At 69.2% G+C, this 57671-nt stretch carries 47 protein-coding genes and 1 pseudogene (1 of these 48 running past the window's edge); 28 read left to right on the plus strand and 20 right to left on the minus strand.

Annotation, left to right across the window (positions count from 1 at the left end; translation table 11 throughout):
- Nucleotides 1-1215, minus strand: a 1215-nt coding sequence (locus tag K228_RS0112325; RefSeq protein ID WP_025618714.1) for a peptide ABC transporter substrate-binding protein, incomplete at its 3' end; no start/stop codon positions are given.
- Nucleotides 1216-2191: 976 nt separating this feature from the next.
- Between K228_RS0112325 and K228_RS0112335 the strand changes: the two genes are divergently transcribed.
- Together K228_RS0112335 and K228_RS0112340 are read left to right on the plus strand one after the other, a co-directional pair.
- Nucleotides 2192-2851, plus strand: coding sequence for a hypothetical protein (locus tag K228_RS0112335; RefSeq protein ID WP_245603462.1), 660 nt, complete (start codon nt 2192-2194; stop codon nt 2849-2851).
- 95 nt (nt 2852-2946) lie between these two features.
- On the plus strand, nt 2947-3864 hold the full coding sequence (locus K228_RS0112340; RefSeq protein ID WP_025618717.1) for a class I SAM-dependent methyltransferase: 918 nt from the start codon (nt 2947-2949) through the stop codon (nt 3862-3864).
- On the opposite strand, the pseudogene K228_RS29510 reads toward K228_RS0112340, so the two are convergent.
- A pseudogene (locus tag K228_RS29510) lies at nt 3824-4038 on the minus strand (NUDIX hydrolase). The gene K228_RS0112340 and the pseudogene K228_RS29510 sit on opposite strands and share 41 nt — an antisense overlap.
- A gap of 80 nt (nt 4039-4118) precedes the next feature.
- Here K228_RS29510 and K228_RS0112345 point away from each other — a divergent pair.
- Nucleotides 4119-4595, plus strand: a complete 477-nt coding sequence (locus tag K228_RS0112345; protein ID WP_029723531.1) for an NUDIX hydrolase — start codon at nt 4119-4121, stop codon at nt 4593-4595.
- 23 nt (nt 4596-4618) lie between these two features.
- Here K228_RS0112345 and K228_RS0112350 read toward each other — a convergent pair whose 3' ends face one another.
- From K228_RS0112350 to K228_RS0112360, 3 genes are read right to left on the minus strand one after another with little or no spacing between them, the layout of a single operon-like run.
- Entirely contained in the window at nt 4619-4819 is a 201-nt protein-coding gene (locus K228_RS0112350) for a flavin reductase (protein ID WP_425414516.1), read from the minus strand.
- 20 nt (nt 4820-4839) lie between these two features.
- Nucleotides 4840-5034, minus strand: coding sequence for a hypothetical protein (locus K228_RS0112355; RefSeq protein ID WP_025618719.1), 195 nt, complete (start codon nt 5032-5034; stop codon nt 4840-4842).
- Nucleotides 5034-5243: a hypothetical protein gene (locus K228_RS0112360; RefSeq protein ID WP_025618720.1), complete on the minus strand. Its 210-nt coding sequence runs from the start codon at nt 5241-5243 to the stop codon at nt 5034-5036. Before K228_RS0112360 ends, K228_RS0112355 begins: the two co-directional genes overlap by 1 nt.
- A 320-nt stretch (nt 5244-5563) precedes the next feature.
- On the opposite strand from K228_RS0112360, the gene K228_RS0112365 reads away from it, so the two are divergent.
- Nucleotides 5564-6451 carry a helix-turn-helix domain-containing protein gene (locus K228_RS0112365; RefSeq protein ID WP_025618721.1) on the plus strand — a complete coding sequence of 296 codons (888 nt, stop codon included), beginning with the start codon at nt 5564-5566 and terminating at the stop codon, nt 6449-6451.
- Nucleotides 6444-6632 carry a DUF397 domain-containing protein gene (locus K228_RS0112370; RefSeq protein WP_025618722.1) on the plus strand — a complete coding sequence of 63 codons (189 nt, stop codon included), beginning with the start codon at nt 6444-6446 and terminating at the stop codon, nt 6630-6632. Before K228_RS0112365 ends, K228_RS0112370 begins: the two co-directional genes overlap by 8 nt.
- 135 nt (nt 6633-6767) lie before the next feature.
- Here the strand turns inward: K228_RS0112370 and K228_RS0112375 are convergent, their stop codons facing one another.
- The gene (locus K228_RS0112375; RefSeq protein ID WP_025618723.1) at nt 6768-10583 is read right to left on the minus strand and encodes a carbohydrate binding domain-containing protein; all 3816 of its coding nucleotides are present in this window, start codon (nt 10581-10583) and stop codon (nt 6768-6770) included.
- 389 nt (nt 10584-10972) lie between these two features.
- On the opposite strand from K228_RS0112375, the gene K228_RS25565 reads away from it, so the two are divergent.
- Together K228_RS25565 and K228_RS0112385 are read left to right on the plus strand one after the other, a co-directional pair.
- The gene (locus tag K228_RS25565) at nt 10973-11740 is read left to right on the plus strand and encodes a polysaccharide lyase family 7 protein (RefSeq protein WP_245603463.1); all 768 of its coding nucleotides are present in this window, start codon (nt 10973-10975) and stop codon (nt 11738-11740) included.
- A gap of 18 nt (nt 11741-11758) precedes the next feature.
- A complete protein-coding gene (locus K228_RS0112385) occupies nt 11759-11965 on the plus strand; it encodes a type II toxin-antitoxin system Phd/YefM family antitoxin (RefSeq protein WP_033776835.1) in 207 nt (68 codons plus the stop codon).
- Nucleotides 11966-12001: 36 nt separating this feature from the next.
- Here the strand turns inward: K228_RS0112385 and K228_RS0112390 are convergent, their stop codons facing one another.
- From K228_RS0112390 to K228_RS0112400, 3 genes are all read right to left on the minus strand, one after another.
- Nucleotides 12002-13309, minus strand: a complete 1308-nt coding sequence (locus K228_RS0112390) for an MFS transporter (protein ID WP_080671588.1) — start codon at nt 13307-13309, stop codon at nt 12002-12004.
- Nucleotides 13310-13428: 119 nt separating this feature from the next.
- Nucleotides 13429-14940 carry an MFS transporter gene (locus tag K228_RS0112395; protein ID WP_025618726.1) on the minus strand — a complete coding sequence of 504 codons (1512 nt, stop codon included), beginning with the start codon at nt 14938-14940 and terminating at the stop codon, nt 13429-13431.
- A gap of 43 nt (nt 14941-14983) precedes the next feature.
- Nucleotides 14984-15694, minus strand: coding sequence for a siderophore-interacting protein (locus K228_RS0112400; protein WP_025618727.1), 711 nt, complete (start codon nt 15692-15694; stop codon nt 14984-14986).
- A 137-nt stretch (nt 15695-15831) separates the two neighbouring features.
- Here K228_RS0112400 and K228_RS0112405 point away from each other — a divergent pair, with 137 nt between their 5' ends.
- Nucleotides 15832-16395, plus strand: coding sequence for a GNAT family N-acetyltransferase (locus K228_RS0112405; protein WP_025618728.1), 564 nt, complete (start codon nt 15832-15834; stop codon nt 16393-16395).
- A gap of 109 nt (nt 16396-16504) precedes the next feature.
- On the opposite strand, the gene K228_RS0112410 is transcribed toward K228_RS0112405, so the two are convergent.
- The 3 genes from K228_RS0112410 to K228_RS0112420 all read right to left on the minus strand — a co-directional run bounded on the left by K228_RS0112410 (nt 16505) and on the right by K228_RS0112420 (nt 20548).
- Nucleotides 16505-17848 carry an extracellular solute-binding protein gene (locus tag K228_RS0112410; protein WP_025618729.1) on the minus strand — a complete coding sequence of 448 codons (1344 nt, stop codon included), beginning with the start codon at nt 17846-17848 and terminating at the stop codon, nt 16505-16507.
- A 10-nt stretch (nt 17849-17858) separates the two neighbouring features.
- Nucleotides 17859-18875: an alcohol dehydrogenase catalytic domain-containing protein gene (locus tag K228_RS0112415; RefSeq protein ID WP_025618730.1), complete on the minus strand. Its 1017-nt coding sequence runs from the start codon at nt 18873-18875 to the stop codon at nt 17859-17861.
- A 146-nt stretch (nt 18876-19021) separates the two neighbouring features.
- On the minus strand, nt 19022-20548 hold the full coding sequence (locus K228_RS0112420) for an FAD-binding oxidoreductase (RefSeq protein ID WP_025618731.1): 1527 nt from the start codon (nt 20546-20548) through the stop codon (nt 19022-19024).
- Nucleotides 20549-20748: 200 nt separating this feature from the next.
- Between K228_RS0112420 and K228_RS0112425 the strand changes: the two genes are divergently transcribed.
- A complete protein-coding gene (locus K228_RS0112425) occupies nt 20749-21522 on the plus strand; it encodes an SDR family oxidoreductase (protein WP_025618732.1) in 774 nt (257 codons plus the stop codon).
- 193 nt (nt 21523-21715) lie between these two features.
- Nucleotides 21716-22294 (plus strand): dihydrofolate reductase family protein, encoded by a 579-nt coding sequence (locus K228_RS0112430; protein ID WP_025618733.1) that lies wholly within the window; start codon nt 21716-21718, stop codon nt 22292-22294.
- Nucleotides 22295-22347: 53 nt separating this feature from the next.
- Here K228_RS0112430 and K228_RS0112435 read toward each other — a convergent pair whose 3' ends face one another.
- Complete coding sequence (locus K228_RS0112435; protein WP_188116194.1) at nt 22348-22701, minus strand: YciI family protein; 354 nt, start codon at nt 22699-22701, stop codon at nt 22348-22350.
- 225 nt (nt 22702-22926) lie between these two features.
- Here K228_RS0112435 and K228_RS0112440 point away from each other — a divergent pair, with 225 nt between their 5' ends.
- Nucleotides 22927-24495 carry an MFS transporter gene (locus K228_RS0112440; protein WP_025618735.1) on the plus strand — a complete coding sequence of 523 codons (1569 nt, stop codon included), beginning with the start codon at nt 22927-22929 and terminating at the stop codon, nt 24493-24495.
- A 56-nt stretch (nt 24496-24551) separates the two neighbouring features.
- On the opposite strand, the gene K228_RS0112445 is transcribed toward K228_RS0112440, so the two are convergent.
- From K228_RS0112445 to K228_RS0112455, 3 genes are all read right to left on the minus strand, one after another.
- Complete coding sequence (locus tag K228_RS0112445) at nt 24552-25784, minus strand: RNA polymerase sigma factor (RefSeq protein WP_025618736.1); 1233 nt, start codon at nt 25782-25784, stop codon at nt 24552-24554.
- A gap of 195 nt (nt 25785-25979) precedes the next feature.
- Nucleotides 25980-27536, minus strand: coding sequence for a class I SAM-dependent methyltransferase (locus K228_RS0112450; protein WP_025618737.1), 1557 nt, complete (start codon nt 27534-27536; stop codon nt 25980-25982).
- 36 nt (nt 27537-27572) lie between these two features.
- On the minus strand, nt 27573-28415 hold the full coding sequence (locus K228_RS0112455; protein ID WP_025618738.1) for an SAM-dependent methyltransferase: 843 nt from the start codon (nt 28413-28415) through the stop codon (nt 27573-27575).
- A 245-nt stretch (nt 28416-28660) separates the two neighbouring features.
- Here K228_RS0112455 and K228_RS0112460 point away from each other — a divergent pair, with 245 nt between their 5' ends.
- The 3 genes from K228_RS0112460 (at nt 28661) to K228_RS0112470 (ending at nt 32320) form a co-directional block, all read left to right on the plus strand.
- On the plus strand, nt 28661-29941 hold the full coding sequence (locus K228_RS0112460) for an acyltransferase family protein (protein ID WP_245603464.1): 1281 nt from the start codon (nt 28661-28663) through the stop codon (nt 29939-29941).
- Between the two features lie 123 nt (nt 29942-30064).
- Entirely contained in the window at nt 30065-31453 is a 1389-nt protein-coding gene (locus K228_RS0112465; protein ID WP_025618740.1) for an FAD-binding oxidoreductase, read from the plus strand.
- 270 nt (nt 31454-31723) lie between these two features.
- A complete protein-coding gene (locus K228_RS0112470) occupies nt 31724-32320 on the plus strand; it encodes a DUF2306 domain-containing protein (RefSeq protein WP_245603465.1) in 597 nt (198 codons plus the stop codon).
- A 62-nt stretch (nt 32321-32382) separates the two neighbouring features.
- Here K228_RS0112470 and K228_RS0112475 read toward each other — a convergent pair whose 3' ends face one another.
- A complete protein-coding gene (locus K228_RS0112475; RefSeq protein ID WP_245603466.1) occupies nt 32383-33759 on the minus strand; it encodes an FAD-binding protein in 1377 nt (458 codons plus the stop codon).
- A gap of 174 nt (nt 33760-33933) precedes the next feature.
- Between K228_RS0112475 and K228_RS0112480 the strand changes: the two genes are divergently transcribed.
- The 9 genes from K228_RS0112480 (at nt 33934) to K228_RS0112525 (ending at nt 45691) form a co-directional block, all read left to right on the plus strand.
- Entirely contained in the window at nt 33934-35244 is a 1311-nt protein-coding gene (locus K228_RS0112480; RefSeq protein ID WP_245603467.1) for a cytochrome P450 family protein, read from the plus strand.
- A gap of 325 nt (nt 35245-35569) precedes the next feature.
- Nucleotides 35570-37183, plus strand: a complete 1614-nt coding sequence (cmdF, locus tag K228_RS0112485; protein ID WP_025618744.1) for a tyrosine 2,3-aminomutase — start codon at nt 35570-35572, stop codon at nt 37181-37183.
- A 13-nt stretch (nt 37184-37196) separates the two neighbouring features.
- Nucleotides 37197-38531, plus strand: a complete 1335-nt coding sequence (locus K228_RS0112490) for a condensation domain-containing protein (RefSeq protein WP_025618745.1) — start codon at nt 37197-37199, stop codon at nt 38529-38531.
- An 11-nt stretch (nt 38532-38542) separates the two neighbouring features.
- The gene (locus K228_RS0112495; RefSeq protein WP_025618746.1) at nt 38543-39781 is read left to right on the plus strand and encodes an acyl-CoA dehydrogenase family protein; all 1239 of its coding nucleotides are present in this window, start codon (nt 38543-38545) and stop codon (nt 39779-39781) included.
- A gap of 130 nt (nt 39782-39911) precedes the next feature.
- On the plus strand, nt 39912-41093 hold the full coding sequence (locus K228_RS0112500) for an acyl-CoA dehydrogenase family protein (RefSeq protein ID WP_025618747.1): 1182 nt from the start codon (nt 39912-39914) through the stop codon (nt 41091-41093).
- Between the two features lie 21 nt (nt 41094-41114).
- Nucleotides 41115-41369: a phosphopantetheine-binding protein gene (locus tag K228_RS0112505; RefSeq protein ID WP_025618748.1), complete on the plus strand. Its 255-nt coding sequence runs from the start codon at nt 41115-41117 to the stop codon at nt 41367-41369.
- A gap of 5 nt (nt 41370-41374) precedes the next feature.
- Nucleotides 41375-42256, plus strand: a complete 882-nt coding sequence (locus K228_RS0112510) for a phytanoyl-CoA dioxygenase family protein (protein ID WP_025618749.1) — start codon at nt 41375-41377, stop codon at nt 42254-42256.
- Between the two features lie 401 nt (nt 42257-42657).
- Entirely contained in the window at nt 42658-44160 is a 1503-nt protein-coding gene (locus tag K228_RS0112520; RefSeq protein WP_025618750.1) for a 4-hydroxyphenylacetate 3-hydroxylase family protein, read from the plus strand.
- A 76-nt stretch (nt 44161-44236) separates the two neighbouring features.
- Nucleotides 44237-45691 carry an amino acid adenylation domain-containing protein gene (locus tag K228_RS0112525; RefSeq protein ID WP_025618751.1) on the plus strand — a complete coding sequence of 485 codons (1455 nt, stop codon included), beginning with the start codon at nt 44237-44239 and terminating at the stop codon, nt 45689-45691.
- Between the two features lie 263 nt (nt 45692-45954).
- Here K228_RS0112525 and K228_RS0112535 read toward each other — a convergent pair whose 3' ends face one another.
- The 3 genes from K228_RS0112535 to K228_RS0112545 all read right to left on the minus strand — a co-directional run bounded on the left by K228_RS0112535 (nt 45955) and on the right by K228_RS0112545 (nt 49105).
- Nucleotides 45955-47331: an FAD-dependent oxidoreductase gene (locus K228_RS0112535; RefSeq protein WP_025618752.1), complete on the minus strand. Its 1377-nt coding sequence runs from the start codon at nt 47329-47331 to the stop codon at nt 45955-45957.
- A 248-nt stretch (nt 47332-47579) separates the two neighbouring features.
- Nucleotides 47580-48002, minus strand: a complete 423-nt coding sequence (locus tag K228_RS0112540; RefSeq protein ID WP_025618753.1) for an SgcJ/EcaC family oxidoreductase — start codon at nt 48000-48002, stop codon at nt 47580-47582.
- A 182-nt stretch (nt 48003-48184) separates the two neighbouring features.
- Nucleotides 48185-49105 (minus strand): helix-turn-helix domain-containing protein, encoded by a 921-nt coding sequence (locus K228_RS0112545; RefSeq protein ID WP_188116195.1) that lies wholly within the window; start codon nt 49103-49105, stop codon nt 48185-48187.
- Nucleotides 49106-49788: 683 nt separating this feature from the next.
- Between K228_RS0112545 and K228_RS0112555 the strand changes: the two genes are divergently transcribed.
- The 5 genes in view from K228_RS0112555 to K228_RS0112575 are tightly spaced (at most 9 nt apart) and all read left to right on the plus strand, a layout consistent with a single transcriptional unit that may run on beyond the window.
- Nucleotides 49789-51585 (plus strand): AfsR/SARP family transcriptional regulator, encoded by a 1797-nt coding sequence (locus K228_RS0112555; protein WP_025618755.1) that lies wholly within the window; start codon nt 49789-49791, stop codon nt 51583-51585.
- Nucleotides 51582-53762 (plus strand): TOMM precursor leader peptide-binding protein, encoded by a 2181-nt coding sequence (locus K228_RS0112560; RefSeq protein WP_025618756.1) that lies wholly within the window; start codon nt 51582-51584, stop codon nt 53760-53762. The genes K228_RS0112555 and K228_RS0112560 overlap by 4 nt, the downstream gene beginning before the upstream one ends.
- Nucleotides 53759-55651 (plus strand): TOMM precursor leader peptide-binding protein, encoded by a 1893-nt coding sequence (locus tag K228_RS0112565; RefSeq protein ID WP_025618757.1) that lies wholly within the window; start codon nt 53759-53761, stop codon nt 55649-55651. Before K228_RS0112560 ends, K228_RS0112565 begins: the two co-directional genes overlap by 4 nt.
- Before the next feature lie 9 nt (nt 55652-55660).
- Entirely contained in the window at nt 55661-57259 is a 1599-nt protein-coding gene (locus K228_RS0112570; RefSeq protein ID WP_025618758.1) for a nitroreductase family protein, read from the plus strand.
- Between the two features lie 8 nt (nt 57260-57267).
- A protein-coding gene (locus K228_RS0112575; RefSeq protein ID WP_025618759.1) for a lantibiotic dehydratase crosses the window boundary here: on the plus strand, nt 57268-57671 show its 5' end (the start). Its footprint extends 2413 nt past the window's final position; 404 of the gene's 2817 nt are visible here — the first part of the coding sequence; its start codon is at nt 57268-57270; the stop codon falls past the right edge of the window.

Raw genomic sequence — 57671 nt, forward strand, 5'->3', positions numbered from 1 at the left:
GCCGACCGCCTGCAGCCAGGCCTCGTGGCTGGCACCCGCGTTGGCCCAGAGGGTCAGCTTCTTGCCCTCCGGCCAGCCGCCGGCCGCCGCGAGCAGCTCCTTGGCCTTCTCGACGTCCTGCTCACAGTAGGTGCAGATACCCGGGCGAGCGCCGTCGAAGATCGGTGCGACGAAACCGGTGGCGGGAGTGTACCGGCCGTCGAAGACGGCGTCGACGATGGACTGCCGGTCGATCGCCAGCGAGAACGCCTGGCGGATCCGCTTGTCCTTGAAGTCGTCGTTGTACAGCGGCATGCCGACGTAGTTGAGGCTGTCGCCCTCCTGCTCGTACAGCCGGTCACCAAAGCTGGCCTGGGCATCGTTGAAGCGCTCCGGCGGGATCGTGTACATCACGTCCAGTTCGCCGGCCTGGAAGGCGGCGTAGGCGGAGTTTATGTCGGCGAAGATCCGGTAGTAGATCTCGTCGGGCTTGCCCGGCTCACCATTCCAGGTGTCGCTCCGGACCAGGTTGATCTCGACCTCGTGCTCCCACTGGCCGTCGATCTTGTAGGGGCCGTTGCCGATCGGCGTCTCGTTGCAGGCCTCGATGTCATCGATGCAGGCCTGGGCCATCGGGAAGAACCCCGAATACCCAACCACTGTTGGGAATCCGGTGAAGGGTTCCTTGAGCTCGACGGTGAAGGTCAGGTCGTCAACTTTCTTCAGGCCGGACAGCGTCTCGGCTGTCGGCTCGGGGGCCGTCGCCGGGCCGTCGCCGTCCGGGTCCTTGGGCAGGACCTCGTCGATGCCGGCAATCCGCTTCATGAAGTAGCCGTTGCCCTGGGCGTTCGGCGCGTAGGCGGCGAAGTTCCACGACCGGATGAAGGAGTCGGCGTTGACCGGCTCACCATTATCGAAGGTGTAGCCGTCCTTCAGCTTGATCGTCCAGAGCTTTCGGTCGTCTGACTCAATCGACTCGGCCAAGTCGTTCTCCGGTTCACCGGTGTCGGCGTTGTACCTGACCAGACCACGGTAGAGCTGACGAATCACATAGATCGCTGGTTCGTCACTGGCAGCGGACGGCAGCAGGTGTTTCGGCTCTGCGGCATATACCCGCAGTGTGCCGCCGGTTTGATCGCTTTCTTCGGCTGGGTCGTCGCCGCTGCCGGTGCAGGCGGTGGCCAGCATGACGGTAGCGGTCGCCGTTACTACCACTTTCAGGAGTTTCCCGCGCATAGGAGTGCCTCCTCAGGGCGCTCGGCTCACGAGAGTGTCGAAGTGTTTGCCACGGTGACACCAGAAACGTGATGGCGGACAGGCGTGTTATCAACCCGGTACCTGGCCGGAACTGTGTCTACACCCGTCCCAGAGTTAATCCGCCGAATTTCGGTATTCGTGGTCTCAGAACTCTGGAACTACTCATTGGACAACCGGTTGGCGCCGCGTCACCGAACAGTTGGTGTGGCTCGCTGTTCGGTTTACGTCAGGGGCGATACGGCTCGGCGAAGCCGATGATCGGCGCTGCAGATGCGACTATGCATTGGCTTATCCGTGTTGATTAAACTAATTCATGGAATTTGGCGAGACGGGAAGCAAGGTCCGGATCGAGCCCACGTCACCTCCTCGCCCACGGCGATCAGTCTCACGGCGTGTTCCGCCCCGATGGCGAACGCCTCGCTGACCTCGGCGGCGGTAGAGCCCAGGCAGCCGACGTCGAGTTCCGGTGCCCGGTCGGATGCAGTCCACCAGTCAACGAGCGCGGCCGGGCGTTGATCGAGTTGCGCGGTCGTCTCCACCCCGGTCGGCGGTGTCGCTGCTAGGTCACGAGTCCGCGGGGGAGGGGCTTTCTGCGGACGGTGTGGAGGGCACCGGGGACGGTGTTGCCCCAGCGGCGGCGACACTGAGTGTTCGTGCCAGCCGCATAGTCCCCTCGCACCTTTTCGAACCGAGCAAGCCTGTCGTGGTGCCATCACGGCTCGGCGCTCCAGGGCGAGTGGCGCGACCGGCGTAACAGGCGGGAGCCAGCATTCCAGTTCGGCCGATTCGTTGTCGACGTGCGATCCTACGTCGGTGCTGGGCAGGCCCACCATGGCCGAACGACGGCGATCCGTAGAGCCGTGGCCGCCGCTCCCTGCTCGCGACGTGTGCCACGCCCGTTGACACGATCGACAGGAGTGAAGCCCCCGCGCCGCAGTGGCGCTGCCATGCGGCCTTGCCCAGGGCTGTCATGCTGGCCGATATGGCCGCCACGCCGCTGGCGATGGGGGTGACCCTCGCCGCCGTGCAGGTCTTTGGGGCTTCCACCACGCTCGCCGGGGCACAACAGCAGTTTGCGGAAGGACTGCGGGCCGACTACACGCTGACCGCCCCGTCCGCCGCGGGGATCTCGCCAGAGGTCGTGGAAGCGGTTTGGGAGACACCCGGGGTAGCCGTGGTCACACCGGTAGGACGGAGTCAGGCGTTGTTGACATTCCCGTCCGAGGACAGCACCGCAACCAGGGTTTTCGCCGCCCAGGGCGTCACACCCGACCGGCTCCCCGAGACCATCGACCTCGCGGTGACCCAGGGCGACATCGCGGAGCTACGAGGCGAGACAGTGGCGTTGAGCCGGATCGCCGCGGAGACTGTCCGCGGGACCGTCGGCGAGACGATCGAGCTGCGCCTCGGCGACGGCCACCTGCGCAACCCGCGGGTGGTGGCGATCTACGAGAACGGGTTGGGCTTCGGCGATGTCACCCTCCCCAACGACCTCGTGGTCGCGCACACCACCGCGCAGGTCAACAGCGCGGTGTTGGTCAGCGCCGTGGGCCTTTGGCGGGGCGTCGTCGCTCTTCCTGGCAGTCGCCGATGGAGGATGGGCATAGATCCGTGACTTGGCATGTCATCCTGATGCCGTAACGCGACCATCGCGCGTGACCGTGGACGGGTTCACCGGATGGCTAGCAGCGTGGGTGATGAGGAGTGTCAATGACGAGCAGTACGCGCTCGAACTCGATCGTCGAGGTCTTTGAGCAGGCCGCCGCCAGCTACGACCGCACCGAGGTGTCCTATTTCGAACCGTTCGGCACGGCCCTCGTCGGCTGTGCTGGCATTCGAACAGGTGAGCGGGTCCTCGACGTTGGCTGCGGCCGCGGAGCTGTTCTCCTTCCCGCCGCCGCTGCCACCGGACCGACCGGCCACGTCACTGGCATCGATCTCGCCCCGACGATGGTGAAGCTCACCGCCGACGACGCTGCCCGAGCCGGCCTGACCCAGGTCGAGGTCCGGGTTGGCGACGCCCAACAGCCGGGCTTCCCGCCCCACAGCTTCGACGTGGTACTGGCCGGGATGGTCGTCTTCCTGCTGCCGGAGCCGGACAAGGCCCTGCGGGCGTACGCGCGATTGCTACGCCCCATGGGACGGCTGGTGGTGAGCACTCCTGGCGCCTACGATCCGGTCTTCGTCGCCGCGATGGACGCCCTGGCCGCGCACCTACCGGCGGAGCAGCCGCCGCCCGCGCCGACCGCCGGCCCATTCGACGATGAACAGACGATCACGGCGACGATGGTGGCGGCCGGCCTCGACGTCGCCGCGATCAGCGAGCATCGAGTCGAGAGCAGGTTCCAGGATGTGAACCACTGGATGCGGTGGATGTGGTCGCACGGCGGGCGGGCACTGCTACAACACTTGCCGGCCGATCGGCTCGACGCGGCGACCGCCGACGCGGCGCGGGTGCTGGAATCCGCCCGTGCACCCGAGGGGGAGCTGTCCCTGACCACCGTGGGGCGCATCACCGTCGCGGTGCCCCGGTCGCGCCCGGCGCGTCGCGACGCGGATCTTCCGGACCCGAGCCATGGATCCGCGGCTAGCGCAGCTGGGCCATCTCGTGTAGATGATCGAAAATGATTTGATCGACTGGGAGACCCAGTGGTGGTCGGCGTGGGTGAGCCAGACGATCTCCTCGATCTCGCCGCTGGGTTTGCCGCCCGGGATGTAGTGGACGTCCTTTCCGCGCGATCGGGAGCTGAGGATCGTGTCGCTTTCGAGGTGGATCCAGGCGATCTTGTCGATGGTGGTCATGTGGCACTCCAGAGTGGCCAGCTTTGTTCGTCCATGCTGGCATCACTGCAGCCCGAGCGAGATTGGCTAGTGTCGCGGTGATGGAGGCAATCTATCGGCCGGCAGCGCGGGTGATCTGTCTGGACGCTGCGCGCCGCGTGCTTATGCTGCGTTGGCATGATCCAGTTGACCGGGTATGGCTGTGGGAACCGCCTGGTGGCGGTATCGAGCCGGGTGAGACGCCGCTGGTGGCAGCACGACGGGAGTTGCTGGAGGAGACCGGGCTGGACCCCGGGGCGGTCCTTGACCGGTCGGTGCCGGTCGAGCGGGACGTGCGGTGGAAGGGGAGACGGTATGTCGGTCCGGAGCACTTCTTCGTGGCGTACTTTGCTGCGGACCGGCCCTCGCTGACCCGGACGGGCCTGCTCCCTGACGAGCAGGTTGAGCTGCATTCGCACGCGTGGGTGTCGTGGTCGGACCTGACCTCGCTTTCAGATCCAGTCGAGCCGCCGCAACTGCTGACCGTGCTTTGCGCGCTGCAGCCGGATGGCCCCTGGTGCGAGGCACCTAGCGGCTAACGACGGTGGCCGTGCCACTCTGCCTAGGTCCAGGACAGATAGCGGTGATAGAGGCCGGATTCCTTGTGGACCTGTGCGAGTTGGGCGTCCGCCTCGGCCATGAGTGCCGCCAGGTAGAGGCGGAGCGCGACCCGGTTGTCGCGATACTCGGTCAGGAGGGCGACTCGGGCCGGCGGGCATGGCCACTCGGCCCGACAAGTCTCGCAGCCCCACAGCGGGCGCATCGGCAGATGTGCCCGGTCGGTCACCGGAATGCCCCGATCACGATGGCGGTGACGACGATTACCACGATCAGCGCGGTGACCAGCTTCTGCCGGGCGGTGGGTGGGTTGATGTCCGGCGGATACTCCGGGTGCACTCGGTCACCGTCCGGCAATCGGGGTGGGCCGGACGGGTCACGGCGGGGACGCAACTCCTCGGGTCTGCTGTGGTCGGCCATCAGAGCCTCCGCAGCCCGGTGAGCACCGCTTCAAGGACATCGTCAGTGGGGTGCTGGGTGTAGACGACGCGGGCCCGACCGACCGCGCGAAAACCGGACAGCAGCAGCTCAAGTTCCTCCTCAGACGTGATGGGCGGACGCTGAGATTTGATCAATTCAGCGAGTGCGGCTCGAGATGTCCGTTTTGGTAGGTCCTCTGCGGGGATCATCCTTGCCTCCTATCGAAGTTTGAGCGGGGGTGGTCGTGGGACCGCAGGCAGCGTTTCGTCTCGCCACACGTCGGGCACCAAGTGCCAGACTTTCGAGAGATCAACAGTCCTGTGGCCAGGCCAATCATCAGCGTCAACCCAGCGGCAGTTATTGACACCTCGGCCTCCCGACGGCACGTCGATGTCATCATGCTGGGCCCAGGGGGGAGGTGATGCAATATTCCTCAGCGGGGTTTGCTGGAGAACATTGACCGTGGCGGAAGTTTCCTGGAAAGTATTCCATCAAGCGTGTGCATGTGTTCCGCCACGGAAGGAGGATCATGGAATCAGATGCGGGATCGACGGGGCCCCGAAGGCAGCTCGGTAGGTTTCTGCGGTCGCAACGGGAGAGTGCCAACATCACGATCAAGGCGGCGGCGGATGAGTTGGAGTGCAGCCCGCAGAAGATCTGGCGCATTGAGAAGGGAGCCGTCCCGGTTCGTGCTACGGATGTCAAGATCCTCTGTCAGCTTTACGAAGCCACAGCGGACATGACGGCAGGTTTGGTCGCCTTGGCGCGAGAAACCAAGGCCAAAGGGTGGTGGCACGCGTACGGGGATGCCGTCCCGGGTTGGTTTGAGCTGTACGTGGGCCTAGAAGGTGCTGCCACCCGTGTACGTAAGTACGAGCCGGCGTTGATCCCCGGCCTACTTCAGGCGCACGCGTACATGGAATCGGTGGTCCGAGCGGATCGGCCTGACCTGGAAGATGCGGATGTCGAGCGACGTATGGCGGTGAAGCTGGAGCGGCAGGGCCTACTGTCACGTCACTTTCCCCCGCCGCCCCATCTGGAGGTGATCATCTGTGAAGGGGCGCTGCGGCGCACCCCCGCTGTTCCTGGCGCAATGGCACAGCAGTTGTGGCACCTGCTCAAGGCGAACGAGCGATCCCACGTCAGTGTGAGGGCACTGCCCCTCGAGGCCGGGCCACACCGAGCGTCGGTTTCGGGGGCGTTCACTATCTTGGACTTCCCACCAGACGAGGCTGGCAGACACGAGCCATCGACAATATACAGTGAGTCACTGACCGGGGCGCTCTACCTCGACAAGCCCGGCGAGACCGAAACGTACAATGCAGTGTGGGCAGAGCTAGCGGAAAAGGCTCTTGACCCGGACGAGACAGACAAGTTTGTCACCACACTGATCGAGGAGATGAATAACCGTGAGTAACCTAGCCAGCGCCGTCTGGCGCAAGTCCACCCGCAGCGGCGCGAATGGAGACTGCGTCGAAGTTGCGGACACCCTTCCTGATCTCGTGGGTGTTCGGGACTCCAAGGATCCGATCGGACCGGCCCTGGTGTTCGGTCCGGCGGCGTGGCGGGTCTTCGTGCGCCACATCAAGCAGCACTGACCAGCCGCAGGAAGCCCGGCTTCCGGGGATCTGGACGGCAGCCGAAGGCCCGGCCCACTCGGGGGCCGGGCCTTCGTGCTGTGCTGGGCGGCGTCCGGGTTCGGTTGATCCCGGGCGCCGCCGAGCTGGCTGCGGTCAGCCGGCCGCGATCCGCCAGGCCGCGGCGAGCTTCCACGTCGCCGTGGTCGGCTTGCCGGTCAGGAGCGCGTGCTCCGCGTCCGAGGTCAGGGTGGAGGTTCGCGTCGCCGAGGGGGCGGTGACACCCTCTCGTACGATCGCTGCCTGCGTGACATCTCGGAGCGTCGACACCAGCAGCTCGTGCTGCGCCGCGTTGTCCCGGCTGCTGAGGGCCAGCAGGGTGGAGACCGCCGTCAGCTCGGTGACCACCCGCCGCTCGTCGCGGACCGAGCCGTCGTCATGCCAGGAGCGCTCGTTGCGCAGCGACCGGTCCAGCACCTTCACCGCGGCCCGGGTCCAGCCATCCTGCTCGATCTCGGCCAACTCGGCCCGCAGCTCGTGCAGCCGGTCTCGGGTCGCGTCGGTGCGTAGGCCCCAGCCGTACGGGTAGAGCGGGTCGTAGCTGGCATCACCGACGTTGATCGGCTCCTGGTCCAATGAACGCGGCCAGGAGACCGGTAGTTGACCGGTGAAGGGCTGCTCGCCGAAGAGCACGTCGGCGACGCCGGCGCCCTCGGTGCCGGGCAGCCAGGAGGCCACCACGGCGTCGGCGGGGGCGAGTGCGTCGTCGAGTACGAGCGGACGACCGGAGACCACCAGTACCACGCAGTTGTCCACCGCTGAGCAGACCGTGTTGACCGTGTCCTGTTCGGCGGCGCTCAACGTCATGGTGAAGCCGTTGTTGCCGACGTCGCCCATGCCCTCCGCGTACGGCTGCTCGCCCACCACGACGACGGCCCGGTCGTGCCCGTCCATTGGGGCGGAGGCGTCGGCGCTGTAGGTGACCTCGGCCTCCGGCGCGACCTGTTGGATGCCGTCGAGGATGCTGGTGCCGGGGGTGATGTCGCCGTTGCCGCCCTGCCAGGTGATGGTCCAGCCGCCGGTCTGCGCGCCGATGTCGTCGGCGATGCTGCCGGCGACGTAGAGCTTGCCGGTGTTGGCCAGCGGCAGCACCTGATCGGTGTTGCGGAGCAGCACCTGGGACTTCGCGGCGGCCTCGCGGGCCACCGCCCGGTTCTCCGGCGAGCCCACGCCGGCCAGGTTGGTCCGGTCGGTGAACGGCTGCTCGAAGAGCCCGAGGTGGAACTTCTGGGTCAGGATCCGGCTGACCGCGTCGTCGATGCGGGACATCGGGATGTTCCCGGCCTCGATCTCGCCGAGCAGCGTCTCCTCGAAGCGCTGGTACTCGTTCGGCACCATGATCATGTCCAGTCCGGCGTTGATCGAGATGCGTACGTCGCTGTCGTAGTCCCCGGGGATCTGGTCGATCGCGGCGTAGTCGCTGATCAGGAAGCCGTCGAAGCCGATCTCCTGCTTCAGCACGTCGGTGAGCAACTCCTTGTGGGCGTGCATCTTGACCGGGTTGCCGACCCCGTCCTCGGTGAAGTCGACGCTGGAGTACGACGGCATGATCGTTCCGGCGTTGTGCTTCCGCACCGCCGGAATGTACGGGTCCAGGTGGACCCGGTCGAACTCTTCCCGGCTCATGACCACAACGCCCTGGTCGATTGGGTACCCACCGTTGCCCGGCCGGTACTCGGTCCCGCCATCGCCGGCGTAGTGCTTCACCGAGGCGAGCACCCGGTCGGCGTCCTTCCGGTCGGCCAGCGCGTGGCCCTGGAGCCCGTCGATCACCGTTTCGTTGGCGATCACCAACGCCGGGTCCTCCCCGTACGCCTCGTAGGTGCGTCCCCACCGGTCGTCGCGAGCGACGCAGGCGCAGGGTGCGAACGACCACTGCGGACCGGTCGCCCGGGTCTCCTCGGCGGTGACGTGCCCGACCCGTTCGACCAGCTCCGGGTCCCGAGCCGCGCCGAGCCCGATGTTGTGCGGGAAGATCGTGGTGCCCTGGACGTTGCTGTGGCCGTGCACCGCGTCCACGCCGTAGAGCAGCGGGATCTGCAGTCGGGTCTGCAGGGTGTACGTCTGGTACCCGTCGACCATGTCCGCCCAGGACTCCGGGGTGTTCGGGGTGGGCGTCGAGCCGCCACCGGAGAGCAGCGAGCCGAGTCGCCAGGTGGCCAGGTCGTTCGGCGAGTCGAGGGCGTTCCGCTCGGCCTGGGTCATCTGGCCGACCTTCTCCTCGACCGACATCCGCCCGAGCAGGTCGGCGACCCGCTCCGCAACCGGCCGGGAGGTGTCCAGGTATGGCAGGCCGTGCGCGTTGAGCACGATGTTCGGTGGGCTTTCGGGTACGCCGATGCCGTTGCCGGAGAGGGTCAGCGGGATGGTTTCCGCGACCTCTGCCTGCTCGTCGGAGCGGGTCTGGACGGTGATCTGCCGGGTGGTTCCGGAGGCGGTGCCGGCGGGGAAGACGAACTCTCCCTCGACCGCCTCGTAGTCCTCACCGGCGGTGGCCGTGCCGGCGCCGGTGGCGTACCGCAGCGTCACCTCGTCTTCCAGCGGCGCGTCATCGATGTTGGTGAGCTGGATCGTGACGGTGGTCGACTCGCCCTCGTCGAGGAGGCTGACCGCTGGGTCGGCAGCCACCCGCACCGTCGGCCCGACCTGCGGGACGCCGTAGACCTCAACGTCGTCGATGCGGAAGGTGTCGGCGTAGCCGGAGCCGGGCTGCATCGCGTAGCCCCACATCTGGTTGAGGTCCAGCTCCTGGTTGATGCCGCCGATGGGTTGATAGTCGGTGCGGTACTTGAACTGCGAGAACGGGAGCTCGACCAGGCGCCAGCCGACCCAGTCCTCGGTGAAGCTGGTGATCCAGAGCTCGCTGTGATCGGCGTCCACCCCGCCGTCTTTGATCTCCACGTCGATGCGGCGCCCGGCGCCGGGCGCGGCCGGTGGCACGGTCAGCGGGCTGAAGTACCAGAACCGGAACCCGCCGAAGCTGCTCCAGTCCTGCGGCTCGGTGTTGAAGCTCAGGTTCTGCCCGAAGCCGGCCCAACTGGTGGTGGTGTCGATGGCCACGGAGAGGGCCTGGTTGTCGGCCGGGGTGCCGTCGCGGGCGGCATCAACGTAGCTCAGCTGCGGGACGCGGGAGTCGTCCCCGCTGAAGGTGATGATGCCGGGCTGCCCACCGGGCGGGTTGAGCTGCGGCTGCGGGGCCTCGAAGTCGGCGACCGTCGCCACGTTGGTGAAGAGCTCCACCTGGTCGAAGTGCAGTTCTCCGGCGCCCTGCGGCAGGTTTACCGCGAAGCCCCACATCCGGTCGAGCTGCAGCTCCTTGTCCTTGGGGCCGTCCGCTGGCTGGTAGCTGGTGCGCCAGGCGAAATCGGGAAAGATCGTCCGGATCCGCTTCCAGCCGGTGGAGTCGTCGATGAAGAACGACTCCCACAGCTCCGACGCCTCACCGTGCTCGCCGCCGTCCTTGATCTCGAACTGGACCTGCCGGCCGCTGCCGTCCCCCTTCACCCAGAACGAGAAGCCGTCGTACGCCCGCCAGTCCTGGTGGCCGTCCGGCGCGGTGAAGTTGTGGGTGAAGCCACCCCAGCCGTCGATGTCGTACCGGACGGAGAAGGCGTCGTTGTCAGCGCCCGCGCCGGGCCGGTCGTCGCTCGCGACGGTGTCCACTTCGGGCTGCTCGGGATCGCTGGAGGCGAAGAGGAAGACCTCGGGGGGTACGCCGTCCTCGTAGTCCTCGACGGTCTGCACGGCCCCGGCCGACGTTGGCGCGACGCCGGTGTTGGCGGTGGGGCCCGGGTCGGGGAGGGCCTGCGCGGCCCCGGGTAGGACCAGAAGGGATCCGGTGAGAGTGAGGGTGAGCAGGGCGGCGGTTCGGGTACGTAAGCCGCCCCGCCTGCGATCAGGTTCTGGATGCACAGTGCCTCCTGTGGATGGGGTCGGGAACGCTCCCATCGATTGTTGTAAGCTACAACATATTGGCCCGCGCCGTTTTGAGGAAGTAACAGGTGCGTAACGAGTGGTGGCCGGGGTGGACGCCTCGCCCGCACCCCGTCGTAGCCCCACGGCGCCCGTCCGGCCGCCGCCGCAGCACCCCGTTGCTGTCGACGTGGCGGGGGTGTTGCGGAGATTGTGTTATCAATTGACTCCGCACCTATGCGTCATTAATCTTTTTGTAACTGGCGCGTTCGGTTAACACATGTAAAGCGACGCCATTGATCTGGAAGTGCTGGGCGCGCCTCCGTTTGTTCGTGCCTTTTGCGCCGGGTGCCCGCACTGTCGGTGCTCCATCGGGAGGTATCCCAGTGATGAAAATCGTGTCCGCGTACCGACTCGTCATCACCGTCGTGGCCACATTGGCGATCACAGCTGCCCTCGTCGTAACCACCGGCACCGCCGCTGCCGCCACCCCCTGCGACTACCCCGCTCAGCAGCTGGACCTCACCAATTGGAAGGTCACCCTGCCGACCGGCTCGCCCGGTTCGCCGACGGGGGTCAAGCGGCCGGCCCTCGCCACCTACGCGGTGAACCCCTGGTTTCAGGTGAACCACAGCTGTCAGGGAGTGCAGTTTTGCGCCCCGGTCAACGGGGTGACCACCTCGGGATCCAGCTATTCGCGCTCCGAGCTGCGCGAAATGACCGACAATGGGACGCGGCAGGCCGCCTGGTCGGCCACCTCGGGCACCCACACCCTGACGTTCCGGTTGGCGTTCAACCGGCTCCCCAATGACAAACCGCACGTCGTCGGTGCCCAGATCCACGACGGCGACGACGATGTCACCACCTTCCGCCTCCAGGGCGGCAACCTCTACCTCACCAGGGGAAACGACAGCGACTACAAGCTGGTCGCCAGCGGCTATCAACTGCACACGGTCTTCGAGGGAAAGTTCGTCGTCAGCGGGGGTAGATCCGTGCCTACTACAACGATGCCCTCCAAGCGAGCATCGGACACACAGGACCCAGCAACTATTTCAAGGCCGGGGCCTACACCCTGGCCAACTGTGGCAACTCCTATCCGTGTAGTAGCCAACTACGGGCAGGTGAGCGTGTACAAACTGGTGGTCACTCACTCGTAGCGTGCCGGCCGTCGCCCGTTGTTCCGTATCATCGAGCGGGTGGAAAGCGGTGAGGAGATCTTCATCGACCGGGTGGACGCCCCCGCGGCAAAGGTCGTGCCGTTGGTGTGCCGGGTCAACCGCACCGCGATCGGCTCCCTTGGCGGGCAGCTGGACCTTTCCGGTGACTGGGACTCGTCCCACACTAATGACGAGATCGCTGGTGACTTCGGCATCAGCGCATGAGCCTGCTATTGCGGTTCGGTGCCCAGCCGAGCTGGCCTACCCGCCGCCGGCCGGAAGGGGAGAGCGCTCCGGCGTCGGTGCGGCTGGGCGCCGGGTCGATACCGCCCATTGGGTCAGTCGCGGGGCGAACAGGCCGGTGACCGCGAACAACAGCGCCAGCGCGACCCAACCGAGGCGCCCACCGTCGAGGATCAGCAGGGTCAGCAGAGCGGGCCCCACCGCTCCGACGAGGCCGTTGAGCAGCCCGGCGACGCCCTGGTATTCGCCGACGAACTCCGGTATGGCCAGGTCGTAGGCCAACCCGGTGCCACCGACCGCGTGCCACAGGTCGCCGATGGTGTAGACCGTGGTCGCGACCAGCAGCAGCGCGACCGTCGGGCCGGTGGGCAGCGCGCTGGTGCCGGCGAGGAGCAGCATCGCCGCGGCCAGCGTCAGGCCAGCCCGGCGCATCGTTTGCGCAGCCGGAGTGGCGGTCTGCGCGCCGCGGCTCAGCCGCACGGCCAGCAGTACCGTCAGCACGGTGTTAGTCACCAGGATCGCCGCCACCATGACGGTCGGCGCCGCCGTGTGGGACACCACCCAGAGGGGAATGATCAAGGTGAGTACGATGGAGTGCAGCGAGAGTGCCGCCGAGGTGGCGCTGACGGCGACGAAGGGGACGTCCCGCAGCGCTGGCCCGAGCCCGCGCTTCGGGGCGGCCGGCACCGACCCGGGCGGAAGCGGCGGCAGTCGCATGATCAGCATCGCGGAGAGTGCGAACGTCGCGGCGTTGCCGAGCGCCAGCAGCTGGTATGCCGCCCGCGTGTCGGCCATCAGGGCGAGTCCCGCCAGGACCGCGCCGACACCGGTGCCGAGGTTCGCCACCGCACGCAGGTTCGCGAAGGCAGATACCCGTCCCGCTGGGCCGCCGACGGCCGCGACCAGGGCGGCGCGAACCGCGAGGTTGCCGGTGGCGAGCAGCGCACTGAGCACCGCGACCACGATGAACACCGCGACCGAGTCAACCAGCAGGTAGGACGCGGCGACAACGGCCTGCAGCAGCTGCAGGACCGCCCGCAGCGTACGCGGGTCGCATCGGTCGGCGAGCCGGCCGAACGGCACGCTGGCGACCAGCCCGACCAGCGCGGAGATCGTGAGACCCACTCCGACCGAGCGGGTGGACAGCCCAACGCTCCGGGTGAGGAACAACGCCGAACCGGCAACCCAGAGCCCCATCCCCACCGTGTTGGTCAGCGTGGCCCAGGCCAGGGTCCGCAGTGGCCCGGGCGGCGGGATCGGCGAGCCTCCTGGCCAGTGCTCATGGCCCGGCAACCACGCGGGTGGTGGCGATCTCCTGGGAAGCATTCACTGAATCTATGGTCGATCGGCGCCGGCCGAGTGCCGACGACCGGCGATGTCGATCACAGTGGATCTATCGGAAGTGCTGCTGGAGTCGGGAGCCCGACCACATCGACAGCCGATGCTCAGCCGCGGGCGGAGATGCGGTCGGCGCGGTACAGCAGTGCGGCGGCGACGAGGCCGCCGACCAGGACCGCCACCGCCCCCACCGTCTGGCCGGTGCGTAACGCGTCGGCGAAGGCGGCGGTGACCGCCGCCCGGTCCGGGCCCGCCGCGGCCAGGGCCGCGGGGAACGAGCCGGCGCCGGCCAGCGCGGCGGGCAACAGCGCGGCGAAGCGGGCGTTGAGCACCGCACCCAGCACGGCGATGCCGAGGCTGCTGCCCACCTCGGTCATGGTGCCGTCGACGCCGGCCCCGGCGCCCGCCTTGTCCGTGGGGATCGCGCTCATCACCGCCTCAACGATCGCCGGGTTCGCCAGCGCGCAGCCCGTACCCATGATGAGCAACCCGGCCAGCAGCGTGCCGTAGCCCTCGGTGGGAACGTGCGTAACCAACGCCAGCCCGCCGGCGAGCAAAGTCATTCCGGTGGCGATGGCGGCGGGTAGCCCGAGCCGGCGGATCGCCAGTGTGGCGATGCCGCCAACGTTGAGCACCACGATGGAGAGCGCGAACGGCACCATCCGCAGCCCGGCCTCCCAGGCCGGGTAGCCGCGGACGAACTGCAGGTGCTGGGTGAGCAGGAAGAGCGCGCCGGTGGCGCCGAACGTGATCAGCACCACGCCGCAGACCGCGCCGACGAAGCGGCGGTTTCGGAAGAAGTGCATGTCCAACATCGGGTGGGCGACCCACTGTTCCCAGCGGACGAAGAGCGCCAACAGCAGCACGCCGACGATGCCCGCGCCGAGTACCTTCGTCGAGGCCCAGCCGAGCTCCGGACCGGAGATGATCGCCCAGACGATCGCGGTCAGGCCGACGGTGGAGAGCGCCACTCCGACCAGGTCCAGGCGCCCACTGGCAGGATTTCGTGACTCCGGGATCAGCGCCCGCCCGGCGAGCAGACAGACCAGCACGATCGGAATGTTCATCAAGAAGATCGCGCCCCAGGGCAGGTGGGCGAGGATGATCCCGCCGATCGGTGGCCCGGCGGCGAAGCCCAGCGCGCTGGTCGCCGCCCAGATGCCGATGGCCCGGGACCGCTCGGCGGAGTCGAAGACCTGCATGGCGATGGCGAGGGTGGCGGTGACCAGCAGCGCGCCGCCCACGCCCATTCCGGCCCGGGCGGCGATCAACTGCTCGGAGGTGCCGGCGAGGCCGGCTGCCAGCGAGCCCACGCCGAACAGCACCAGCCCGACCAGGAGCATCCGCCGCCGTCCGTATCGGTCCACGGCACTGCCCGCGCTGAGCAGCAGTCCGGAGAGTACCAACGCGTACGCGTTGATCATCCACTGTACGTCGGCGGTGCCCGCGCCGAGCTCCACCGTGAGTACCGGAACCGCCACCGTCAACACGGTGTTGTCCAGCACCACGACGAGTTGGGTCAGGCAGAGGACCGCGAGAATCAGCCAGCGGTGCGGGACCTTGCCGCCCGCGACGGGGAGGTCGACCGGTGCCGGCGCGGTCGCTGAGGCGCCGCTCATCGCGCCGCGGTTTCGTCGTTCGTGGTCTGACTGCCGGGGCGCATCAGGCGACCCGCCAGTAGCCGAGGGAGGTGAGCTGGTGTTTGCCGACGCCGAGCGTCCGCCGTACGTGCCGGGTGATGCGGCGGGTGCTGGCCGCTTCGCACGCCACCCAGTAGTGCGCGGTCTCGCCGGACGGTAGCGCGGCGCAGACGGTGTCGACCAGGTGCTGCCCGTCGTCGCGGCGCGGCACCCACGTCACGTCGTGGTGCGCCCGGGCGCGCGGAGTCAACGCCTTCTCGTCTTCATGGGCGAACTCCAGCCACACCGTCGCGGGGATGTCGGAGCCAGCGTCGAGGAGGCTGTTGACCGCCGGTAGCGACGCCGCGTCCCCGATCAGGTAGAGGTGCTCCGGTGCCGGGTCGGGCAGCTGGAAGGCGCTGCCCTGCACGGTCGCATCGATGGTGTCGCCGACCTGCGCGGTGGTGGCCCAGCGGGCGGCGCAGCCGTCGTGGATGGCGAACTCCAGGGTGAACCGCCCGGTTGCCGGATCTGGGTCGACCAGCGTGTAGGCCCGCTGGTGTGCCCGGCCGTTGGTGTCGAACCAGAGCCGGATCCACATCGTCGGGTGTACGCCGCACGCCGCCAGGAGCCCACCGTCGTCGAGGAGTAGCCGCTGGTAGCGCCCGGCGACCGACTCGGTGCTCAACACGGTGAGCCGGAAGTCCCGGCCGCCCATGGCCCGGAGGACCAGGCCCTCCCAGTTCCTTTTCACAAAGCCTCCAGCTAAGGTCAGCCTAAGTTAGGAGAGGTTAACCTAAGCGGAAGCCCCGATGGTACCGCTTCCTGCCCGCTGGGCCCCAAACTGCTGCCCCGATGTCGACCAGCGCACCTAACGAAGGGCGAGATTACGTGATTTATCAGGAGAAAATTCCCGAGCTCGGTGAACTGACGCTGGAGCCAGTCTGCCCCGATCGGCACGCCGAACTGCTGCACGGCTGGGTGACTGTGCCCCGGAACGAGTTCTGGGGCATGGGATCGCACACGCTCGACCAGGTGCGCGAGATCTACGCGTTCCTCGACGGGTTGGACACCCACCACGCGTACCTGATTCTGCTGGACGGTGAGCCGGTGGGGCTGTTTCAGAGCTACCAGCCGGAGGCCGACCCGGTGGGGGAGCGCTATCCGGTGCAGGTGGGGGACATGGGGTTGCACCTGCTGCTCAACCCACCCCGACGCTACCTTCGTGGCCTCACCGCGGCCGTCGGTCCCGCGCTGGTCCGGTTCCTGCTGCAAGATTCGGCCACCCAGCGCATCGTGGTGGAGCCGGACGTGCGCAACGAGACCGCGCTGCGCCGGCTGCGGGTCGAAGGGTTCACCTTCGCCGCGGAGATCGACATGCCCGACAAGCGGGCCCAATTGGCCTTTCTGACCCGAGCCCGGTTCGAAGCCGACCATCCGACCCCGGCTAAGTAGGGTCATCCGCTGCGCCACCCACGCGATCACGGGGTGACCAGATTCGTCCACATATGAAATTGACTCGGCTGAAGCTGCCGTGGGCCAGATCCAGTGGCCGGTGCGTTGGTTAGTGGATCTGGATGTGCCCGCGCGGTCGCCGGCCGCGGAGGTAGTCGTCGTAGTTGTCGAGCAGGCGCTGTGCTTCACCGGTGGCCTGCCGGAAGCGGGTGTCCGCGGACACGTCGCCGGTCAGGACGTCGTGCATGGCCCGGGTCATCACGGTCTGGATGCCGGCGAAGTCGCCGAGCAGCGCACCACGTCCGGCCGGTGTGCCGTTGTTGGCCGCGAGCTGGTCCACGGCGGCCCAGTGGTGCGGGTTCTCCGCGAACCAGCCCCGCTCCTCGAGGAGCGCAACGGCGCCCCGGGTCACCGGGACGAAGTTGGTTTCCCGGTGGCGGCCGGCGGCGTTCGCCGGGTTGCTCAGGAACTGGATGAACGCCAGTGCGCCGTCGCGGGTCGTCGGGTCCAGGCCGTCCGAGAGCCACAGCGCGTCGCCGCCGATCACGTTGCCGGCGTACGGCACCTCCCCGTTGTACGGCATGCGGCACGCCCGCACCTCGAAGCCGCCCCGGCGCCCGGCTTCGACCATCCGCCCCGCCACGACCGAAGTGGTCAGGGTGAACGCCACCCGCTGTCCGGCGAACGCCTGGTAGTTGGCCTCCCAGTCAACCGTGTCCGCGCTGTCCTGGTAGAGGTAGTGGCCGTCCCGGTGCAGCCGCTGCCACCAGCGGACGTACGCCATCATCTCGTCGGAGGCCAGGTAGACGGAGCGTGCGCGCCCGGCCCGGCCGTTGTCGTGGTCGGCGAGCAGGCCGCCCTGCTGGGCCACGGACTGCTGGAACAGCCAGCCGTGATTGGGCCAGGTGATTGCGTGCGCTGGCCCGCCGGGCAGCCCCGCGACCGCCTTGCAGGCCACCTCGAGCTCGTGCCAGGTCCGGGGAACCTCGGTGATCCCGGCGGCGGCGAGCAGGGTGGTGTTGGCGTACAGCAGGGTGGTTGAGGTGAGCGGCGGCATGGCGGCAACCGCGCCGTCGTAGACGTAGTAGTCCCGGGCCGCGGGCAGCATGTCGGCGAGGACAACCGGTTCACCGAGTATCTCGGTGCGTCCGGCGATTGCCCGTTCGACCGAGGTGAACTGCGGCGCTTCGTCGGCCCGGCGGGTGTCGTACGCCTCCTGCGTCGAGGTGTAGAAGTACTGGGCGACCGTCGGTGCCGTATTCGTCGCGGCGGCCCGGTGCACGGCGTTGGGCAGGTCGAGCCAGTCGTGCCCGTCGACCTGGATCCGGTATTCGGGATGGGCTGCCTCGAAGTCGGCAGCCAGCTCCCGGACCCGGCCGATGAACCAGGGCATCACCGGGTAGTGCGGCATCCACATAGTGATGACGGTCCGGGTGTCGCGGTGCTGTCTCATCGCTTCGTCCTCAGTAGGTGACGACCGCGCGGAAGCGGACCTGTCCCCGGTCCACCCGCTCGACGGCCTCGGCGACATCCGCGGAGGTGAAGGTCTCCACGGTGGGCGTGACCTTGCCGGCCGCGACCAGGTCGAGCGCCTCGGTGACGCGGTGCAGGCCGTCGTGGCCGGCGGCGGAGATCCGCTGACCCTTCGCGAAGAACCCCTGGCCGGGATCGATGGTGAAGCTGCCGGACGGGTCGATCGAGGCCAGCACCAGCCGTCCGTTCACCCGCAGGCCCTTCATCGCCTCCGCGCCGGCCGGGTACGACATTCCGGTGACGAGCACGACGTCGGCGCCGCCAGCGGCGCGTAGCTCGCCGCCGTCGCGTACCACGACGCTGGCACCGAGGGCTCGGGCCGTAGCGTGCTTGTCCGGGGACCGGGTGATCGCGACCACCTCGTGGCCGAGGGCGCGGGCGAACTGGATCGCCAGGTGCCCGAGACCGCCGATGCCGAGCACAGCGACGCGGTCACCCGGGCGCGGTTCGGCCGCGTGCAGGGCGCTGAGCGCGGTGTAGCCGGCGCAGAGCATGGGCGCGGCCTGTTGGTAGGAGACGCCGTCGGGGATCGGCACGGTGCTCTCCGCCCGGACCGCCACGAACTCGGCGTGGCCGCCCTGCGCCGTCATCCCGGTCAGCACCGGGACGGCGCAGTGCATCGCGGTCTGCCCGGTGACCGGCAGCTTCCTCGCGCAGTAGTCGCATGCCCCGCAGCCCGCCTGGACCCAGGTGGCGCCGACCCGGTCACCGACCGCCCGGTTGGTGACGTTCGTGCCCACCGCCACCACCTCACCGGCCGGCTCGTGACCGGTGATCATCGGTACGATCCGCGGGAACGGGTAGACGCCATTGGTCAACCAGATGTCGTTGTGGCACACCCCGCTGGCTCGTACCCGGATCAGGACCTCGCCGGGACCCGGCTGGGGGGCCGGCACGTCGCGGAGCTCCCAACGCGCGCCCGGGTGGGCAACCACCGCGGCCCTCACCGCTCCTCCCCGGTCAGCTGGGGCAGCGTGTCACCGGCGGGTCGGTGCGGGCCGGACGGGTCTATCACGACAGGACAGCGACGTCTCATGGCGGAACCTCGGCATTCGCGCGGTCACAGGGATGGATGGGTAAGAGGTCGTGACGTTCAGGCCGGCAGCCGGACCGACAACCGGTGTCGAAAGACGTCGAGCGGGTCGTACCGCTGCTTCACCTGCTGTAGCCGCGGATAGTTGTCCTTGAAGTAGAGCGTGTGCCAGGTGACGCCGGAGGTGTTCCACGCCGGGTTGGCCAGGTCCACGTCGGGGTAGCCGATGTATGACCCGTCGCTGACCGCACCGGGCACCGGGACCCCGCCGGTGTCGGCGTACACATCCCGGTAGAACCGGCGGACCCAGTCGATGTGCCGCTCGTCGTCGTCCGGCGAGTGCCAGCCACCGGTGCTGTAGGACGCCTTGACAACACTGTCGCGCTGAGCGTTGGCGGTGGCGTTTCGGCGCACCGCGTTAACCTGGCCCCCGAAGGCGGTCAGCACCACATTGGCCATCGGGTTGGAGTAGCTTTGGTCGCCCAGATACCGGGCGATCGTGGCGAGCTGGTCGTCGGCGGGCCGGCGCCGCAGATATGCTGCCTTGTGTTTGTACCGTGCCCGCGGGTCGCTGGGCCAGCTGTAGGACGGCATCCATGACGTCATCCACGACACCACCTGCTGGTCGTCGGCCGATGGGGTCAGGCCGGTGCCGTCAGCCATCGCATGTAGCTGGTCCGCCAGCAACTTCTCCGCGTCCGGCGCTGCCTCGTCCACCACGGCTGTCATGGAGACGGCGCCGCCCGAGCGGTGCATCACGATGAGATTGCTCCACAGGTTCGCGGCCGGCGCCCCCGGAGCGCTGTTGTGCTCCAGCCACCCGCAGTAGTTCCCGATCAGCCGGGCGAGGGCGGCCTCGCTCATCCTGTCCCAGGACCACAACACGTCGCGGCGCCGGATGCGCTCCGGCGCCCGCGGCAGCATCCGGGAGGGGTCGGCACCGGGTGCGTCCGGGCTGCGTAGCCAGAACCGCGTCACCACGCCGAAGCTACCGCCACCGCCGCCGGTCATCGCCCACCACAGGTCCCGGTAGCGGTCGCCCGGGTCCCGCGTGGCCACCAGCACCTCAGCCTGGCCGGCAGGGTTGACCACCACCACCTCCACCGCGTACAGGTGGTCAACGACCAGCCCGTGTCGGCGGGACAGGTGGCCGTATCCGCCCCCGGTGACGTGCCCACCCATCCCCACCTCGAAACAGGTGCCGCCCGGTATCGTCACGCCCCAGGCGTCGTGCAGCGCCGGGTAGACCCGCCCGAGCGTGGCGCCGGCTTCCACCTCGATCGCGTGCATGCGGGGGTCGTACCGCACACCGTTCATCGGTGACAGGTCCAGTAGGACCGCGACGTCGGGGGAGGTGGAGAAGTCCTCGAAGCAGTGGCCGCCGCTGCGCACCCCGATCCGCCTGCCCGCGGAGACGGCCTGATTGATCGCCTCCACGACGTGTGCGGTGCTGCTCGCGAGCCGGACGTACTCAGGCCGGCCCGTGAACCGGTGGTTGTAACCCTCCACCAGGTTGGGGTAGCGGGGATCGGCGGGGCCAACGGTGGTGGCGTGCCCCGGCCGCCCGGGCTTCTGCTCTTCGATCAAGGCGTCCTCCCATGACGTTCCACCAGAGGCTCACACCCGCTCGATTCGGCCGCATCTTCCACCGTGCCGGGGTGCGGGTCCGGTTACCGCAGTCGCGCAACGTGAGAGAGGAGCCGGCGGGCCAGCGGTGCCACGATGGGTCGGGCCGCCGCGGCGCCGGATGAAGCGCGGCCGGAACAGACAAGCCGAGGAGTGTGCCGATGCTGCATGACAAGGTTGTGATCGTCTCCGGGGTTGGGCCGGGCCTCGGCCGGGCGGTCGCGGTGGGTTCGGCCCGTGCCGGCGCCGACGTGGTGCTCGCCGCCCGGAGCAGAACCATCCTGGAGGAGGTTGCTGCGGAGGTAGAACAGGCTGGCCGGAAGGCGGTCGTGGTGCCGGCGGACATCACCGACCCGGCTGCGGCGGACCACCTCGTGCAGTCGGCGGTGGACACCTTCGGCCGGGTGGATGTGCTGGTGAACAACGCGTTCGCCGTGCCCCCGCTGGTCCCACTGGTCGAGATGGACCCGGCCGCCGTACACGCAGAGATGGACACCGACGTGTTCGGCGCGCTGCGGCTGACCCAGCTCGCGGCCGGACACCTGGCCGCGACCGGCGGCTCGATCGTCATGGTCAGCTCGGTGGCGGCCCGACTGTCCCGGCCCGGCTTCGGCGCGTACAAGATGACCAAGGGCGCCTTGATCTCGCTGGCCCAGACGCTCGCCGCCGAGCTGGGCCCCCGGGGGGTGCGGGTCAACGTCGTGGTGCCGGGCAGTATCTGGGCCGCACCGCTGCGGCAGTACTACGACCACCTCGCGAACCAGCGTGGCGTGACCACCGAGGAGATCTACGAGGAGACCGCAGCGAACCTGGACCTGCGCCGGCTGCCAGAGGCCGCGGAGGTGGCCAACGCGGTGCTGTTCCTGGCATCGGATTTGGCCCGCGCCATCACCGGGCAGTGCCTCGACGTCAACGGTGGCGAGTACCACCACTGACCGGTCGCACCATGCCGGAGCCGTGACTTCCGGGTAGTGCCGATCCTTCAGTCCCGCGATCAGGTGATGTATGCCGTGAACTGTCGAGAACTGCCCGACGGGTCCGAGTTACTTGAGGGACCCACCCCCCGCAGGGCTCGGCACCAGGTGTCACGTCCTGGACGTAATCGCGACAGCAGAGGGGGACGCACCCATGCGGAAGATCATCCAGTGGGTGATGACGTCGGTGGACGGGTATGTCGACGGGCCGAATGGCGAGTTCGACTGGGCATCGCTCGGTCCGGAGATCGGGGAGTACAGCGACCGTCTACACGAGCGGGCCGACACCTTCCTGTACGGCCGGGGGGTGTGGGAGATGATGTCCGGCTACTGGCCGAATGTGGAGTCGATCTCGGAAGACGAGCACGATCTGAAGTTTGCGCCGATCTGGCACGAGACCCCGAAGGTTGTCTTCTCGCGGACCTTGGAGAAGGCCGACTGGAACACCCGGGTGATCGGTGGCAACCTCCACGAGGAGGTGACCGCGCTCAAGCGACAGCCGGGCAAGGATCTGCTACTCAGTGGCGGTTCCCGGCTGCCGGCCGCGCTGACGGCACTGGGGCTGATCGACGAGTATCACGTCGCCGTGCAGCCGGTCGTGCTCGGCGGAGGCAATCCGCTGTTCCGCGAGCCGGAGCAGCGGGTGAACCTTCAGCTGGTCAACGCCCGGACGGCCGACTCGTCGGCGGTGATTTTGCAGTACCAACCCGCTCGCGAGGCGTCGGCGCGCTGACCACCTGCGGCGGCGGTCCTGGGTGCCGCCGCCGCAGACTCGTCGGCGTCCACCTACTCGTCGACGGTGATCGTGTCGAGGATCGGACGTACCTCCATCGCGCCGGTGCGGGCGTCGGGCCACCGGGAGGCGATCTCGATGGCCCGCTCCAGGCTCGGTACGTCCACCGTGATGTAGCCCGCCAGGTGCTCCTTCACCTCTGCGAATGGACCGTCGGTCGTCGCTACCGCTCCGTCGACCACCCTTACGGTCCGGCTCTGGGAGACATCCGTCAGCGCGGCGCCGCCGATCAGCTCGCGATTGGCGGTGAGTTCTTTCATGATTCCGCCGACATCTGCCATGATCTTTTCCTGCTCGTCCTTGGAGAGGCGCTGCATGGCGGCAGGGTCGTTGTGGATGAGCAGCATGTACTTCAAAATCTGGGCTCCTTCTCAGCTTCTCCAGCGCGCTACGCATACCGGGCAGGGAGTGCGGATTCTACGTGCGACACAGTGCGCCGGCAACGCGCAGCGCGGGAGTGCCGCGTGTCCGTGGTGCCGATGAGGGCGATGTCGAGATCACCGGCCCGGGTCCGACTCATAAGGGAAGCAATGCCTCGCCTGACCGGGGCTCGTGCAGAAAGGAAGACTCGCATGCGAGATGCGACATCAGCTGCGCCGAATCAACGCGCTGGGCGCCGTGAGTGGACCGGCCTGGCTGTTCTGGCCGTCGCCACCCTGCTGGTGGCCTTCGACATCGGTGTTCTCTTTCTGGCGTTGCCGCACTTGAGCGCCGACCTCGGGGCCACCAGTAGCCAGCAGCTCTGGATTACCGACATCTACACGTTCCTGCTCGCCGGCTTCGTGATCACGATGGGCACGCTGGGGGACCGGATCGGCCGCCGCCGCCTGTTGCTGATCGGTGCGGTCGGGTTCGCTTTGGCCTCGGTGTTGACAGCGTACTCGAACAGCCCGGAGATGCTGATCATTTCCCGGGCCCTGCTCGGTGTCGCGGGGGCCACCATCGCACCCTCGACCCTGGCGCTGATCAGCAACATGTTCCGGGACGACCGGCAGCGCGGAGTCGCGATCTCCATCTGGGCGACCTGCCTGTTCGCCGGTGGTGCCACCGGCCCGGTGGTCGGTGGGGTCATGCTGGAGCACTGGTGGTGGGGGTCGGTGTTCCTCATCGCGGTGCCGGTGATGGTGGTGTTGCTGGTCGCCGGGCCGTCGTTGCTGCCGGAGTACCGCAACCCGGAGGCGGTCGGCCGGATCGATCTGGTCAGCGTGGCGTTGTCGCTGGCGGCCGTCCTGCCGATCATCTACGGCATCAAGAACCTTGCCGCCGACGAGACCGACCTGCCGGTGGCGGTCGGCGCGATCGTGGCCGGCCTGGTCGTCGCCGTCTTCTTTGTGCGCCGGCAGCTCCGACTGCCCAACCCCCTGCTGGACCTGAGCCTGCTGCGTCAACGGAAGATCCGGGTGGTGCTGCCCGCGATGCTGGTCGGTGCCGGCGCGTTCGGCGGGACCAGTATGTTCACCGCCCAGTACATTCAAAGCGTCGCCGGTCGTTCGCCCAGCGAGTCGGGGCTCTGGCTGTCCGCCACCGGTCTGGGTATCGCGGCGGGGAGCCTGCTGGCGCCGGTCCTGGTGCGCAGCATGCGGCCGCAGACCGCGATCACTCTCGGGGTGACCGGTTCCGCGGTCGCGTTGCTGGTGCTCACCCAGGCAGGGGCCAGCGGTTGGCTGATCGGGGTGGTGGCGTCGATCGCCGTGGTGGCCTTCGGCGTTGGTCCGCTGTTCGCGCTCGGTACCGGGCTGGTGGTCGGCTCCGCCCCGCCAGAGCGCGCCGGCTCGGCCGCGTCGATCTCCGAGACCAGCAACCTGTTCGGTACGTCGCTGGGCCTGGCGCTGCTGGGCAGCGCGGGCGCTGCGGTCTATCGCGGCCAGATGGCCGACGCGGACCTCAGCGCCTATCCGTCGGCGGTGGCCGACAGCGCACGCCAGACGATCGGCGGCGCCACGGCCAGCGGCGACCCGGGACTCATCGCGCTGGCGCGCGACGCGTTCACCAGTGGGCTGAACGTCGCGGCCGCGATCGCTGCGGCGGTGATGGTGGCTCTGATCCTGGCTCTCATCGCTACTTTCCGCGGCGATGGCGCCGACGAGGCGAACGCGGCGGAGGAGGCCGGGTCGGGCACCCAGCCGACGCCGGCCCGCTAGCCGCCATCGAAGCCGGGCATGCACCCGGCCCCTGGTCGCGCCGGGGCCGGGTGCTGCTATCGGGGTGTCGGCTGGTTGAGCCGGTTGCTGCGGAGCGCCAGGTAGCGTTGTTCGGGCACGCTGTTGGTGCGTTGCGCGGCCGCCTCGTAGCAGTCCCGGGCCGCGCTGAGATCTCCGGCCATTTCCAGCAGGTGCCCGCGTACCGCGTGGAAGCGGTGGTGATCACGCATCCGCTTGTCCTGGTCGAGGGGCGCCAGCAGCGCGAGGCCCTCCTCGGGGCCGCACACCATCGCCTCTGCCACGGCCCGGCTGAGGGTGATCATGGGGTTGGGGGAGGTCTGCTCGAGTAGTTGGTACAGCGCGGAGATCTGACGCCAGTCGGTGTCCTGTGGCCGCACCGCCTCGGCGTGGACGGCGGCGATGGCGGCCTGCAACTGATACTGGCCCACCGGCCCGCCGGAGGCCAGCGCACGGGTGACCAGCGCGGTGCCCTGTTGGATGACTTGCTGGCTCCAGCGGGTGCGGTCCTGTTCGTCGAGCGGGATGAGGGCGCCGTCCGGGGTGGTCCGGGCCCCGCTGCGGGCGTCGGTGAGCAGCATCAGCGCCAACAGGCCGGCGACCTCGCCGTCGTCTGGCAGTAGTCGGTGCACCGTCCGGGTAAGTCGGATCGCCTCCCGGGTCAGCTCGCCGCGCAGCAGGTCCGGGCCCGAGGTGCTGGCGTACCCCTCGTTGAAGATCAGATAGAGCACGTGCAGCACCATCCGCAGCCGGCTGGTGTACATCTCGCCCGACAGGGGGTACTGGATGCCCGCTGACCTGATCCGCTGTTTGGCGCGGCTGATCCGCTGGGCGACGGTCGACTCCGGCGTGAGCAGGGCACGGGCGATCTCGGCGGTGGTCAGGCCGCCGAAGGCACGCAGGGTGAGCGCCACCTGCGAGGGCGGGGACAGGTCGGGGTGACAGCACAGGAACAGCAGCACCAGGGTGTCGTCGCGGTCCGAGGGCGCCTCGTCCGGGCCGGGCGCCGTGAACTCGGCGGGCGTGTCGAGCACCGCCGCAGTGGCCTCGCGCCGCCGTCGCGCCTGGTCGCTGTGCCACTGGTCGGCCAGGCGCCGCGACGCGACGGTGGTGAGCCACGCCCGCGGGTTCGCCGGGATTCCCTGGTCGGGCCACTGAAGAGAAGCCGCGAGCAGGGCCTCCTGCACGGCGTCCTCACAGGCCTCGAACTGTCGGAAACGCCGGACCATGGTCGCGAGGACCTGTGGCGCCATCTCCCGTAGCACTTCCACGACCCGCGAGTCCGCCCTCGCGTGCGTGCGCACCGTACCTCCCGCATCGTTACGGCGGCCGGGGCTGCCCTGACGGTAGTCGATCTCCAGTGCAGCATACCGGGTGGTGGGGCCCGGCTGGCCGAAGTCGGCGCCGGGCGTCGTCACCTGGACGGGCGACGGACCCACGGGCGGGCACGCACTCCAACACGGGGGTCAGGCCTGGCGTTCCGCGGTGATGAATAGGAATGTTCCGGGCGTGTCTTGGTGGCGAACCGTGAGACCAGCCCGGTCCAGCCAGGTGTGGACCTCCGCCGACTCGAACAGTGGGAACCCCTCCGGCCGCGCCGGAAAGTGGTGGGAGTGCTGGAAGTAGCGGTAGACCGGGTCCGGTGACCAGACGAAGGTCATCATCGTCAGGACACCACCAGGGCGCAGGCACCGGCCGATTTCGTTGATCGCCTGTTCCGCGTCCGGCAGCGCCTGCAGTGCGTTCCAGCAGTTGACGCCGTCCAGGCTGGCGTCGGCGAACGGCAGGTCCACGGCGCTGGCGCGCACCGCCGGGATCTGCGGCAGCCGGGTCCGCAGGTCCAGCAGCATCTCTCCGCTGAGGTCCAGCGCCAGGACGTGTTCCGGGCGTACCGCGTCGGCCAGCACCGAGGTCCAGCGGCCCGCGCCCGCGGCCAGGTCGAGCACCGTCCCGGTCGCGCTGCCCGATCGCGTGGTCAGGTACTCGTCCTCGTCGGCGGGAGTCACGGCGTCGTCCCAGTTCATGCCCATTACGTTCAGGAAGGCCGGACGCATCCCGCTCTCGTATCGGAAGCCGATTCCCCGCATCGCCGCGGCGTTCTGCAGTACGTCCTTCTCGACGTCCTCCGGGGTCTCGCTGAGCGCGGTGCCGGGGCGCAACCGCTGCGAAAGATCCAGAACGCCGCGGCGGACCGCGTACCCGGCTTGGCAACTGTCACAGGTGAGCCGATTCGGGTCGGGCCGGAGCCGGCCGCCGCAGTGCGGGCAGCACAGCGCGGCATGCCGGGTGTAGGCCGACGGCGGAAGCTCCTGCGGGACGCCGGCCGGCACTGCCGCGCGCGGACCGTCGGAGGCGGTGTTCTTCGGCATCCCGTGCTGGACCGCCCAGTACGCCTTGGCGCCCATGTACGCGTACACCGACCGGGTGTCCCAGCGCCAGGTTCGGGTGACCTGCTCGCGGCTGAGGTCGGCGATCCACCGTCGATCGAACTCGCGCTCCTGACCGGTCAGGCCCCAGTCCCAGGGCGAGGGCCAGGCCCGGCCGAGATCCGGGTCGTCGTGGTCGAGCTCGCTCAGGCACCGGTCCAGCCGGGTCCGGTCGTCCGGAGCCAGCCGCATCCCCCGCACCGCGTCCAGAATCCGGTCGCGGTCGGCGGGGAAGTGCGCGAGTAGGTACAGCATGGCGAAGGTCAACGGCTCGTCGCCGGTCAGGCCGCGGGCCAGGTCGAGGTAGTGCTCCATCCCGTCGCGCACGGCGGTGTGCACCTCGCCGCCGGTCTCGGGATACTCCGCCTCGACCAGCAGACCCAGCAGCACCAGCAGGTAGCCCTGTTGTGCAGCCTGCGTCCGGTCGAGGGCCGCCCGCAGATCACCAACGGCCGTGGCGGCGTGGCCGGTTAGCGCGCCGCCGCGCCACACCGTCTCGGTGAGCCGTCGGAACTCCACCTCCCGGCGCTCGGGCGGTGCTTCGGTGAACGCCTCTAGTAGGTCACGGGTGGCCGATCGTACGGTGGAGTAGGTCATGGATGGTCCTTTCCAGGTGCTGACCGTCCTGGCGGTTCAGTGCGAGGGCTTGTTGACGGTGATGACTGCGTAGCCGATCTGGCGCGCGCCTGGTGTGAAGAAGTGTTCCAGGGTCTGGCGCAGTTCGTCGACGGCGGCTTTGCCGAAGCGGTCGGCCAGCTCGGCGCGCCGCGCCTCCACGGCTTGTACGTACTTGGGGGCCATGCCGAACACCCGCGGCCCGCACTGCAGGTACTCCACCAGTTCGAAGCCGGTTTCCCGTAAGGTGTCCAGCCAGTCGTCCACCGACAGCAGCCACTTGGCCCCGAAAGCGGCGGCGAACCGGCTGGCGGCCACGACGCCGAGCCCCTCCCGGGTTGTTTCGGTCAACGACAGCCGTCCGCCGGGACGTAGCACCCGATGCAGACCTCTGAGCGCGGGTACGAGGTCACTTGTGTAGACGAGCGACTCCATCGCCACCACCGCGTCGAAGCTGCTGTCCGGGAACGCCAGCGAGTTGTAGTCATCGCGCAGGAACGTGACCCGGTCGGTAAGCCCGGCTTCCCGGGCCCGGGCGTGCGCCTCGGCCACCTGACGGGTGCTGATGTTGATGCCGGTGACCTCTACCCCGTACTCGGCGGCGAGCTGGATCGCGGGGGCGCCGAGGCCGCAGCCAACATCGAGTACCCGCTCGCCCTCGCGCAGCCGCAGCGAGTCCGCCACCTTGCGGGTCAGCCGCTGCGACGCTTCGACCAACGATGCCTGATCTTCGTCGTCGTACCAGTAGGCCAGGTGCACCTGGCCGTCGTTGAAGGCGTCTGACATGTCGGATGACCCGTCGAACATCGCGGCGATCTCGTCGGGCTCCGGCGGTTCGCCAGTGGTTGTCGAGCTCTGCATGGCTCCACCTCTCGCACTGGGGGGCTGGCCGTCCGAGCCCTCGCTCCATGGTTACGGCGGCCCTGGAGCCATACATCTTCATGATTGCGTCGGTCGGGGTGGCGGCCGGCGGACAGCGTCCACGTGGGACGTGCCAGGGAAACCCTCCGACGTCGAGCGGGGAGATTGGGCAACCTGAAAGAACTCGGCGGTCCCTGGTGGCAATAGCCTGCCCCAAAGTTAATGACATAGAGAGTTGGGCATATATGGGCGTCAGGGGTATCTCCATAGGAACCGGATCGGGCAGGCTTGACTCGCTGACCGGCCTGCGGTTCGTCGCGGCTTTTCTGGTGTTCGTCTATCACTGCACGGTGCTGTCGGTCTTCGCCGACAGCGGCGTGCAGAGCGCCTACAGCTCGTGGGCGGGCAACGCGGGCGCTCTGGGCGTCTCGTTCTTCTTCGTGCTGAGCGGCTTCGTGCTCACCTGGTCGGCTCGGCCAGGTGACCGACCACGGCAGTTCTGGCGGCGACGGGCCGTCAAGGTCCTGCCCAACCACGTCGCGGCCTATGCGCTCGCCCTCGTGCTGCTGCTGGCGGCCGGCGCGTCGATCCATCCGGGGTCCGCGCTCGCCACGCTGTTTCTGGTCCACAGCTGGATTCCAGACCCCCACTTCGTCGCTACCTCGATCAACGGTGTGACCTGGTCCCTCTCCGCCGAGGTCGTCTTCTACCTGTTGTTCCCGTTCGTGCTGCTGCCCCTGGTCACCAGGATCAGAGAGAGCAGGCTGTGGTACGCGTTCGCGGGTGTGGGGGCGGCCGCGCTGCTGATGCCGGTGGTGGCGCTCACGCTGCTGCCCGCGGACCCCCCGAGCCCGTTCGCGCCGGACACCTCCTGGCCGCAGATGTGGTTCACGCACTTCTTCCCGCTGGTCCGGGGGCTGGAGTTCGTGCTCGGCATGATCATGGCGCGTATTGTCCTAAGTGGCCGATGGTTCAACCTCGGGATCGCGCCGGCCGCGCTGCTCGCCGGGCTGGTCTATGTGGTCTCCCTGCAGCTGCCGACCATCTACGGGTTTGCCTCGGTCTACCCGCTGCCGCTGAGCTTCCTGATCGCGGCTGCGGCGACCGCGGATGTGCGGGGACGCCAGACCTGGCTGAGGAGCCGTCCGATGGTCTGGCTCGGCGACATTTCCTACGCCTTCTTCCTGCTGCACCTGTTCGTGATCCTCAACCTGCACGCCGGATTGGGAGGCGACTGGGCGGCCAACGTCTCCCAGCGGCCGGCGTGGAGTACCCCGGTGGCGCTGCTGTTCTTGGTCGGCGCGCTACTCTTCTGCATCATGCTGGCCGGGCTCCTACACCGATTCGTGGAGGTGCCGGCGATGCGTCGTTGGTCTGGCTCACGGCGCTGGGCAGCCGGAACCCCGCCGGCCGGCAACACACCGGCCGGAACCCGGCCGAGCCCGCCCCGCACGGAGCCGGTGTCTCCGCCGGCCCAGCCCGAGGACGCCCGGTCCGAAACCGCCGGGTCGCCCCCCGCGCCGTAGCAAGTGTCCGTGGAGCGGCGCCGGGATCGGGTTGACGGGCGATGTCGAAATCCCCTTCCCGGCTCCGACCATCGAGTAGGTGCGCGCCCGGCCGGTCCGGCGCCACGAAATGGGAGGCGTTACATGCGGGACACGTCAGTGCCGACGAGCGGGCTCGTGAGCCGGGTGTCGCAGCTGCGTGCGGAGCTCACCGGTCAGGTGATCACGCCGGACGACGCGGACTACGAGAATGCGCGCAGGGCGTTCAGCGGGAACATTGACCGGCGGCCGGCCGTCATCGCCCGCGCGGCGGACTCCGCCGACGTCTCCCGCGTCATCACGTTCGCGAAGGAGACCGGCCTGCCGTTCGCGGTACGTAGCGGTGGGCACAGCACATACGCCGTCTGGGACGACGGGCTGGTACTCGACCTGTCCGCACTCCGTGGGCTGGAAATCGATGTGGCCGGGCGGACCGCCTGGGCCGGTCCGGGGCTGACCTCCCTGGAGTACACCCGGGCGGCCACCGAGCACGGGCTGGCGACCGGGTTCGGCGACACCGGCTCGGTGGGCCTGGGTGGGCTGACCATCGGTGGTGGGGTGGGATACCTGGTACGGCGGTACGGGATGACCATCGACAGTCTGCTCGCTGCCGACGTGGTCACCGCCGACGGTGAGTTGGTCCGCGCCGACGCGGACAACGCCCCCGACCTGTTCTGGGCGATCCGTGGTGGTGGCGGTAACTTCGGCGTGGTCACCCAGCTTCAGTTCCGGCTGCACCCGGTCCGTGATGTGCTCGCCGGCATGCTCGTCCTGCCGGCCACCGCAGAGGTGATCGTGTCCTACCTCGAGGCGGCCAAGGCTGCGCCGGACGAGCTGTCCAGCATCGTGAACGTCATGCCGGCGCCGCCGATGCCGTTCTTGCCGGAGGAGTACCACGGTCAGTTGGTCGTCATGGCGGAGCTGGTGTACTGCGGCGACGACCTCGAAGCCGGGGAGCGGGCCGTGGCGCCGTTCCGGAAGATCGCCCCGCCGCTGGCTGACCTGGTCGAGGTGAAGGCCCTGTCGGACGTTTACCCGCCGGAGGACCCTGACTATCGCCCGATCACAGTGTCCCGGAACCTGTTCATCGACGACTTCGACCTGGCCACGGCCAAGCGGGTGCTGGAGTTGCTCGGCTCGTCAACCGCGATGATGCCGGTGGCGCAGTTGCGCGTGCTGGGCGGAGCGATGGCGCAGGTGCCGGCGGACGCGACCGCGTTCGCACACCGCAACCGGGAAATGATGGTCGTCGCCGCGGCGGTGTACGAAGACCTCGCCGAGACCCCGGTGCACTGGCAGTGGACCACCGAGTTCATCACCGCGGTTCGGCAGGGCGAGAAGGCCGCGTACGTCAACTTCCTGTATGACGACGGCGCGGAGCGGGTCCGCGAGGCGTACCCGGAGGCGACGTACCGGCGGCTGGCCAGCATCAAGCGCCGCTACGACCCGGATAACGTGTTCCGGCTGAACGTCAACATCCCGCCCGCCGAGTAGCGGGGCCGGGCGGCGTGAAGGCGCATTTTGGGAGATGAGTGCCCCGGGTAGGGAGTGCGAGAGTAAGTCGCACTGTGGATCAACGCACCCACGACCCGAGGGACCGCCATGCCCCAGAACGCGGAGAGACTAAACGTCGACTTTACCGAACCACCCGTGCCGCAACCACCCCCAGCCGCCACCCCCGAGCGGCCGGGGGTGTGGTGGCGCCAGCGGTACCTCTGGCTGGTACTCACTCTCGGCCTCGTTGTATTTAACTTCGTATACGCAATGCCGCGATACCTGAGCCTCGACCCGAGTCAGTCACGAAGCGTGCTTGACCCGTCGGCACCCGCGCACTTCGGGTTGCTCGTGGCGCACGTGGTCACCGGGAACGTGGCGATGGCGACGGTGCTGCTGCAGCTGTGGCCGTGGTTGCGCCGCCACTACCCGCAGGTGCACCGCGCCAGCGGACGGGTCTACATCCTGGCCGGCGCGCTGCCCTCGGCCGCGCTGGGAGTGTTCGCGCTGATTCCGCTGCGACCCGGCCCGGCTGGCAGCATCGGGCTGGGAGCCATGGGTGTGCTGTGGATCGTCACCACCGTGATCGGGTGGCGAATGGCCCGCCAGCGCCGGTATGCCGAACACCGACGCTGGATGATCTACAGCTTCGCGCTGGCGCTCGGTACCAGCTGGGGGCGCATCATCGTGGTGATCCTCACCGCGTTCCCGAGCCTTCAGGTGAGCGTTGACGTGTTGATCGAGGTCGCCAACTGGCTCGGCTGGGTGGTGAACCTGCTGATCGCGCACCTGTGGATCGAGAGCCGGGCCAAGCGGTCGAGCAAGGGCGGAGGCCAGGTCGTCACGTACTCCTCGCCGCTGCGCTGACCCACCCCGAACCGCCGGCGGGACCGCTCGTGGCGGTCCCGCCGGCGTCTGGCGAGGGGGGGTCAGCGCAGCCGGGACGAGCCAGGAACGATGTCGTCCCGGAACAGCCCGTCCGGATCGACCCGCAGCCGTACCCGATCGACCGCATCGATCACATCCGAATCTAGATGTGCCTGTGGCTGGTCGAGGCTCTCCACAAGGGTGGGGGTGGTGCGTCCGGTGTCGAACGGCGCGAGGGCGGAACGCACCACAGCGCAGTGCCGCTCGATTGTGGCGGCACCGTCCGGGCCGAAGGGAACGGCCGTGCCCAGGTAGGCGTAGGCCGCGTCCAGGTGCCGGAACGCGCCGCCGGTCTCGGGCGGGACGGCGAGTGCGCCACCGAGGTGCCGTAGCTCAGCGCTGACCAGTGGGGATCCCGAGCCGGGTCCGGTTGAGTCCAGGAAGGCAGCCGCGGCGGGGTCGCTCAGCTCGCTGAGGAGCAGGTGGTCGCCCATGATCGGCGCAGGTTCGTCCGGGCTCAGCTGCGCCCGCGCCACCTCGTCGGGTGAGCACAGCTGCCACGTGTCCAGCACCGGCCCCTCGATCGTTCGGAGCGGGCCCAGCAGATGCTCTGCCTGCTGGCGGGCCAGCCGCGGATCCAGCTCCGAGCCCAGGATCGTGCCGGCGACACCGATCACGGTCGTGGCCCGCAGCGCCTCCGGCACCATCGGCAGGTCCGGCAGGTTGAAGATCTGCAACGAGGTGGTTGCCTCCGGTGGCGCGTCCGCCGTCCACCCGCGCCAGCGATCCAGCACCTCGGCGGTCCGCGTACTCGGCCAGTAGGTGGCGCCGGTGTACACCCGGCGGGCGGGGAACAGGGCGATCTCGACCGCGGTCACCACACCGAACCCACCGCCACCGCCGCGTACCGCCCAGAAGAGCCCCGGGTCCTCGGCCGGGTCCACCCGGCGTAACTCGTTGTCGGCGGTGACCAGCTCCACTGCCCTTACGCTGTTGAGCGCAAGGCCCACCTTCCGGCCGTAGACGCTGATCCCGCCGCGCAGCGAGTAGCCCACCACACCCACGTCCCCGGACGTGCCATGCGGCGCGGCCAGCCCGTACGCGGCGGCGGCGTCGGCTACCTCGGCCCACCGGGTGCCGGCCGGCACCCGCACCAGCCGACGCTGTGGGTCCACCCGAACCCCGCCGTCGAGCTGGGTCCGGATGAGCACCGCCGCACCCATCGCCCGGGCGGCACCGGCGCCGTGCCCGGTGCTGTGCACCCGGACCGCCAGCCGCTCGGCGCGGGCGAATCGGATTGCGGCCTGGACATCGTCGACAGTGTGTGCGGTCCCGGCTGCCACCGGTCTCGGCGGTTCGCGCAGGTTGAACACCTGCGTGGCGGCGTCGTACCCGGGCTCGCCCGCCATCGCGGCGACCAACCTCGGTCCATCTGCCATGGGCATAGGAGACCTCCTGACCGGTCATTGACTTGGCCGCCGTTCACTGTCACACGCCGTCGTACCGCGTGGATCTCGTGGAATGCGCATCTGCCGTGGCGGGTGGGACCCCGGTGCCGCGGGCGAGAACTCCACCCGCACCGCTTCGGCGGATTGCGCAGTGTGGAAGACGCGGTGACGTCGGGTCGCCGTACACCCTGGAACGACCTGCACCGATTCGCCCTACTGGAGGCAGACGTGGACGACGAGTCGCTGTTCGTCATCGATCCGGCCGGTGCCGACATCCACGGCGAGGGTGCCCGGCTACGGGCCAGTGGGCCGGTCACCCGGGTGCTGCTGCCGGGCGGAGTCGAGGCGTGGTCGGTGACCGGCTACCACGCTGCCCGGCAGGTCCTGGCGGACGCGCGCTTCGCCAAGAACGCCCGGCAGCACTGGCCGGCGTACGTCAACGGCGACCTGGGCCCGGACTTCCCGCTGATCGCCTGGGCCCGGATGGACAATATGTCCACAACGGATGGTGAGTCGCATGCCCGCCAACGCCGGCTCGTCGCCGGCGCGTTCAGCCCGCAGCGGATCGCCGCGTTGCAGCCGCGCGTCGAGCGGGCCGTGGCCCGCGCGCTGGACGAACTGGCTGCGCAGGCGGCCGAGCAGCCGGGCGAACCGATCGACCTCAAGGAGCGGTACGCGCACCTGGTGGCGGCACGCGTGATCGGGGAGCTGCTCGGGGTGCCCGACAGCGACCCGGACGGCATTCTGGACCGCGCCGGCTATATCGAGTCGACCCCGCAGCGGGCCGCCGCGGAGTTCGCCCTGCTGCGGAGCAAGATCGAGGCATTGGTCGCGGCGAAGCGCCGGACGCCGGGGGAGGACCTGATCAGCGACCTGATCGCGGCCCAGCCGGGCGGGTGCCCGGTGACCGGCGCAGGCGCCGGATCCGACGCCGAACTGGTCGGTCTGGCGCAGCTGATGCTCAACACCGGCGCCGAGCCGGCGCGGAATCTCATCACCAATACCGTGCTGGCGCTGCTCACCCGGCCCGGTCAGCGCGCCCAGGTGATGGGCGGCGAGGTGAGCTGGGGCGACGTGGTGGAGGAGACGCTGCGCACCGATGCGCCGGTCGCGCACCTGCCGTTCCGGTTCGCGACGGAGGAGGTCACGATCGCCGGTACGACCATCTCCCCGGGCGACCCGGTACTGGTCGGGTACGCCGCGACGGGCCGTGACCCGGAGCTGCACGGCGCCACCGCGGGGGAGTTCGACGCCCGGCGCGCGGACAAACGGCACCTGGCGTTCGGCCATGGCGTGCACCGGTGCGTCGGCCCGGCGTTGACTCGCATGGAAGTGCGCATCGCGGTGCAGGCCCTGTTCACGCGGTTCCCCGGGGTGCGTCTGGCGGTGGAGCCGAAGGAACTGGTCGGACAGGGGACATTCATCATGAATGGCCGCCGCGAGCTGCCGGTCCAGGGATTGTGTGCGCAACCCTGACCGACCTATGACCGCACGATTCGCTGCCGCAGGCATTTATTGTTGCGGATTTTCTTATCTCGTGGCCGCTGTAGTCGAACCAGCAGGTGCGGCGTCGACGGAACATGCGCCCGGCGGGGGCTGACGGGCGCGTCCCGGGCACCGGCCAACCGTACTTCTCGAACAGTTCCGGACGTCGCTGGGTGCCTCGCGTCGTCGTGGCTCGGAGTAGTTGTCGGTGGCGGCAATCACGAAGATGCGTGGCCCCAGGGGGCTGATGAGAATCGGGAATGCGTTACAAAGCAGGGCTTCAAGTATCCATTCACAAAATTCTTAGGGGGCATATATGACGACGGTTGGAACTGATGTCGCCGTCGACCTCAACGGCGAGACGCTCGGCCTTCTGGACCTGTGCCGCGTCGCCGAGGACCACGCCCCGGTTGTGCTGAGTGCCCGGGTGTTGCAGCGCGCGGCGGTGATCCGGGAGCAGTTCGAGGAGACCGTGCGGCAGAACATCCCGATCTACGGGGTGACCACCGGCTACGGCGAGATGATCTACATGCTCGTTGATCCGGCCAAGGAGACCGAGCTGCAGACCAACCTGGTGCGCAGCCACAGCGCCGGCGTCGGCCCGCTGCTGAGTGAGACCGAGGCGCGGGCCATGCTCACCGCACGGCTCAACGCCTTCGCCAAAGGGCACTCTGCCGTCCGGCCCGCCGTGCTCGAACGGATCGCGCTCTACCTCAACGAGGGCCTCATACCGGCCGTTCCGGAGATCGGATCGCTGGGTGCCAGCGGCGACCTCGCCCCGCTCGCTCACCTGGCGAGCTCGTTGATCGGCGAGGGCTACCTGCTGCGCGACGGGGTGCGGGTGCCGACCGGTCCGGTGCTGCGTTCGCTGGGCGTTGAGCCGCTGCAGCTACGGTTCAAGGAGGGCCTGGCGCTGATCAACGGCACATCGGCGATGACCGGTGTCGGCTCCCTGGTGGCCCAGCACGCCATGGCGCAGGCCCAGCACGCGGAGATCGCCGCCGCGCTGGTCATCGAGGTGCTGCAGGGCTCGCTGAGTCCGTTTCAGCCGGAGGGCCACGAGGCTCGTCCGCACGCCGGGCAAATCACCAGCGCCGCCAACATGCGCGCGTTGATGAACGGCAGCAGGCTGACCGTCGAGCATGCGGACCTCCGTCGGCAGGTGGCCGCGAGCAAGGAGAACGGCAACGGCAACGGCTCGGTGTTCCGCTCCGACGTCTTCCTGCAGAAGGCGTACTCGCTGCGCTGCGTGCCGCAGGTGATCGGGGCGGTCCGGGACACCCTCGGGCACGCCCGGCTCAAGCTTGAGATCGAGCTCAACTCGGCCAACGACAACCCGCTGTTCTTCGCCGACCGGGAGGTCTTCCACGGCGCGAACTTCCACGGCCAACCGATCGCGTTCGTGATGGACTTCCTGACGATCGCGCTCACCCAGCTCGGCGTGCTCTCCGAGCGACGCAGCAACCGCCTGCTGAGCAAGCACCTGAACTATGGTCTGCCGGAGTTCCTGATCAAGGGTGAGCCCGGGCTGCACAGCGGTTTCGCCGGTGCGCAGTACCCGGCCACCGCACTGATCGCGGAGAACCGGACGATCGGCCCGGCCAGCATCCACAGCGTGCCGTCCAACGGCGACAACCAGGACGTGGTCAGCATGGGCCTGATCGGCACCCGCAACGCGCGTCGGGTGCTGCGCAACAACAACATCATCCTGGCTCTCGAGTTCCTCGCCGGCGCGCAGGCGGTGGATGTCTCCGGGCGACTCGACCGGTTGAGCCCGGCCGGCCGGGTCACGTACGACACCATTCGGTCGCTCGTGCCGACCCTTGAGGACGACCGCTACATGGCCGACGACCTTGAACTGGTCGCCGCCGAGCTCGAGCGCGGCACCCTGCTCGACGCCTTGCGCAACGCCGGTATCAGCCTTCAGTGAGGAGAGATCACGCATGACCACGACCTCGGAAACCCAGCAGGCGACGGCGGAGCTCTCCCTGCAACAGCAGTTTCTCCGTATCTTTGCCCAGGGCTTCGAGTCCGGGCCGTTCGGCCCGCACTACACGGAGGTCTTCGGGTGGCGGGTGCGCGGGCGCATCGACCTGCCGGCCATCCGCCGTGCGTTGGCCGATGTGGTCGAGCGGCACGAGGCGCTGCGCACCGTGGTTAGCCTGGAGGACGGCGGCTCGCAGCGCGTGCTCCCCACGGTGGAGCCCGAGCTGCTGGTGGTCGACCTGGACGGGGCGCCGGACGCGGACCGGGAGCAGCTCGCCGAGCAGCTCATGATCGAGGCAGAGACCCGGCCCTTCCCGGTCGACCAGGTCCCATTGCTGCGGGCCGTGCTCGGCCGTTTCGACGAGCAGGACTCCGTCCTGGTGCTGTGCGCCCACCACAGCGCTGCCGACGTCTGGTCGATCCAGGTGGTTCTGCGGGATCTAGCCGAGTGCTACACCGCTCGCGTGGCCGGTGACGAGCCGCGGCTGCCCGAAGTGAACCAGTACCGGGACTACGTCGTCGCGCAGCAGCAGGAGTCCGGCGGGCCAGGGGTGGCCGCCGCACTGGAGTACTGGCGCGAGGCCCTGCGTGGCGCCCGGATCCTGACCGCACCGGTGCGTCGTACCGGACAGGACCCCGGGACGAGCTACCACCGCTTCACCACCGACGCGCAGCTGAGCACGGAGGTTCCCCGGCTTGCCAAGGCGACGCGAAGCTCGACGTTCATGGTGTTGTTCGCCGCGTTCACCGTCTTCTTGAACCGCCGCACCGGGGCGACCGACATCGTGGTGCCCACCTTCGCGCCGGGCCGTCGGCACCAGTTCCAGTCCACGGTCGGATCGTTCTTCAACTTCGTCCCGCTGCGGGTGGATCTGGACGGCTGCCGGAACTTCCGCGACGTCATCGCGCGCGCCAGGACAGCCTGCATCGGCGCCTTCTCGCACGAGCTGCCGCTGCTGCACGTGCTCGCCGAGGCGCCCGAGCTGATGTCCTCGGTCGGCCCCGACGCGGTGCCGACCCTGTTCCAGGCCGTCCAGCCGCCTTACCTGATGCAGGGGCACCGGATCGGCGACCTCGAGTACTCGGCGATCTGGCGGCGGGTCCTCCCGCAGCAACTGGGCTCCGAAACCCCCGACGGGATGATCTGGTCGATGCACCTCGGCGCCACCGAGGTGGTCGGCGGGCTCAGCTTCAGCCGGCACCTGTTCGAGCGAGCCGAGGTTGAGGAGCAGGCAGCCGCGTTCCTGAGCCTGATCAGTGAGCTGGTGGCCAACCCGGACCGGGCGATCTGAGGCGCGGGGCCATGACCGTGACCGAGAACACGCCCGGCGAGTCCGGGCCACCCGAGCCGGAGGTTACCCCGGCCGTGCTGGTCGAGCGGGCCAGAGCCATGGCACCGGCCCTGGTCGCCCGTCAGCACGAGACCGAGCAGCGGACCTACTACGCCGAGGACACCCACCGGGCGTTCCGGGACGCGGGCTTCTACCGCATTACGGTGCCCCGACGCTACGGCGGCTACGAGTTCGGCTTCGACACCTTCCTGCGGATCGCGATGATCCTCTGTCGGGCCTGCCCGTCCACGGGATGGATGTACTGCCTGGGCGCGGCGCACTCGCTCTTCGCCGGCAGCATGTTCGGGGAGAAGGCGCAGGCCGAGATTTTCAGCGGCGGTGACCTCATCGCGCCGCTGGTCAACGCCCCGCACGGCACCGCCCAGCGGGCCGACGACGGTGGCTGGGTCCTGGACGGCGTCTGGCGGTACTGCTCCGGCGCGCCGTACGCGACCCACCTGATCGGCAACACCGTGATCGTCGGGGAGGACGCGGACCCGCCCCGGCGGCTGCTGTTCATCGCGCCCCGCGACCAGTGGGAGATGCTCGACGACTGGGGCGGGCAACTGGGCCTCAAGGGCAGTGGGTCGCACAGCATCCGGATCTCCGGTGGGCGTATCCCCGAGCACTTCGGCATCGAGGTCAACTTCGAGGAGATCTCGGTGACCGAGGGCACCCCGGGTCGCGAGCTGCACGAGCACCCGCAGTACGGCGGGGCACCGGCAAGCTCGATGGCGCTGGAAGGCGCGCACATCGCAGTCGGTATGTGCCAGGGCGCGCTCGACGCGTACACGGAGTTGATGTTCTCCCGCACCACGGTCTTCCCACCCTTTCCGCCGCGGGCGGAGGATCCTGACTACCAGCTCTGGTACGGGCGGGCGTGCGGCATGATCGACGCCGCCGAGACGCTCGTGCTGGCAGCCTCGCGGCGCTGGCACGAGTTGTCCGAGCAGCCGGTCGGGGCGTTCACCCCCGAGGAGGATCTGCGGATCGCCGTCACCTGCCGGGAGGCCACCGACCTGGCCTGGCGGGCCGTTGACGAGATTCTGCAGCCGACCGCCGGCAGCCCAGCTGTACGGGAGGGGACACGCTTTGAACGGGTCTGGCGTGACCTTTCCACCGGGCGTACGCACGTCAGTTCCGCCGTACTGCTCACCACCGTGGCCAACCGGGGATATGCCCAGCTGAGGCTGCAAAACGGACGTCATTGACCCGTTGCGGCCTCCCCTCCCGGTGCCGGTCCCCTTTCGACCGGTGGCGGCACGGCAGCTCGGGAGGTGTGTTGCGGAAGCCGCAGCTGCGAAAGTGTAGATCGAAGGCTCTAGAGTTCGAGGAGATTTGATGGATGCCGTCACTGTTCTATCGCGAAACGAATTGGTGAAACGCGCAGCAGAACTCGGCCCGGTGCTGAGGGAAAATGCGCAGTCGTCGGAGGAGCAGCGGCGGCTCAACGCTGAGACCCTCGAATCGCTGAGTGGTTCTGGCCTGTTGCGGATGCGGGTTCCGCATCGTTTCGGCGGCTTCGAGTCGGATGCGCGGACCGTTGCTGACGTGCTGGCGGAGCTGGCGCGTGGCGACGGTTCCGCGGCGTGGACCGCGTCGGTGTGGCTGATCAGCAGTTGGATGGTCGGTCTGTTCCCGGATCCGGTGCGGGAGGAGGTCTTCGCGGATCCGGATGTACGGATCAGCGGCATTCTCAGTCCGACGGCGATGGCGGTGCCGGTCGAGGGCGGCTACCGGGTGAACGGTAAGTGGGCGTTCAACACGGGCTGCCTGCACAGTTCGTGGAATGTGAACGCCGCCGTGCGGCCGGCCCCGGACGGTCAGTTCGAGCCGGTGATGGTGCTGATCCCGATGAGCGAACTGCACATCGTCGATGACTGGCACACGGCGGGGATGCGGGGGTCGGGCAGCGTGTCCACAGTCGCCGAGGAGGTGTTCGTGCCGGAGGAGCGGCTGCTGCCGATGGGGCCGGTGATTGGCGGGGCTCATCCGTTGCAGCAGGACCCGTCGGCGCCGATGTGGCGTGCGCCGTTCATGCCGATTGCGTGCACGACCGTGGGGGCGGTGGCCTCCGGGCTGGCGCAGGGAGCCCGGGACGCCTTCATGGCACGCCTGCCGGGTCGGAAGATCACCTACACCGACTATGCGGAGCAGGAGGCGGCGCCGGTGACGCACCTGCAGGTGGCCGATGCGACGGTCCGGGTGGACGAGGCCGCATTCCACGTCGCTCGCATGGCCGACCTGATCGACGACAAGGCCGTGACGGGGCAGGCGTGGTCGCTGGAGGAGCGGGGTCGGGCTCGTCTCGATCTCGGCGCGGCGTGTCTGCGGGCGAAGGAGGCCGTGGACGTGTTCGCGGGCGCCAGCGGCGGATCGTCGCTGCGACTTGATGTGCCGATCCAGCGGATCGAGCGGGACATCAGAGCGCTGCACCTGCACGCGATCATGCACCCGAACACGAACTTCGAACTGTACGGGCGAATGGCCTGCGGGCTCGCTCCCAACACCCAGTACCTCTGAACCCTTGCGAGGAGCAGCGACATGACCACTCAGCAGCAGCCGGCTACCGTGGACGTCGCCCAGCGGGTCGCCGCGATCTGGACCGACGTCCTCGGGCCGGGCTCCAACCGGCCCGGCGCCACGTTCTTCGAGCTCGACGGGCAGTCGATCGCCGCCGTGCAGATCGTCGCGGCGGTCGAGGAACAACTGGGCGTCACGCTTGACATCGGTGACCTGTTCGAGGATCCGGACCTGGAGACCCTTACCCGGGACATCCAGGTGCGCGTCGAGGAGTGAGCGTGGTGACTGAACTGACCCACGTCAACCGGGCGGCTCCGCTTGACGCCGTCGTCGGGGCCCTGGAACGCGACGGAGCGGTGATCGTCGAGGACTTCGTTGACGCTGAGACGCTCGTTGGGCTCCGGGCCGACCTCGGCTCCGGCCTCGAGGCGGCCGGCTACAGTGAGAGCGGCTACGACGGGCAGAAGACCAAGCGGCTGTCCAGCCTCTTCCATCGGTCACCGCGCCACATGACCAGCGTGGTTCTTCAACCGCAGTTCCTCGGCGCCGCCCGGCGCCTGCTGCAGCGGCCCACGCACATGTGGATCGGCAAGGTCCGGATGGACGTGACGCCGAGCATCCAGGTCAGCTTCACCCAGGCGATCCGGATCGATCCGGGTCAGGGTAGGCAGCCGCTACACCGCGACGACGCGATGCATCTGTGGCGGCACCCGGGACCGCCGTGCCGGCTGCAGCTGATGTTGGCCCTGACCGACTTCACCGCCGCCAACGGTGCGACCCTGGTCATTCCCGGCAGCCACCACTGGGACGACGAGCGGGCGCCGACCTACGCCGAGACTGTTCCGGCCGTCATGCCCGCCGGCTCCGCGCTGCTCTGGCCGGGCGGTGTCTACCACGGTGGCGGAGCCAACACCACGGCCGAGTCGCGGCACAGCCTCTCCGTCGCGCTCGACCTGGGCAACCTGCGGCAGGAGGAGAACCAGTACCTCGCCGTACCGCGGGAGACCGTGCAGCAGCTGCCGGAAGAGGTGCAGCGGCTGCTCGGCTGGGACCGCTGCCCGCCCGGCCTCGGACAGGTCGAGACGCAGGATCCGCTCCTGCTGCTGGAGCGGACTCAGCAGGAGCTTTCCGCACGGCCACGAGGGGCGAACCCGTTGAGCTAGACGCCCCTCGCCCCCAGGTGCCACCCGATCGGGTTGGCCCGGCAGCAGCCGGTGCGCTCCGCGACAGCAGGCGCACCGGCTGCGTTGTTGCGGTGTTCGACGGCGCCGCGGTCGCCGTCGAACCGCACGAGTGAGCACATTTGGAGAACGGGCTGGGCGACTGCGGGCGGCCGGCGCTGAGCACCGCAGGAGATGCCCGGTCGTCGCGCCGGTGTGAAGGTGGGGGGCATGACCGTCAATGTGATCGTGGTCGAGTCGGACCCCACGCCGGCTGCTCTGTCTTCCGCTCCGGCCGGACGAACCCGGGCCGCGGCGCCCGGGTTCGTAGCGGGGCGGCCCGGGTTCGGCAGCAGGCTCTTCCCGTTCCGGTACGTCCTTGCACGCGGTTCCGGAGCGCAGCGGTGACCCGCCCGCTGACCGGCGAGGAGTACGTCGAGAGCCTGCGTGACCACCGGGCGGTCTTCCTGCACGGAGAACGGGTCAAGGACGTCACCACCCACCCGGCTTTCCGCAACCCGGTCCGGATGACCGCTCGACTCTACGAAGCGCTGCACGACCCGGCGAACCGTGAGGTGCTGACCGCGCCAACGGACACCGGCTCGGGCGGCTTCACGCACCCGTTCTACCGCACCCCGCACACGATCGAGGAGATGGTCGCCGACCAGCGGGCGATCGCGGCCTGGGCGCGGATGAGCTACGGCTGGATGGGCCGCAGCCCCGACTACAAGGCGTCGTTCCTTGGGACGCTCGGGGCCAACGCCGGCTTCTACGCGCCGTTTAGCGACAATGCCGAGCGTTGGTACCGCGAGTCGCAGGAGAAGGTTCTTTTCTGGAACCACGCCATCGTGCACCCTCCGGTGGACCGTAACCGGCCGCCGGACGAGGTGGCCGATGTGTACATTCGGGTCGACCGGGAGACGGACTCCGGCCTCGTCGTCAGCGGGGCCAAGGTGGTCGCCACCGGGTCGGCGCTGAGCCACTACAACTTCATCGCGCACTTCGGCCTGCCGATCCGCAAGAAGGAGTTTGCCCTGATCGCCACCGTGCCGATGGGCGCGGCCGGGGTGAAGCTGATCTGCCGCCCGTCGTACAGCGCGACCGCAGCCACGGTCGGCACGCCGTATGACTATCCGCTGTCCTCCCGGCTCGACGAGAACGACACCATCCTGGTGCTGGACAAAGTGCTGATTCCCTGGGAGAACGTGTTTGTCTACGGAAACCTTGGCAAGGTACAGATGTTCGCCGGCCAGTCGGGCTTCGCCGAGCGATTCACCTTTCACGGCTGCACCCGCCTCGCGGTCAAACTGGAATTCCTCGCCGGGCTGCTGGCCAAGGCGTTGGAGCTGACCGGGACCAAGGACTTCCGCGGGGTGCAGAGCCGGCTGGGTGAGGTGCTCGCATGGCGCAACCTGTTCTGGGGCCTGTCTGACGCCGCCGCCCGCAACCCGGTGCAGTGGAAGAACGGCGCGCTGCTGCCGAATCCGCAGTACGGCATGGCGTACCGCTGGTTCATGCAGGTTGGCTACCCGCGGGTCAAGGAGATCATCCAACAGGATGTGGCCAGCGGGCTCATCTACGTGAACTCCAGCGCCGAGGATTTCCACAACCCGGAGATTCGGCCGTACCTGGACCGGTACCTGCGTGGGTCGGACGGCTCCGACGCCGAGCAGCGGGTCAAGGTGATGAAGTTGCTCTGGGACGCGACCGGTACCGAGTTCGGTGGCCGGCACGAGCTCTACGAACGTAACTACGCCGGAAACCACGAGAACACCCGCGTGGAACTGCTGCACGCGCAGACTGCGAACGGTCTGCTCGACGGCTACAAGACCTTCGCTGAGCAGTGCCTTGCCGAGTACGACCTGGACGGTTGGACGGCACCCGACCTGTGGGCGCCGCATCGCTGAGGACTCGCAGCGTGCTCTCCTGCCGGCGAGCACGTGCGCGGGAGACCGGCGTCTGGAATGGAAGCAGACTCAGGTCATGACTGTGCAGGTGGTAGAGCGTCTCTTCCGCGAGCGCGCACCCGAGGAGGTCGCGCTCAGGTGGGAATCCGAGGAGTTCGTCGTCCGGGACCTGCGCTCCCGAGCGGCCCGGGTCGCCGGTGCGCTCGCCGGTCTGGCCGGCCGGCCAGTCGCCGTACGGGTGCCACCTGGCCCGGACCGCTACGCGGCGCTCCTCGGCGTACTGTGGGCTGGTGCGCACATTGTCTGGTTCGGCACCGGGGCGGCCGGCGAGCGCGGCCGGATGATCCTGGACGACGTGCGCCCGGCTGCCGTGCTCACCGCCGGCGTCCCGGACGACCTCGTCAGCTGGTACGCCACCCACGTGGGCGTCACGCCCGTGGACGTGACGAACCTGCCCGAGGTGTCCGCACCCGAGCCGGACGTACGGCCGAACGACTGGGCCTACCTTGCGCACACGTCGGGGTCCACCGGTCGGCCCAAGGGGGTACCGCAGACACACGCGGCGCTGGCCCAGTTCAGCCTGTGGTTCGCCGCCGCCTTCGGGCTCACCCCGGGCGTCCGGGTGGCCCAGTGGGTGCACCCAGAGCACGATCCAGCGATCTGCGAGACCTTCGCCGCCCTGGTCTCCGGGGCAGCGTTGTGTCCCGTGCCGGAGAAGGTCCGCGCTCACCCCCAGCGGATGCTCGACTGGCTCGCTGACGAGCGCATCGACGTGCTACAGACCGTGCCGAGCTTCGCCCGTGAGTTGGCTCGTGCGGGCGGTACACTGCCGCTGCGGCGGCTGGTTCTGATGGGCGAGGCGGTCTCGCCTGACCTGGTGGCAGCGCTACACGACGCCTCCCCGGGGATCGAACTGTATAACCTCTACGGCCCCACCGAGACGGTCGCGGCGACCTGGCACCAGATCCCGCGGGGCGAGTCCGGGGCGGTGCCGATCGGCCGCGCCATCCCCGGGCGTGAGGTGTTGGTGCTCAACGATGCGGACGTCGAGGCAGACGAAGGGGAGATAGTGGTAGGCAGTCCGTACGTCACGCCCGGCTATCTACGGGGTGGGCGAAACTATCCCGCGTTCCGTCCGATCGCCGGCCGTGGCCCCGGCCCGTGGTACCGCACCGGCGATCGGGGCCGGCGGCGCCCGGACGGGCTGCTGGAGTTTCGCGGCCGCAACGACCAGCAGGTGAAGGTTCAGGGCCACCGGATCGAACTCGCCGAAGTCGAGGCCGTGCTCGGCGCGCATCCGTCGGTGCTCGAGTGCGCCGTGCTGGCAGTCCCCGCAGAGGACGGAATCGTCACCTCGCTGGTGGCCTACGTGGTGTCGCGCGCGGACGACCCGCCGCAGAGGCAGTGGCGGGCGCACGTTCGGCAGCGCTTCGGTGACGTGTTGCTGCCGCTGAGGTTCCGGGTTGTATCCGAGGCGCTGCCGCGTACCGCGACCGGCAAGGTCGACGGCCGGCGGCTGCAGTACGGCTGATCGCCACTCCTGGCACCGCGTTAGGCACTCATCGCGTTCCCTCGCCCGTTCGAGCTAGCCCTGCCTCGACGGTGAACTCCCGTGGTTGTCGACGACGAGCACCGAGTCGCCGACGATGCTGCCGGGGTCGACGATGAGCACCGAGTCGAACTCGATGTCCGACAGGGGACGGCGCGTGCCGTCCCGTGCGACGTGGCGTTGCGGAAGCCGCCCGGGCCCGTCGGTCGAGGGGGCACGACGGGCCCGGGCGGGGTCGGTGCGGCTCAGGTCGATCGAGTGAGAGCCGGCTGGCGTGGCCGGCCGGCGGGGGCACTCCGGGCGAGGGCCCCGCGCAGCACGCGCCACAGCGTCGCGGGACGCATCAGCGCCTGCGGGTTGTCGACCATGCCCGCGGCCCGTAGGTAGGCCGTGGTGACCTTCGGGTCGCGGGTCGCCGCTGCCTGCACGAGCCGCAGGTAGCGCTGCGTCAGGCGCATCTTGAGGGAGCGGTGTCCGGGTACGCCCGGGAAGATCAGGTCGACCGTCGTGGTCATCTCCCACGGGGCGTCAATACAGTCGCGGGCCAGGTCCCGGAAGTACGCCGCCGGGTCGGGCTCGCCGTTCGCGCTCAGATGGTGCCGCAGGGTCAGCGCGGCCACCGCAGCCACCGTCATGCCCTGGGCGTACACCGGGTTGAAGCTGGTGACCGCGTCGCCGGTGACCAGCAGGCCGGCCGGCAGCCGGGTCATTCGCTCGTAGCGCCGGCGCAGAGTGATCGGGTAGTGGTAGGGGACGGGATCGTCGATCGGGCGGGCCGACTTCAGCGCGTCGGCGATGTCCGGGATGGCCAGCGACCGGATGAACGCGTAGAAGCCCTCCTGGTCGGTCGGCGGGTGGTCGCCGAGCAGGCCGTACGTGGTGAGCTCCACCTTGCCGTGGTCGGTTTTGGTGAAGATCGCGCCGCGCGGGGACGCGGGGAACGCCACCGGGATAATGGCCAGGTCGCCCTTCCATGGATCATCGTCCAACTCATAGTGCTGCGTCACATAGCCAAGATTGATCTTGATGCGTTCCTCGGGAACCCGCTCGTAGCCGAGTCGCTCCAGCATCGCGGGAGTTCGTGAGCCGCGCCCTGTGGCGTCGATGACGACGTCCGCCTCGATCAGCACGTCCCGGTCGTTGTCCAGGTCTCGGAGCCGGGCGCCGATGATTCTCGATCGGTCCGGCGAGGCCTCCAGTCCGGCGATGTCGTGCCGCTCGACGAACCGCACGCGGGGTAGCTGCTCAACACGCTCCCGCAGGTGGCGTTCCATCAGCGGGGCCGTGGCGGGCACCGCAGGGTAGCCGATGTCTTCGCGGACCAGCGGACGGCCGTTGAAGTACCAGCGGCACGACCCGGCATAGTCGCCACTTGGGCAGCCGTCGGCGATGAGTTCGTCGATGAAGCCGGGGAACAACTCCTCGGTCACCTGCAGGCCGCGGACGTGCATGGCGTTGATGTGCTTGTCCTGCGGACGGCCGCGGCGTGATTCGTGCGCACCGACCAGCTTGTCCCGGTCGACAATCAGGACTTCCTCGTACTGCTCGGTCAGGACCCGCGCGGCGAACAGGCCCGCATAACTGCCGCCGAGCACTAGCGCCCGGCGTGGCTTCTTCCCCATCGGTCGGTCCACCTCTCTCTTCGCGGCTCGGCTATGGCCGCGGTCTCCTGGCGATGAGCGTCGCAGTCAGGCGGGTGGGCTCACATCTCTCCGCATGCCCTCATGCGGGCTCCGAATGGGGCGATAACGCGGCGAGCGGCAGCGAACGCTATCCCCCCACGCCTTGTGTGGACAGAAGTCATCGGCCGCCGCCTCTCGGGCGGCGGCCGATCTGCGGACTTCCGGATCAGAGGGTGCGGCGGCGGAGGTTAGGAACGGTCGCGCGGGCAGTTCTGGTAGACCGCGAGCACCCAGTCGTCGTCTTCCTTGACCAGAATCCAGGACGCCCGGATCGCGTTCTCCGGCGCGAGTTCCTCGGTGCCAGCCGCGATCACACCACCCTCGGTCAGCACCGCCACCGCGCCGGGGCCGAGCGGCCGGATCGCGACCGGCGACCCCGTAACCGTCGTCCCGCGGTACGGGCCGGCGTACGCATTGCTCATGAACTGCCGAATGGCATCGCGGCCCTGCTCGAACACGCCGGGCAGGATAAGCGTCCCGTCCTCGGCGAACAACTTGGCGAAGGCATCCGCGTCGTGTTCGCGCCAGGCGGTGACCATACGTGCCGGAACGGCGGCGACGGCGGCCTGGTCGGCGGCGTCGAACCTACTGGTGGAACTGGTCGGAGTCATCGTCACTCTCTTTTCGGGCGCCGGCAAATGATGTCCTCATCGTTTCGAATCCCAGCCTGCGCGGCCTCTCCAAGCGTGCGCAGCGCCGCATGGCCGGCGCGGGAGAGGACTCAACGGACAGTGCCAGCGGCTCGACCCGTCGGCCGGCGCCGTATCCGCCGACGCGGTGGCCCGACGATGGGTTAGATCCAGCGGCGCAGTGCCACTTCCACGCCGGCCTGGAATCGACTCTTCGCGTCGAGGCGTCGCATCAGGTCATGGACGGTGCGACGGACGGTCCGCTCGGAGAGTTGGAGTTGGCGACCGATCGCCTCGTCGGTACGCCCCTTGCGGAGCAGCCGGAGGATAGCAACGGTTTGATCAGTTAAGCCATCCCTGTCGGCCCGGGCTGACCTCGGGAATTCTCTGCTCTTCTCCCAGAGCAGGTCGAAGAGGAGACACAGCGTGGAGACCAGGGAGCTACCGCGGATCTCCAACGCACCGCGCCGGGACTGTGGCCCGATCGGGATGAGGGCGAACTGTCGGTCGACCAAGGTCATCCGAATCGGCGCTTCGGACATCACCCGACTCTCCTCGCCCTGCTCCGCCATCAGCTCGGCGTATGCTCGGGAGCCGGGGTCGTCCAGCGTGCTTTCCTGGTATATGTGGCGGATCGTCACCCCTCGGGAGAGGGCGATCCGGGTCAGCGTCTTGGCGGTCTCGATGGTTCCTGGTGGCATCGCCCGGCCGGTGGTCAGCGTCATGATGCTCTCGGATGCGGTGCAGGCGTGCTCGGTCAGGCGTTCCCATACGGTGTCGGCTCCTTCCAGCCGCACGATCTCCTCCCGCCCGCGGTGGGTGTCGTGGCTGGCGGCGTGGGCGAGCACCGAGGCCCGGGCCGCCAGGAGCTTCGCCTGCTGGGTGATCGTCTGCTGCTCGGCCTGGTGTAGCAGGGCGAGTAGGCCGAGCCGCAGGCTCGCCACGCGCAGACTGCCTTCCTGGTCGGGCGGTGAGGCGATGATCGCCTGGTCGGCCAGGGCGGAGAAGGCATCGTGGATGACCGCCTCCGGCACGTCCAGGCTCGTAGCGAGTTCATCGACGTTCCAGGTCGGGTGCTCCACCATCGCCCAGTAGACCGCTTCGATTCCCGCCGATATGCCTAGCCTGTCGAGCAAGGTCACCTCCACCAGCTCTACCAGGTGTTCACATTAGTGAAATCTTCCTCTTTCGCAAGGTTTAGATATTGAGGATCGCCTTTTGGTTGACCCCGAACGAGCTTTGCGATGCGACCGTGACCAGGCCGGTCGGCGCCCGGTGCCCCGGGTCGCTCCGGATACCCGGCCCGGCGCCGTCCTTGCCCACCCGCGCCGGGCAGCACCGTCGCCGGGGCTAGCCCGTTGGTCCTGGCTGCCCGGGCGTTGCCGGAACCGGCCACGGCCGGTTCCGGCAACGCCCGGGGTGCTGACGTGGACGACGCCGGAACCGCACGATCATCGCAGCGGCGCTGTCAGGAGACCGGTGGCAGATGAGGGGAGGTGCCCGATGCGTACCGGGCAGAAGTGGATGGTCGACGCATTTGTTAATACAGTGGTGATCGAATCGCGAATCCGATTAGGCGAACGGACCGCGAGGCCACTGCGTCGCGCTGCCCGACCGCATTCCCGAATCTACTCCAGATCATGCGCTATCGCCGCAGATGCAGGGCGGTCTCCGGCCACATCGGGCGGCGGGAGGCGATCGAGCCCAGCACAACGGGCCACCGCAGGGGTGACCGAGCACCGCGCGTCCACGTGGACGGGAGATTGCGATGGAACCGGTTGCGGTGCGCCCATCCGGCGGTGACCGGCCTGGCCGACCGGCGGTGTTCCGGGTACTCGGCCCGTTGACCCTCAGCAGCGGCGGGGAGACGCTGGTTCTGCCGCCGTCGAAGGTGACCTCCCTGCTCGCCGTGCTGCTGTTGCACCCCGACGAGGTGATCTCGGTCAGTGCGCTGCAGCAGGCGGTGTGGGGCGACGCCCAACCTGCCTCGGCCAAGGCCGCGTTGCAGACCTGCACGCTGCGGCTTCGGCAACTGTTCAACCGCCACGGCATCACCGGCAGTGTGATCAAGACGGTGCCGGGTGGCTACCGGATCACCGCTACCGCCGCCACCGTCGACCTGTTGCGCTTCCGCGAACTGATCGGCCACACCCACGACGCCACGGAACCAGAGGCCGAACTGGCGAGGCTGGAGGAGGCGCTCGCGCTGTGGAGTGACCCAATGCTGGCCAATGTGCCGTCCGAGACGCTGCATCGGGACGTCGTACCCCGGATCAGCGAGGAGCGGGTCCGAGCGATCGAGCGGGTGTGCGATCTGAAGATCAGCCTCGGTCGAGACCGCTCCGCGCTCGTGGACCTCTGGACCGCCAACCGCGCGTACCCGGCGAACGAGCGCTTCTCCGCGCAACTCGCCTCGGTGCTCTACCGCACCGGTCGGCAGGCGGACGCCCTGGCCGAACTGCGCCGGATCCGGGAACATCTTCGCCACGAACTCGGCATCGCTCCGGGCCCCACCCTACGTGCGTTGGAATTGACCATTCTGCGGGGCGAAGCGTCCGCACCGGTCGCTCCGGCGGGCCGATCCGCCATCGCGGTTTCCCGATCCCCGGTCGCGTCCCGCCTCATCGGTCGGGACGCGCTCAGTGCGACCATCGCCGACCGCCTCCGCGCGGACTGCCCGATCGTGGTGCTCACCGGCCCACCCGGCGTCGGCAAAACCGCGCTGGCGCAGCACGTTGAGCAGCTCGTCGCCCCCCACTTCGCCGGCGGCCAACTGCGGGTGGCAGCGGCCACCGGGTCGCTGCACGACGCCCAAGGGCAGCTCCGCATCCCGGTGCAGCAGGGTCACGGTGCACCGGTGGGCAGGCGACTGCTGATCGCCGACGACGTGGTCAACGGAAGCCACCTACGAGGTATACCAGCCCTGCTGGCACCCGGCGACGCGCTGCTGCTGACCAGTCGACAAAGCCTTTCTGGTCTCGTTACCCGACTTGGCGGCTGGCTGCACCGGGTGGAGCCGCTCGACCCCGCCGACTCGCTCCAGTTGCTCCGTTCCGTGCTGGGACCCGAGCAGGTCGATGCCGACCCACAGCGTGCCGCGGAGATCGCGGCGCTCTGCGACCACCTGCCACTCGCGCTGCGCATCGCCGCCACCCGCATCCTGCTGCGCACCCGGACGGGACTCGCGGCGGCGGTGGAGTGGCTGCGTGCGGACCCGGTGAGCCGGCTGAGTCTGCCCGGCGAACCGGACATGTCGCTTGACCACCGCTTCGACGAGGCCCTGTCCCGAGCCGGCGAAACATTGGCGGCGGCCTTCGTCCGGCTGGCCACCGCGACTCCCACCGACATCACCGCCGCCGCGGCCGCACAGCTGCTCGACGTTGACCCGGCCACCGCTCGCGACCTGCTCGACGGGTTGGTTGACCAGAGCCTGGTCGAGGAGGCCGCGGAGCACTACTGGATCCGCGCCCTGCTGCGACGACACGCCCAGCTTGTGGCCGAACGGCACACCCCCTACTCCGTCCCAGCGGGACGGCCGCACCGAGCGAAGGGACCCCTGCGATGAGCACTGCCTACGACACGGTGGCGCAGACCCGGCCGCGAGTGCGCCACGACGTGCTGTTCACCCGGACCGAGGACGGAGTGGTGTTCCACAACGCCACCAGCGGCTTCCGGTTCTCCTCCGCGACCGCATACCGGCTGGCATCGTTGCTCGTCCCGCATCTGAACGGGCGTAATCAGGTCGCGGAGATCTGCGCCCGGCTGCCCGCCGGGCAGCGGACCATGATCGGTGAGTTGGTGAACGCTCTCTACGCGCGCGGCTTCGCTCGCGACGTTCCCGAGGCGGAGGTCGACCCGGCGACGATTCTGGGCCCGGAGGTGGCTGAGCACTTCGCCACCCAGATCGCCTACCTCGACCACTACACCGACCGGGCGCCGCAACGCTTCGCCACCTTCCGGAACACCTCGGTCGCGGTGCTGGGCGTCGGCCCGGTCGCCACCGCCTGCGCCACCGGGCTCCTTCGCAACGGCGCCGCCACGGTGACCAGCTCGCCGGCGGTCGTACCACGGCTCACCCCGGAGCTGGCCGAGTTGAACGCCGTGGGCTGCGCCGCGACGGCCGTGCCGCTACCCGACGCGGGCGCCGGGGTCGGCTGGTCCGAGCTGGCTGCGGCGGAGATCGTGGTCGTGGCCGCCGGGGACGACGCGCCGCGCGACACCCTGCGGCTACTCGCGGCCGGAATTCCTTCCGGCCGGCTCCTCCTGCCCGCCTGGGTCGCCGGCGGGCGGATGTTGGTCGGTCCGGTGCAGGGCGTCGGTCGTACCGGATGCTGGTGCTGCGCCATGCTGCGGCTCGCCGACAACGACGAGACCGGTGGCGCCGGGCGGGTGTGGCAGGCGGCGGCGTTGCCGTCCGGAGCTGCGCCAGCCGCCGCCGAGCCGGACGGACCCCTCGCGGCGATGGTCGGCAACCTGCTGGCGTACGAGGTGTTCCGGCTGACCACCGGCGCGCTGCCCGCCGAGACCGACGGGAGCGTGATCGTGCAGCACCTCGCCTCACTCGACGTGCTGACCGAGCAACTGCTCCCGCACCCCCGGTGCGCCTTCTGCCGGCCGGCCCCACCCGAACTGGCCTGGGCCACCGGTGGGCTGGACGACACCCCGGTCGAGGACCGTCCCGGGACCGATCCGGCCGTGGCGGCGCAGGAGACGCTCGCCCGGCTCGAGGCCCACCAGCCGCTACTTCAGCCGCATCTGGGGGTGTTCCGCCGCTACGACGACGAGCGTTGGGATCAGACCCCGGTCAAGGTCGGCGCAGTCGAGTTCACCGACGGCAGCGGCCGGCGCCGTACGGTGGCCGCGTTCGACGTCCACCACGTCGCGGCCGCAAGGCTGCGGGCGCTGCGAATCGCGGCCGTCGTCAACGTCAGCAGGATCGCGGCCGGCGTCCCCGTCTCCCGCGACCTCCCGCGGGTCGATGCCACCCGGCTCGGGCTCGCCTCGGGCTGGGATGCCGCCGAATCGGACGCGTGGGCCACCGCCCGGTCACTGTTCACCCGCAAATCGGTGGCAGTGCCGATGTCGGTGCTGGAGCCGTTTGGGGTGGCCAACCGCCGGCACGGTGCCGAGCCGACCAACGCCGGCGGGGGAGCGGGCGAGGACCTCACCGAAGCCGTCGGGGCGGGCCTCGCCTCGGCGCTCGCCGGGCAGCGGCTACGACAGGTTGTCTGCGGTCAGGAGACGGTCCAGAAGGTTCGCTTCGACACCGTCGGCGCCACCCCCGAGCTGCTCTTCCTCACCAGGTCGACGGCGAACCTGGGCATCACCGTGGAGCTGCTCGACCTCGGCGGACAGCGCGACAACGAAGTGGCGGTGCTGCTGGCCCGGTCCTTCGACCCAGGCCGCCGCCAATGGACGTACGCACTCACCGCCGATCCGGACTGGACGGCGGCGGCCGCCGCGGTGCTACGCGACGTACTCGGTCAGGCCCAACTACGGGCGCAGGACCCCGAGGTAGTACCGGACATCGGCGACCCGGTGCTGGTCGACTTCGACGCCGGCACGGTGCCGGTGCACGGGGAGGTGGACGCCCCCGGGGCCAGTCATCGCTGGGCCGACGTGCTCCAGCGGCTACCGGAGCTCGGGTACGACGTGCTGGTGGCACCCGTCGGCGGTGCGGACCTGGCCGCGGGTGGGCTGGTGGCGGTTCGGGTGCTGCTGGCTGCCGGAGGTGACCGGTGAGCGACGGTGCGGCCGCGACCGACGACCTGGTCTGTGCCGGGCTGGCCCGGCTGCTCGCCGAGCGGGGCTGCGACGCGGAGGTGGTGGCGCTGGGGGTGCGGGACGAGTACCGGGCGACTATCCGCCCGGAGCGCGGACCGCGGGTGCTGCTCTACGGGAAGCTGGCGCTGATCGCACCGCTGCCGCCGGCACCGGCCTGTTCGACCTGCCTCGCCCGTCGCTGGCAGGCGGTGCGCCACCGCGACCTGCGCGACGCGGTGGAGCTGGGCGGTGACACGGCCGCCGCGGGTCCCTGGCCGTACGCGACCCCGCTCGTCGCGGATTTCCTGCACGCGCTGATCGCGGCGGTCCGCACCGCCGACACCGGACCGGCCAACACCGGAACGGGGAGGCCGAGCACGGTGCTTCAGGTCGACCTGTCGACCCTGCGAGTGCAGCAGGTGCCACTGTTGCCCGATCCCGAGTGCCCAGGCTGCGGCGAAATGGTCGCCGATGCTCCGGAGCTGGCGGTGATCGAACTGCCCGCCACACCGAAGTCGGCGGTGGGCACGTTTCGTGGCCGGGACCTGGACGACTACCCGCTGGACGTGGCGGCCTTCGCCAACCCGGTGTGCGGGGCGCTCGGCGGCGGTCTGTGGCAGGACGTCACCTCGCTCTCCACCTCCCCGGCGGTCGGCTCGTTCACCCTGCGGTGTGGCCGCTTCCTCCGGGAGACGCTCTATGGCGGGCATGCCGACGGCTACCGACGCAGCGCCCGGATCGCGGTGTTGGAAGGAATGGAACGTGCCGCCGGCCTGCGCCCGCGGGGCAAGCGCACCGCCGTCACCGCGACGTTACGGGAGTTGGGCGACGACGCCCTGGACCCACGTGAGTGTGGGCTCTACCCCGATGCCTTCTACCAGGCCAATCCGTACCTGCACCGGTTTGGGGTGGACCGGCCGATCACGTGGGTCTGGGGCTGGTCACTGCGAGACCGGCGCACGCTGCTGGTGCCGGAGGTGCTCGCCTATTACCACGCGGCAAGCGTCGAGGAGCGCTTCGTCCAGGAGACCTCGAACGGCTGCGCCTCCGGCGGATCCATGGTGGAGGCGATCTACCACGGCCTGATGGAGGCGATCGAGCGCGACGCTTTCCTGCTGGCCTGGTACGGCGGCCGGTCCCTACCGGAGCTCGACCCGGCCAGCATCGACCAACCACGCGCCCGGATGATGGTCGACCGGCTGGCGATGTACGGCTATCGGGCCCGGTTCTTCGACACCCGGATAACCTTCGACATCCCGGTGGTGACCGCGGTGGCCGTCCGCGAGGACGGTGGTCTCGGTGCCCTCGCCTTCGGTGGCGGGGCGAGCCTCGACCCGCAGGCCGCGATCACCGCGGCGCTCTGCGAAATCGCCACCGACTCGGTGATGGTGCGAGTTCGCGCCCGTGCCGACGAGAGCCGGTTGGGTCGGATGACGACCGACTTCTCCCGGGTACAGGGCCTGCACGACCACCCGCTGCTCTACGGCCTGCCGGAGATGGCACGACACGCTGCCTTCCTGCTCGATCACGGCACCGCGTTGGTCCCGATGACCCAGCTGTACGAGCGGGATCGTCCCGCCCCACCGGTCACCCCCGATCTCCGCGACGACCTCGAACGCTGCCTGAAGCAGGTGACCGCGCAGGGCTTTGACGTGATCGCCGTGGACCAGACCACACCCGAGCAGCGCGAGCTGGGCCTGACGACGGTGAGTGTGCTGGTCCCCGGACTCCTGCCGATCGACTTCGGCTGGCTGCGCCAGCGCGCCCCACACGCGCGGCGGCTGCGGACCGCGTTCCGCGCCGCCGGGCTCCTCGACCGCGACCTGCGCGACGACGAAATCCACTCCGTTCCCCACCCGTTTCCGTGAGGTGCCGCCATGACGTCCGAGAACCCCGGCCTCGCCCACGCGTACGCGACCGCGATCCTGCATCGCAGCCGTGAACCGATGCCCCCGGCCGACTTCGCGCCGAACTGGGCCGACGCACCCCGCCGCGGCAAGTACTACCCGCAGGCGACCGCCTTCGGGCTGCCCGCCCCGGCGAACGTCGACGCCGACCTGGACACCGCGCTGCGGGGCCCCGGCGACGCCGACGAGCCGTTCACGCTGCCGCTGCTGGCCGGCCTGCTCCACCACTCGTACGGGCTGCTCGGACGGCGGCTCGGTATCCAGGCCAACTCCGATCTGGGAGTGCTGCCGTCGTACGCGTACGCCAACTGGTACCGCGGCGCCGCCTCCGGTGGCGGTCTCTACCCGTGCAGCGTCTACTGGGTCGCCGGGCCCGGTGCCGGAGTCACCCCGGGTGTCTACTACTACGCGCACGCCCGGCACGCGATGCAGCGGCTGCTCGGCGGTGACGTCAGCGCCCGGGTGAACGCGGCGGTCGCTCCGCCCCGCCCCGCCAGTCAGTTTCTGATCGTCGGGGTGAAGTACTGGCAGAACGCCTTCAAGTACAACAACTTCTCGTACCACGTGGTATCGATGGACCTGGGTACCCTGCTGCAGGTGTGGCGGCTCTGGGCCGGCGCGCAGGGCCGGCAGATCCGGCCCGTGCTCTGGTTCGACCAGGCGGCCGTCGCCGACCTGCTCGGGCTCACCCCCGACGACGAGGCGCTCTTCGCCGCCGTACCCCTGACCTGGGCCGCACCCGTGCCCGCCGCGTCCGTGCCCGCCGTCGTGCCCGCCGCACCCACGGTTCGGGTACGGCACCACGACCAGGAGCGATCGCGGACGCTACTCCACTTCGACACCCTGCGGTGGGTCAGCCGCAGCACCGCCGCGTCGGTCGACCGGCCCGCCACCGGGGCGTTGGCATCCGCCGCCGCCCACCCGGCGTCGCCGGGCGGAACCCGCCTGCCGCTACCCGCCGCCGCGCCGCTGACACTTCCCGTGGCGGCCGCCCTCACCGCCCGCCGCAGTAGCTTCGGCCGATTTCTGCGGAACCGTCCCATGGCGGCGGCGCACCTCGCCGCGCTGCTGAAGGCTACCGCCGCCAGCACCGTGCCATCCGAGATCGACGGTCCGGCCGACCGTCCGCTGGCCCGGGTCTACGCCTTCGTCAACGCCGTGGCCGCCGTGCCCGCCGGAGGGTACGCGTACGACCCGCAGGAGCACAGTCTGGTCGCCGTCACCACTGGCCCACCCGGCGCGTTCCTGCAACGCAACTACACCCTGGCCAACTACAACCTGGAGCAGGCAGCGGTCGTCCTCGTCGCGACGGTGCGTACGCACGCGGTGCTGGACGCCACCGGCGACCGGGGCTACAACCTCGCCAACGCCACCATCGGAGCGATGGCCCAGACCTTCTACACCGTCGCCGCCGCGCTGCGTCTCGGCGCGGGGGTCGCGCTGGGCTTCGACGGTGTCTCCTACGTCAAGGAGCTGGGACTCACCGGCGGCGACGAGTTCCCGCTGCTGATCATGCTCGCTGGCGAGGAGCGCGGGCAGCTCGGCAACTACCGATACGAGCTGCCGTGAGGCATGCCGTGCGAGCGCCGGGCCCGCTACCGGGCGCCGCCGTCCCCGCCGGCTGGCGCACCGGTGCGTACTTCACCGCCCGGATCGCCGGCCTTCCCCTGTCGACGGTCGACCTGCTCCGCTCCCCGGCAGCCTGCACCTGGGCCGACGCGGCACTGGCTCTGGAGCGCCAGCTCAGCAACGACGGGGCGCAGCTCAGCCAACTGCTGTACGAGTTGGTCAACGACAATGAGGACGACGCGGTCCGCCGGCGGCTGCTGACGCTACGCCGACAGGTCTTCAACAACGCCCTGCCGGCCGCGCCCGGGCCGGCGCTCGCCGCGGTCGAGCAGACCCGGCCGGCGGCCCTCCCGGTCATCCAGCGCTGGCTACGGCGACGCATGCAGCTCGCCCGGCACCAGGGCGAGGGTGG

It is taken from the genome of Salinispora cortesiana, assembly GCF_000484695.1.
GTDB classification, from domain to species: Bacteria; Actinomycetota; Actinomycetes; order Mycobacteriales; family Micromonosporaceae; genus Micromonospora; species Micromonospora cortesiana.

Excerpts from the sequence above, each read along its gene's own strand:
- K228_RS0112340 (WP_025618717.1), top strand. The coding sequence starts at position 2,947 with ATGACGAGCAGTACGCGCTCGAACTCGATCGTCGAGGTCTTTGAGCAG.
- K228_RS0112345 (WP_029723531.1), top strand. The coding sequence starts at position 4,119 with ATGGAGGCAATCTATCGGCCGGCAGCGCGGGTGATCTGTCTGGACGCT.
- K228_RS0112350 (WP_425414516.1), bottom strand. The coding sequence starts at position 4,819 with ATGCGCCCGCTGTGGGGCTGCGAGACTTGTCGGGCCGAGTGGCCATGC.
- K228_RS0112355 (WP_025618719.1), bottom strand. The coding sequence starts at position 5,034 with ATGGCCGACCACAGCAGACCCGAGGAGTTGCGTCCCCGCCGTGACCCG.
- K228_RS0112360 (WP_025618720.1), bottom strand. The coding sequence starts at position 5,243 with ATGATCCCCGCAGAGGACCTACCAAAACGGACATCTCGAGCCGCACTC.
- K228_RS0112365 (WP_025618721.1), top strand. The coding sequence starts at position 5,564 with ATGGAATCAGATGCGGGATCGACGGGGCCCCGAAGGCAGCTCGGTAGG.
- K228_RS25565 (WP_245603463.1), top strand. The coding sequence starts at position 10,973 with ATGAAAATCGTGTCCGCGTACCGACTCGTCATCACCGTCGTGGCCACA.
- K228_RS0112390 (WP_080671588.1), bottom strand. The coding sequence starts at position 13,309 with ATGCTTCCCAGGAGATCGCCACCACCCGCGTGGTTGCCGGGCCATGAG.
- K228_RS0112395 (WP_025618726.1), bottom strand. The coding sequence starts at position 14,940 with ATGAGCGGCGCCTCAGCGACCGCGCCGGCACCGGTCGACCTCCCCGTC.
- K228_RS0112410 (WP_025618729.1), bottom strand. The coding sequence starts at position 17,848 with ATGAGACAGCACCGCGACACCCGGACCGTCATCACTATGTGGATGCCG.
- K228_RS0112425 (WP_025618732.1), top strand. The coding sequence starts at position 20,749 with ATGCTGCATGACAAGGTTGTGATCGTCTCCGGGGTTGGGCCGGGCCTC.
- K228_RS0112430 (WP_025618733.1), top strand. The coding sequence starts at position 21,716 with ATGCGGAAGATCATCCAGTGGGTGATGACGTCGGTGGACGGGTATGTC.
- K228_RS0112435 (WP_188116194.1), bottom strand. The coding sequence starts at position 22,701 with ATGCTGCTCATCCACAACGACCCTGCCGCCATGCAGCGCCTCTCCAAG.
- K228_RS0112440 (WP_025618735.1), top strand. The coding sequence starts at position 22,927 with ATGCGAGATGCGACATCAGCTGCGCCGAATCAACGCGCTGGGCGCCGT.
- K228_RS0112450 (WP_025618737.1), bottom strand. The coding sequence starts at position 27,536 with ATGACCTACTCCACCGTACGATCGGCCACCCGTGACCTACTAGAGGCG.
- K228_RS0112455 (WP_025618738.1), bottom strand. The coding sequence starts at position 28,415 with ATGCAGAGCTCGACAACCACTGGCGAACCGCCGGAGCCCGACGAGATC.
- K228_RS0112460 (WP_245603464.1), top strand. The coding sequence starts at position 28,661 with ATGGGCGTCAGGGGTATCTCCATAGGAACCGGATCGGGCAGGCTTGAC.
- K228_RS0112465 (WP_025618740.1), top strand. The coding sequence starts at position 30,065 with ATGCGGGACACGTCAGTGCCGACGAGCGGGCTCGTGAGCCGGGTGTCG.
- K228_RS0112470 (WP_245603465.1), top strand. The coding sequence starts at position 31,724 with ATGCCGCGATACCTGAGCCTCGACCCGAGTCAGTCACGAAGCGTGCTT.
- K228_RS0112475 (WP_245603466.1), bottom strand. The coding sequence starts at position 33,759 with ATGGCAGATGGACCGAGGTTGGTCGCCGCGATGGCGGGCGAGCCCGGG.
- cmdF (WP_025618744.1), top strand. The coding sequence starts at position 35,570 with ATGACGACGGTTGGAACTGATGTCGCCGTCGACCTCAACGGCGAGACG.
- K228_RS0112490 (WP_025618745.1), top strand. The coding sequence starts at position 37,197 with ATGACCACGACCTCGGAAACCCAGCAGGCGACGGCGGAGCTCTCCCTG.
- K228_RS0112495 (WP_025618746.1), top strand. The coding sequence starts at position 38,543 with ATGACCGTGACCGAGAACACGCCCGGCGAGTCCGGGCCACCCGAGCCG.
- K228_RS0112500 (WP_025618747.1), top strand. The coding sequence starts at position 39,912 with ATGGATGCCGTCACTGTTCTATCGCGAAACGAATTGGTGAAACGCGCA.
- K228_RS0112505 (WP_025618748.1), top strand. The coding sequence starts at position 41,115 with ATGACCACTCAGCAGCAGCCGGCTACCGTGGACGTCGCCCAGCGGGTC.
- K228_RS0112525 (WP_025618751.1), top strand. The coding sequence starts at position 44,237 with ATGACTGTGCAGGTGGTAGAGCGTCTCTTCCGCGAGCGCGCACCCGAG.
- K228_RS0112535 (WP_025618752.1), bottom strand. The coding sequence starts at position 47,331 with ATGGGGAAGAAGCCACGCCGGGCGCTAGTGCTCGGCGGCAGTTATGCG.
- K228_RS0112540 (WP_025618753.1), bottom strand. The coding sequence starts at position 48,002 with ATGACTCCGACCAGTTCCACCAGTAGGTTCGACGCCGCCGACCAGGCC.
- K228_RS0112545 (WP_188116195.1), bottom strand. The coding sequence starts at position 49,105 with ATGGTGGAGCACCCGACCTGGAACGTCGATGAACTCGCTACGAGCCTG.
- K228_RS0112555 (WP_025618755.1), top strand. The coding sequence starts at position 49,789 with ATGGAACCGGTTGCGGTGCGCCCATCCGGCGGTGACCGGCCTGGCCGA.
- K228_RS0112560 (WP_025618756.1), top strand. The coding sequence starts at position 51,582 with ATGAGCACTGCCTACGACACGGTGGCGCAGACCCGGCCGCGAGTGCGC.
- K228_RS0112570 (WP_025618758.1), top strand. The coding sequence starts at position 55,661 with ATGACGTCCGAGAACCCCGGCCTCGCCCACGCGTACGCGACCGCGATC.